At 71.0% G+C, this 55,267-nt stretch carries 53 protein-coding genes (1 of these 53 cut by a window edge); 27 read left to right on the forward strand and 26 right to left on the reverse strand.

Annotated features, from left to right (window positions below; genetic code table 11):
- Window positions 1-193: 193 nt before the first annotated feature.
- The 5 genes from tsf to rlmN all read left to right on the forward strand — a co-directional run bounded on the left by tsf (window position 194) and on the right by rlmN (window position 4,614).
- Window positions 194-1,021 (forward strand): translation elongation factor Ts, encoded by an 828-nt coding sequence (gene tsf / locus P4R38_RS03095; RefSeq protein WP_277191003.1) that lies wholly within the window; start codon window positions 194-196, stop codon window positions 1,019-1,021.
- A 148-nt stretch (window positions 1,022-1,169) separates the two neighbouring features.
- On the forward strand, window positions 1,170-1,901 hold the full coding sequence (pyrH, locus tag P4R38_RS03100; protein WP_275240822.1) for a UMP kinase: 732 nt from the start codon (window positions 1,170-1,172) through the stop codon (window positions 1,899-1,901).
- Between the two features lie 64 nt (window positions 1,902-1,965).
- Window positions 1,966-2,532, forward strand: coding sequence for a ribosome recycling factor (gene frr / locus P4R38_RS03105; RefSeq protein ID WP_275240823.1), 567 nt, complete (start codon window positions 1,966-1,968; stop codon window positions 2,530-2,532).
- 22 nt (window positions 2,533-2,554) lie between these two features.
- Window positions 2,555-3,454 carry a phosphatidate cytidylyltransferase gene (locus P4R38_RS03110; protein ID WP_277191004.1) on the forward strand — a complete coding sequence of 300 codons (900 nt, stop codon included), beginning with the start codon at window positions 2,555-2,557 and terminating at the stop codon, window positions 3,452-3,454.
- Entirely contained in the window at window positions 3,451-4,614 is a 1,164-nt protein-coding gene (rlmN, locus tag P4R38_RS03115) for a 23S rRNA (adenine(2503)-C(2))-methyltransferase RlmN (RefSeq protein ID WP_277191005.1), read from the forward strand. The genes P4R38_RS03110 and rlmN overlap by 4 nt, the downstream gene beginning before the upstream one ends.
- A 26-nt stretch (window positions 4,615-4,640) precedes the next feature.
- On the opposite strand, the gene P4R38_RS03120 is transcribed toward rlmN, so the two are convergent.
- Window positions 4,641-5,756, reverse strand: a complete 1,116-nt coding sequence (locus tag P4R38_RS03120) for an LOG family protein (RefSeq protein ID WP_277191006.1) — start codon at window positions 5,754-5,756, stop codon at window positions 4,641-4,643.
- Window positions 5,757-5,914: 158 nt separating this feature from the next.
- Between P4R38_RS03120 and P4R38_RS03125 the strand changes: the two genes are divergently transcribed.
- Together P4R38_RS03125 and P4R38_RS03130 are read left to right on the forward strand one after the other, a co-directional pair.
- Complete coding sequence (locus P4R38_RS03125) at window positions 5,915-6,346, forward strand: hypothetical protein (RefSeq protein ID WP_277191007.1); 432 nt, start codon at window positions 5,915-5,917, stop codon at window positions 6,344-6,346.
- A gap of 29 nt (window positions 6,347-6,375) precedes the next feature.
- A complete protein-coding gene (locus tag P4R38_RS03130; RefSeq protein ID WP_277191008.1) occupies window positions 6,376-7,572 on the forward strand; it encodes an AAA family ATPase in 1,197 nt (398 codons plus the stop codon).
- A gap of 7 nt (window positions 7,573-7,579) precedes the next feature.
- On the opposite strand, the gene P4R38_RS03135 is transcribed toward P4R38_RS03130, so the two are convergent.
- From P4R38_RS03135 to P4R38_RS03160, 6 genes are read right to left on the reverse strand one after another with little or no spacing between them, the layout of a single operon-like run.
- A complete protein-coding gene (locus tag P4R38_RS03135; RefSeq protein WP_277191204.1) occupies window positions 7,580-9,517 on the reverse strand; it encodes an APC family permease in 1,938 nt (645 codons plus the stop codon).
- A gap of 26 nt (window positions 9,518-9,543) precedes the next feature.
- Window positions 9,544-10,944, reverse strand: a complete 1,401-nt coding sequence (locus tag P4R38_RS03140) for a hypothetical protein (RefSeq protein WP_277191009.1) — start codon at window positions 10,942-10,944, stop codon at window positions 9,544-9,546.
- A gap of 60 nt (window positions 10,945-11,004) precedes the next feature.
- Entirely contained in the window at window positions 11,005-11,856 is an 852-nt protein-coding gene (locus P4R38_RS03145; protein WP_277191010.1) for an alpha/beta hydrolase, read from the reverse strand.
- A 39-nt stretch (window positions 11,857-11,895) separates the two neighbouring features.
- Window positions 11,896-12,966, reverse strand: a complete 1,071-nt coding sequence (locus tag P4R38_RS03150) for a winged helix DNA-binding domain-containing protein (protein WP_277191011.1) — start codon at window positions 12,964-12,966, stop codon at window positions 11,896-11,898.
- 42 nt (window positions 12,967-13,008) lie between these two features.
- Window positions 13,009-13,581 carry a GNAT family N-acetyltransferase gene (locus tag P4R38_RS03155; RefSeq protein ID WP_277191012.1) on the reverse strand — a complete coding sequence of 191 codons (573 nt, stop codon included), beginning with the start codon at window positions 13,579-13,581 and terminating at the stop codon, window positions 13,009-13,011.
- Between the two features lie 10 nt (window positions 13,582-13,591).
- Window positions 13,592-14,848: a saccharopine dehydrogenase family protein gene (locus tag P4R38_RS03160; RefSeq protein WP_277191013.1), complete on the reverse strand. Its 1,257-nt coding sequence runs from the start codon at window positions 14,846-14,848 to the stop codon at window positions 13,592-13,594.
- Between the two features lie 62 nt (window positions 14,849-14,910).
- Here P4R38_RS03160 and P4R38_RS03165 point away from each other — a divergent pair, with 62 nt between their 5' ends.
- Window positions 14,911-16,134, forward strand: a complete 1,224-nt coding sequence (locus P4R38_RS03165; RefSeq protein ID WP_277191014.1) for an NAD(P)/FAD-dependent oxidoreductase — start codon at window positions 14,911-14,913, stop codon at window positions 16,132-16,134.
- A gap of 189 nt (window positions 16,135-16,323) precedes the next feature.
- Complete coding sequence (locus tag P4R38_RS03170; RefSeq protein ID WP_277191015.1) at window positions 16,324-17,076, forward strand: methyltransferase domain-containing protein; 753 nt, start codon at window positions 16,324-16,326, stop codon at window positions 17,074-17,076.
- Window positions 17,077-17,329: 253 nt separating this feature from the next.
- Here P4R38_RS03170 and P4R38_RS03175 read toward each other — a convergent pair whose 3' ends face one another.
- Both P4R38_RS03175 and P4R38_RS03180 read right to left on the reverse strand, forming a co-directional pair.
- Window positions 17,330-18,772, reverse strand: coding sequence for an aspartate aminotransferase family protein (locus P4R38_RS03175; protein ID WP_277191016.1), 1,443 nt, complete (start codon window positions 18,770-18,772; stop codon window positions 17,330-17,332).
- Window positions 18,769-19,245: an Lrp/AsnC family transcriptional regulator gene (locus P4R38_RS03180; protein ID WP_275240580.1), complete on the reverse strand. Its 477-nt coding sequence runs from the start codon at window positions 19,243-19,245 to the stop codon at window positions 18,769-18,771. Before P4R38_RS03180 ends, P4R38_RS03175 begins: the two co-directional genes overlap by 4 nt.
- A 143-nt stretch (window positions 19,246-19,388) precedes the next feature.
- Between P4R38_RS03180 and P4R38_RS03185 the strand changes: the two genes are divergently transcribed.
- Window positions 19,389-20,762 carry an L-serine ammonia-lyase gene (locus P4R38_RS03185; RefSeq protein ID WP_277191017.1) on the forward strand — a complete coding sequence of 458 codons (1,374 nt, stop codon included), beginning with the start codon at window positions 19,389-19,391 and terminating at the stop codon, window positions 20,760-20,762.
- Window positions 20,763-20,802: 40 nt separating this feature from the next.
- Entirely contained in the window at window positions 20,803-22,248 is a 1,446-nt protein-coding gene (locus P4R38_RS03190) for a gamma-aminobutyraldehyde dehydrogenase (protein ID WP_275240577.1), read from the forward strand.
- A gap of 70 nt (window positions 22,249-22,318) precedes the next feature.
- On the opposite strand, the gene P4R38_RS03195 is transcribed toward P4R38_RS03190, so the two are convergent.
- A complete protein-coding gene (locus P4R38_RS03195; RefSeq protein WP_277191018.1) occupies window positions 22,319-22,939 on the reverse strand; it encodes a peptidoglycan-binding domain-containing protein in 621 nt (206 codons plus the stop codon).
- A 203-nt stretch (window positions 22,940-23,142) separates the two neighbouring features.
- Here P4R38_RS03195 and P4R38_RS03200 point away from each other — a divergent pair, with 203 nt between their 5' ends.
- The 7 genes from P4R38_RS03200 (at window position 23,143) to P4R38_RS03230 (ending at window position 30,539) form a co-directional block, all read left to right on the forward strand.
- Window positions 23,143-24,603, forward strand: coding sequence for an NAD-dependent succinate-semialdehyde dehydrogenase (locus tag P4R38_RS03200; protein ID WP_277191019.1), 1,461 nt, complete (start codon window positions 23,143-23,145; stop codon window positions 24,601-24,603).
- A 114-nt stretch (window positions 24,604-24,717) separates the two neighbouring features.
- Entirely contained in the window at window positions 24,718-25,011 is a 294-nt protein-coding gene (locus P4R38_RS03205) for a hypothetical protein (protein WP_277191020.1), read from the forward strand.
- Window positions 25,008-26,222 carry a hypothetical protein gene (locus P4R38_RS03210; RefSeq protein WP_277191021.1) on the forward strand — a complete coding sequence of 405 codons (1,215 nt, stop codon included), beginning with the start codon at window positions 25,008-25,010 and terminating at the stop codon, window positions 26,220-26,222. The genes P4R38_RS03205 and P4R38_RS03210 overlap by 4 nt, the downstream gene beginning before the upstream one ends.
- Entirely contained in the window at window positions 26,219-27,010 is a 792-nt protein-coding gene (locus P4R38_RS03215; protein WP_277191022.1) for a hypothetical protein, read from the forward strand. The genes P4R38_RS03210 and P4R38_RS03215 overlap by 4 nt, the downstream gene beginning before the upstream one ends.
- Window positions 27,011-27,038: 28 nt before the next feature.
- The gene (dxr, locus tag P4R38_RS03220; RefSeq protein ID WP_277191023.1) at window positions 27,039-28,223 is read left to right on the forward strand and encodes a 1-deoxy-D-xylulose-5-phosphate reductoisomerase; all 1,185 of its coding nucleotides are present in this window, start codon (window positions 27,039-27,041) and stop codon (window positions 28,221-28,223) included.
- Window positions 28,224-28,275: 52 nt separating this feature from the next.
- Complete coding sequence (locus P4R38_RS03225) at window positions 28,276-29,610, forward strand: M50 family metallopeptidase (RefSeq protein WP_277191205.1); 1,335 nt, start codon at window positions 28,276-28,278, stop codon at window positions 29,608-29,610.
- Window positions 29,610-30,539 (forward strand): S66 peptidase family protein, encoded by a 930-nt coding sequence (locus tag P4R38_RS03230; protein WP_277191024.1) that lies wholly within the window; start codon window positions 29,610-29,612, stop codon window positions 30,537-30,539. Before P4R38_RS03225 ends, P4R38_RS03230 begins: the two co-directional genes overlap by 1 nt.
- Window position 30,540: 1 nt before the next feature.
- Here the strand turns inward: P4R38_RS03230 and P4R38_RS03235 are convergent, their stop codons facing one another.
- Window positions 30,541-31,359: a nucleotidyltransferase domain-containing protein gene (locus P4R38_RS03235; RefSeq protein ID WP_277191025.1), complete on the reverse strand. Its 819-nt coding sequence runs from the start codon at window positions 31,357-31,359 to the stop codon at window positions 30,541-30,543.
- Between the two features lie 63 nt (window positions 31,360-31,422).
- Here P4R38_RS03235 and ispG point away from each other — a divergent pair, with 63 nt between their 5' ends.
- Window positions 31,423-32,580: a flavodoxin-dependent (E)-4-hydroxy-3-methylbut-2-enyl-diphosphate synthase gene (gene ispG, locus P4R38_RS03240; RefSeq protein WP_277191026.1), complete on the forward strand. Its 1,158-nt coding sequence runs from the start codon at window positions 31,423-31,425 to the stop codon at window positions 32,578-32,580.
- Here ispG and P4R38_RS03245 read toward each other — a convergent pair.
- Window positions 32,577-33,182 carry a DUF402 domain-containing protein gene (locus P4R38_RS03245; protein ID WP_277191027.1) on the reverse strand — a complete coding sequence of 202 codons (606 nt, stop codon included), beginning with the start codon at window positions 33,180-33,182 and terminating at the stop codon, window positions 32,577-32,579. The genes ispG and P4R38_RS03245 overlap by 4 nt on opposite strands.
- Window positions 33,183-33,268: 86 nt before the next feature.
- Here P4R38_RS03245 and P4R38_RS03250 point away from each other — a divergent pair, with 86 nt between their 5' ends.
- Both P4R38_RS03250 and P4R38_RS03255 read left to right on the forward strand, forming a co-directional pair.
- On the forward strand, window positions 33,269-34,111 hold the full coding sequence (locus P4R38_RS03250; RefSeq protein ID WP_277191028.1) for a GNAT family N-acetyltransferase: 843 nt from the start codon (window positions 33,269-33,271) through the stop codon (window positions 34,109-34,111).
- Entirely contained in the window at window positions 34,108-34,512 is a 405-nt protein-coding gene (locus P4R38_RS03255) for a DoxX family protein (protein ID WP_346770734.1), read from the forward strand. The genes P4R38_RS03250 and P4R38_RS03255 overlap by 4 nt, the downstream gene beginning before the upstream one ends.
- A gap of 7 nt (window positions 34,513-34,519) precedes the next feature.
- On the opposite strand, the gene P4R38_RS03260 is transcribed toward P4R38_RS03255, so the two are convergent.
- The 5 genes from P4R38_RS03260 to P4R38_RS03280 all read right to left on the reverse strand — a co-directional run bounded on the left by P4R38_RS03260 (window position 34,520) and on the right by P4R38_RS03280 (window position 38,916).
- A complete protein-coding gene (locus P4R38_RS03260; protein ID WP_277191029.1) occupies window positions 34,520-35,167 on the reverse strand; it encodes an MSMEG_1061 family FMN-dependent PPOX-type flavoprotein in 648 nt (215 codons plus the stop codon).
- Entirely contained in the window at window positions 35,164-36,123 is a 960-nt protein-coding gene (gene folP, locus P4R38_RS03265; protein ID WP_277191030.1) for a dihydropteroate synthase, read from the reverse strand. Before folP ends, P4R38_RS03260 begins: the two co-directional genes overlap by 4 nt.
- 38 nt (window positions 36,124-36,161) lie before the next feature.
- On the reverse strand, window positions 36,162-37,079 hold the full coding sequence (locus tag P4R38_RS03270) for a helix-turn-helix domain-containing protein (RefSeq protein ID WP_277191031.1): 918 nt from the start codon (window positions 37,077-37,079) through the stop codon (window positions 36,162-36,164).
- Between the two features lie 47 nt (window positions 37,080-37,126).
- The gene (locus P4R38_RS03275; RefSeq protein ID WP_277191032.1) at window positions 37,127-37,894 is read right to left on the reverse strand and encodes a maleylpyruvate isomerase family mycothiol-dependent enzyme; all 768 of its coding nucleotides are present in this window, start codon (window positions 37,892-37,894) and stop codon (window positions 37,127-37,129) included.
- A gap of 68 nt (window positions 37,895-37,962) precedes the next feature.
- Window positions 37,963-38,916: an SDR family NAD(P)-dependent oxidoreductase gene (locus P4R38_RS03280; RefSeq protein ID WP_277191033.1), complete on the reverse strand. Its 954-nt coding sequence runs from the start codon at window positions 38,914-38,916 to the stop codon at window positions 37,963-37,965.
- Window positions 38,917-39,033: 117 nt separating this feature from the next.
- Here P4R38_RS03280 and P4R38_RS03285 point away from each other — a divergent pair, with 117 nt between their 5' ends.
- The 3 genes from P4R38_RS03285 (at window position 39,034) to P4R38_RS03295 (ending at window position 42,366) form a co-directional block, all read left to right on the forward strand.
- On the forward strand, window positions 39,034-40,797 hold the full coding sequence (locus P4R38_RS03285) for a proline--tRNA ligase (protein WP_277191034.1): 1,764 nt from the start codon (window positions 39,034-39,036) through the stop codon (window positions 40,795-40,797).
- Window positions 40,797-41,516, forward strand: a complete 720-nt coding sequence (locus P4R38_RS03290; protein WP_277191035.1) for an HAD family hydrolase — start codon at window positions 40,797-40,799, stop codon at window positions 41,514-41,516. Before P4R38_RS03285 ends, P4R38_RS03290 begins: the two co-directional genes overlap by 1 nt.
- A 67-nt stretch (window positions 41,517-41,583) precedes the next feature.
- On the forward strand, window positions 41,584-42,366 hold the full coding sequence (locus tag P4R38_RS03295; protein WP_277191036.1) for a TSUP family transporter: 783 nt from the start codon (window positions 41,584-41,586) through the stop codon (window positions 42,364-42,366).
- A gap of 7 nt (window positions 42,367-42,373) precedes the next feature.
- Here P4R38_RS03295 and P4R38_RS03300 read toward each other — a convergent pair whose 3' ends face one another.
- Genes P4R38_RS03300 through P4R38_RS03315 form a run of 4 tightly spaced genes read right to left on the reverse strand, consistent with a single transcriptional unit; the run spans window position 42,374 to window position 47,252 of the window.
- Window positions 42,374-42,859 carry an NUDIX domain-containing protein gene (locus P4R38_RS03300; RefSeq protein ID WP_277191037.1) on the reverse strand — a complete coding sequence of 162 codons (486 nt, stop codon included), beginning with the start codon at window positions 42,857-42,859 and terminating at the stop codon, window positions 42,374-42,376.
- Window positions 42,856-44,064, reverse strand: coding sequence for a CapA family protein (locus P4R38_RS03305; protein ID WP_277191038.1), 1,209 nt, complete (start codon window positions 44,062-44,064; stop codon window positions 42,856-42,858). Before P4R38_RS03305 ends, P4R38_RS03300 begins: the two co-directional genes overlap by 4 nt.
- Before the next feature lies 1 nt (window position 44,065).
- The gene (locus tag P4R38_RS03310) at window positions 44,066-45,256 is read right to left on the reverse strand and encodes a CapA family protein (RefSeq protein WP_277191039.1); all 1,191 of its coding nucleotides are present in this window, start codon (window positions 45,254-45,256) and stop codon (window positions 44,066-44,068) included.
- Between the two features lie 10 nt (window positions 45,257-45,266).
- Window positions 45,267-47,252, reverse strand: a complete 1,986-nt coding sequence (locus P4R38_RS03315; RefSeq protein WP_277191040.1) for a thioredoxin domain-containing protein — start codon at window positions 47,250-47,252, stop codon at window positions 45,267-45,269.
- A 418-nt stretch (window positions 47,253-47,670) separates the two neighbouring features.
- Between P4R38_RS03315 and P4R38_RS03320 the strand changes: the two genes are divergently transcribed.
- Together P4R38_RS03320 and P4R38_RS03325 are read left to right on the forward strand one after the other, a co-directional pair.
- On the forward strand, window positions 47,671-49,215 hold the full coding sequence (locus tag P4R38_RS03320; protein ID WP_277191041.1) for a hypothetical protein: 1,545 nt from the start codon (window positions 47,671-47,673) through the stop codon (window positions 49,213-49,215).
- Window positions 49,216-49,310: 95 nt separating this feature from the next.
- On the forward strand, window positions 49,311-50,426 hold the full coding sequence (locus tag P4R38_RS03325) for a hypothetical protein (protein WP_277191042.1): 1,116 nt from the start codon (window positions 49,311-49,313) through the stop codon (window positions 50,424-50,426).
- 155 nt (window positions 50,427-50,581) lie between these two features.
- On the opposite strand, the gene P4R38_RS03330 is transcribed toward P4R38_RS03325, so the two are convergent.
- From P4R38_RS03330 to P4R38_RS03345, 4 genes are all read right to left on the reverse strand, one after another.
- Complete coding sequence (locus P4R38_RS03330; RefSeq protein ID WP_277191043.1) at window positions 50,582-51,475, reverse strand: DNA adenine methylase; 894 nt, start codon at window positions 51,473-51,475, stop codon at window positions 50,582-50,584.
- Window positions 51,476-52,246: 771 nt separating this feature from the next.
- Window positions 52,247-52,681, reverse strand: a complete 435-nt coding sequence (locus P4R38_RS03335) for a GNAT family N-acetyltransferase (protein ID WP_277191044.1) — start codon at window positions 52,679-52,681, stop codon at window positions 52,247-52,249.
- 2 nt (window positions 52,682-52,683) lie between these two features.
- Window positions 52,684-53,376, reverse strand: a complete 693-nt coding sequence (locus P4R38_RS03340; RefSeq protein WP_277191045.1) for a formylglycine-generating enzyme family protein — start codon at window positions 53,374-53,376, stop codon at window positions 52,684-52,686.
- Between the two features lie 42 nt (window positions 53,377-53,418).
- A complete protein-coding gene (locus P4R38_RS03345) occupies window positions 53,419-53,901 on the reverse strand; it encodes a YfbM family protein (protein ID WP_277191046.1) in 483 nt (160 codons plus the stop codon).
- Window positions 53,902-54,035: 134 nt separating this feature from the next.
- Between P4R38_RS03345 and P4R38_RS03350 the strand changes: the two genes are divergently transcribed.
- Window positions 54,036-54,686 (forward strand): DJ-1/PfpI family protein, encoded by a 651-nt coding sequence (locus P4R38_RS03350; protein ID WP_277191047.1) that lies wholly within the window; start codon window positions 54,036-54,038, stop codon window positions 54,684-54,686.
- A 1-nt stretch (window position 54,687) separates the two neighbouring features.
- Here the strand turns inward: P4R38_RS03350 and P4R38_RS03355 are convergent, their stop codons facing one another.
- Window positions 54,688-55,267 carry the 3' portion of a transporter substrate-binding domain-containing protein gene (locus tag P4R38_RS03355; protein WP_277191048.1) on the reverse strand. Its footprint extends 143 nt past the window's final position, so only the last 580 of its 723 coding nucleotides appear in the window; its start codon lies beyond the right edge, outside the window; it ends in the stop codon at window positions 54,688-54,690.

The raw sequence follows: 55,267 nt of genomic DNA on the forward strand, positions 1-55,267 counted from the left end.
ACCGAGGCTCCGGCCGCGGACGCCGCGACCACCGAGGCTCCGGCCACGGACGCCGCGACCACCGAGGCTCCGGCCGCGGACGCCGCGACCACCGAGGCTCCGGCCGCGGACGACGCGTCGACCGACACCCCGGCCGAGCAGGCCTGACCACCCTTTCGCTGAACTCTCTTTCGAGAAGGAGCAACGCACACTCATGGCGAACTACACCGCCGCTGACATCAAGGCGCTGCGCGAGCAGACCGGTGCCGGCATGCTCGACGTCAAGAAGGCACTCGACGAGGCCGACGGCGACCAGGCCAAGGCCACCGAGATCCTGCGCGTCAAGGGTCTGAAGGGCGTCACCAAGCGCGAGGGCCGCGCGGCCTCCAACGGCCTGGTGGCCGGCAAGGTCGAGGACGGCGTCGGCACCCTCGTCGAGATCAACTGCGAGACCGACTTCGTCGCCAAGGGCGAGAAGTTCGTCGAGCTGGCCGGTCGCGTCCTGGACCAGGCCGTCGCCGTCAAGGCCACGGACGCGCAGGCTCTGCTCGCCAGCGAGCTGGACGGCAAGACCGTCCAGACCCTGCTGGACGAGGCCAACGCGACGATCGGCGAGAAGATCGAGGTCAAGCGCGTAGCCCGCCTGGAGGGCGACCACGTCGTCTCCTACATGCACAAGACCAGCCCCGACCTGCCCGCGCAGATCGGTGTGCTGGTGGCGACCAAGGGCGGCGACGAGGGCGTGGCCCGCGACATCGCGATGCACGTCGCGGCGTTCAGCCCGACCGTCCTGTCCCGTGACGAGGTCGACGCCGAGACGGTCGAGAACGAGCGTCGCGTCGCCGAGGCCACCGCGAAGGAGGAGGGCAAGCCCGAGGCCGCCCTGCCGAAGATCGTCGAGGGCCGGGTGAACTCCTACTTCAAGGACAACGTCCTGCTGGAGCAGCCGTTCGCCAAGGACACCAAGAAGACCGTGGCCAAGATCGCGGAGGAGGCCGGCGCGACGGTGACCGGCTTCGCCCGCTTCAAGGTCGGCGTCTGACACAGCACGTACGCCGGTCGTCCCCTCGCGGGGCGGCCGGCGTTCGCGTACCCGCCGGCGCAGGTTCACCCGTTCCGGCGGTTGCAGGTGTACCGGCCCGGATGTGGAAGACTGCCTCGACCCACACGCAGCACCGCTGGGAGGCGCCGTGACAGCAGTATCCGACCGCACGACGTACACGAGAGTTCTGCTGAAGCTCTCCGGTGAGGTGTTCGGCGGTGGTCGCGTCGGGCTCGACCCCGACGTGGTGAAGAGCATCGCCCAGCAGGTCGGCGCGGCGGCACGGTCGGGCGTGCAGGTGGCGGTCGTCATCGGCGGGGGCAACTTCTTCCGCGGTGCCGAGCTGCAGACCAAGGGCATGGACCGCGTGCGCGCCGACTACATGGGCATGCTCGGCATCGTCATGAACTGCCTGGCCCTGCAGGACTTCCTGGAGAAGGAGGGCGTGGACACCCGCGTGCAGACCGCCATCACCATGGGTCAGGTCGCCGAGCCGTACATCCCGCGCCGCGCGATCCGCCACATGGAGAAGGGCCGGGTCGTGATCTTCGGCGCCGGTATGGGCATGCCGTTCTTCTCCACCGACACGGTCGCGGTGCAGCGGGCGCTGGAGAGCCGCTGTGACGCGGTGCTGATGGCGAAGAGCGGTGTCGACGGTGTCTACACCGCCGACCCGAAGAAGGACCCGACGGCCACCCGTATCGATGAGCTGACCTACCAGGAGGCCCTGGAGCGGGAGCTGCGCGTCGTCGACCAGACGGCCTTCTCCCTGGCCGCCGAGAACAAGCTGCCGATGGTGGTGTTCTCGATGGAGCAGCAGGGTGCGATCACCAGCGCCCTGCGAGGTGAGAGGATCGGCACACTGGTCACACCGGCCTGAGCGGCCGGCGAGACCACCGTAGGGGCCGACCGGCCCTCAGCCAGCGACGAGGAGTTCCACCACCATGGACGGCAGTATCGACGACAGCCTGCTCGAGGCCGAGGAGAAGATGGAGAAGGCCGTCGAGGTCGCCAAGGAGGACTTCGCGGGCATCCGCACCGGCCGCGCCAACGCCGGCATGTTCAACAAGCTCACGGTCGACTACTACGGTGCGCCGACCCCGCTGCAGCAGCTGGCCTCGTTCCAGACGCCCGAGGCGCGCACGATCCTGGTGCAGCCGTTCGACAAGGGCTCGATGTCGGCCATCGAGAAGACGCTGCGCGAGTCGGACCTCGGGGTGAACCCCAGCAACGACGGCAACGTCATCCGCATCGTCCTGCCGCAGCTCACCGAGGAGCGGCGCCGCGACTACATCAAGCTGGCCCGCCACAAGGGCGAGGACGCCAAGGTCTCCATCCGCAACATCCGCCGTAAGGCGAAGGAGGAGATCGACCGCTTCGTCAAGGACGGCGACGTCGGCGAGGACGAGGGCGCGCGCGGTGAGAAGGAGCTGGAGTCCACCACCAAGAAGTACGTCGACCAGATCGACGGCCTCCTGAAGGGTAAGGAAGCCGAGCTGCTCGAGGTCTGAGGACCATCGGCACGGCCAGAAGATGATGTCCACCGAAGCACCCGGACCGGCGTCGCGTCGCGAGGCTCGCGGCGCGAGCCTCGGCTCGACCCCGGTCGCGCCCAACCCGCCGCCGCGCGCAGGTCGCAACCTGCCGATGGCGATCGGGGTCGGCGTGCTGCTCGGCGCCCTGGTGCTCGCGTCGTTGGTGGTGCGCAAGGAGGCGTTCGTCGCGCTCGTGACGGCTGCCTCGGTGGTGGCGGCGATCGAGCTGCTGAACGGCTTGAGCAAGGCGAAGATCCATCCGCCGACGATCCCGACCCTCGCCGCGGCGGCGGTGCTGCCGGTTCTCGCGTACGTCTGGGGTCCGCGGGTGCTCGCGCCCGCGATCGTCGTCGCGATCCTGGCCATCGTGATCTGGGGCGCGCTGTACGCCGACGGCCCCTCGGCGCTGCGGGACGTGGCCGGCGGCGTGATGGTGGTGCTCTACGTCCCCGCGCTGGTGGGCTTCGCGATGATGCTGCTGCGGCCGGACGACGGCGTGGGCCGCATCATCACCTTCGTCGTGGTCACGATCGCCAGCGACATCGGTGGGTACGCCGTGGGTGCCGCCACCGGCAAGCACCCGATGGCCCCGTCGGTCAGCCCGAAGAAGTCCTGGGAGGGCTTCGCGGGCTCGGCGGTGTCCTGCATCGTCGCCGGCGCGCTCTGCGTGACCTTGATCCTGGACGGCGACTGGTGGGTCGGTGCACTGCTCGGCGCCCTGGTCGTGGTGGCGGCCACCGTCGGTGACCTGTGCGAGTCGATGATCAAGCGCGACCTCGGCATCAAGGACATGAGCAACCTGATCCCCGGGCACGGGGGGCTGATGGACCGGCTGGACTCCCTGCTGCTGGCCGTCCCCGTCGTCTGGGCCGTACTGACCCCGTGGGTGGCGTCATGACCGATCTGCCCGACCCCGTACGCCGTCCGCAGCCCGGGCAGCTGACCTTCGCCGCGCCCCGCCGCGGGAAGCCGCCGAAGCACCTGGCCGACCTCGACTCGGCCGAGCGCAAGGCCGCCGTCGAGGAGATGGGGCATCAGGGGTTCCGCGCCAAGCAGCTCTCGACGCACTACTTCGAGCGCCTGGTCGACGACCCGGACGCGATGACGGACCTGCCGAAGAACGCCCGTCAGGACCTCGTCTCGGGTCTGCTGCCGACGCTGCTCACGCCGGTCCGGGAGCTGCGAGCCGACGCCGGCGCCACCATCAAGCAGGTGTGGCGGCTGTTCGACGGCGCCCTGGTCGAGTCGGTGCTGATGCGCTACCCCGGTCGGGTCACGATGTGCATCTCCAGCCAGGCCGGCTGCGGGATGAACTGCCCGTTCTGCGCGACCGGGCAGGAGGGTCTGACTCGCAACCTGTCGACCGCCGAGATCGTCGAGCAGGTCGTCGCGGGTGCGCGGTCGTTGCGCCACGGCGACCTCGCCGGCGAGCGTGACGCGGAGGAGGTCGAGTCCCCGCTGCGCGTCTCGAACGTCGTCTTCATGGGCATGGGGGAGGCGCTGGCCAACTACCGGCAGGCGATCAACGCCATCCGCCGGCTGACGGATCCCGCGCCGGACGGCCTCGGCATGTCCGCCCGTGGCATCACCATGTCGACGGTCGGCCTGGTCCCGGCGATCGACAAGCTGGCGGCGGAGGGCATCCCGGTGACCCTGGCCCTGTCGTTGCACGCACCGGACGACGAGCTGCGCAACGAGCTGGTGCCGATCAACACGCGGTGGACGGTCGACGAGGCGATCGACGCCGCGTACCGCTACTACCGCGCCACGGGCCGGCGGGTGTCGATCGAGTACGCCCTGATCAAGGACATCAACGACCACGGCTGGCGCGCGGACCTGCTCGGCCAGAAGCTGAACCAGCGGGGCAAGGGGTGGGTGCACGTCAACCCGATCCCGCTGAACCCGACCCCGGGCTCGAAGTGGACCGCCTCGCGACGCGGGGTCGAGCAGAACTTCGTCGAACGGCTTCGCGCGCACGGTATCCCGACGACGGTCCGCGACACCCGCGGCTCCGAGATCGACGGCGCCTGCGGCCAGCTCGCCGCGTCCACGGCTTGAGCCGCCCGCCGCGACGACGCCGGTGGTCAGCGAGCGCGGCTGACCTGTGCCGTCAGCAGCTCGGCCGCGTCGGTGACGGTGTCGACCAGGTGCACGACCGGTTCCATCGCCCGACCGCGCGCCATGGCCTGCAGCGGCTGCCACACCGGCGTCGACCCCGTCCAGTGGTCGCGGCCGACGAGGACCAGCGGCGGTAGGCCGGCGTCCTCGGGGGCGTAGTACAGCCGGGTCACGATCTGGAAGATCTCCTGCACCGTCCCGGCCGCGCCCGGCAGCACGACGATGCCCGCGTCGCAGCGCGCCAGCAGGATGTCCTCCCGCAGGGCGTTGGAGAAGAACTTGGCGACGGCGTCGGCGAACAGGTTGGGCGGCTCGTGGCCGTAGAACCAGGTGGGTACGCCCAGGCTGCGCGGCGTCGCCGCCGGCTCGGTGAGGCAGCTGTCGCGCACCTGAACGGCGGTCTCGGCCCACGCCTGCACCGACGGACGGAACGACGGTACGGCGGCGAGCAGGTCCAGCGCCCGGTCGAGTGCGGCCGGGTCCGAGCAAGAGGCACCGAGGTTGGCGGCCTCCATCGCGCCGGGTCCGCCGCCCGTCGCGACCAGGAGCCCGGCGCCGGCTAGGGTGTGCCCGAGGTGGGCGGCGTCCGCGAAGGCGGGAGTACCGCGCTCCACCGCGTGCCCGCCCATCACGCCGACCGTGCGTCGCGCCACCAGCAGCTCGTCCAGCGCGTCGCTCATCGAGTGGTCGTGGATCGCGCGCAGCAGCGTCACGAACGCGTCGTGCCGCAGGCCGGGATCCTGCGCCCAGGCGTACGCCTGGGCGTCCGGGGTGGCGGCGTACCCGCCGTCGTGCAGACCCGCGTACAGCTCGGTCGGGGCGTACAGGCGCGAGCGGTACGGATCGACCGGCGCCGACGGAGCGCTCGGGAAGATGGTGGCTCCCTGCTCCCGCAGCGCGTGCTCCAGCTCCGGGGTGAGAACGCCGCCGAGCACGACGAGCCCGTGCGCGTCCCGGGCGAGCAGGCGGGCGCCGACCGGCCCGGTCAGGTCGAGGTCCTGCAGCCGTAGGCCGTGCAGCGGACGCCCCGCGCGGAGCACCTCCTCGAGCTGGTCCAGCGTCTCGATCTCCGTCGTGGGCATGGGTGCATCCTGCCGTCTCCGGGGCCCCGTCACGGTTCGATCACACGCTGAGACCGACCCCAACCCGGCGAACCGGCCGGGCGTCTGTGCGGGTGCCGGCGGCCACGCCGGTACCACTCGGGGACGCGGGCTCACGCCCGCAGGAGGAGCATCGATCCATGAAGCGCACCATCCTGTCCATCGCCGCGGCCGGCCTCGTCGGCGTCGCCATGGTGTCCGGAGCCGACACGGGTTCGGCGTCCACACCGACGGATTCGGGTGCGAAGGTCGTCGTGAAGCCCACGGCATCCACCCCGTCGGCGGCCACGCGGGCGGCGATCGTCAAGGCCGTCGAGAAGAGTCCGCTGCTCGGCGAGGTACCGCCGACCGGCGTGGTGGTGAACCGGATCCGGGTCTCCTCGGTGGGCGGCTCCTGGGCCTCGGCGCTCGTCGCGCCCCGCAGCTCCGACGTCGACCCCGCGCAGGTCGTGCTGCACCACACCGCGAAGGGCTGGACGGTCAAGGACCTCGGCACCGACCAGGTCGGCTGCGGCATGACCACCGCCCGGGTCCGGTCCGACCTGCGGCTGTGGGGAGTCTGCGCCTCCTGACTGTCCGGGCCCGGCTCTAGGTTGGGCGCATGCTGACGACCGTCGCCGTCTCGGGGTACCGGTCGCTGCGCGAGGTCGTCGTGCCGTTGCACGGTCTCGACGTCGTGACCGGCGCCAACGGCAGCGGGAAGTCCAGCCTTTACCGCGCGCTGCGCCTGCTGGCCGGGTGCGGCCGCGGGGAGGCGGTCGGTGCGCTGGCCCGCGAGGGCGGCCTGTCCTCGGCGCTGTGGGCCGGGCCCGCCACGCTCGACGGGCCGCGGCGGGGCGGTCACCAGGTGCAGGGGACCGTTCGCAAGGGCCCGATCAGCCTGCGGCTGGGGTTCGCCTCGGAGGACTTCGGCTACCTCGTCGACCTCGGCCTGCCGCAGCAGGCTCCGGGGTACGAGTCCGCCTTCCTGCGCGACCCCGAGGTCAAGCGCGAGGTCGTCTGGAGCGGTCCGGTGATGCGGCCGGGCGCCGTCCTCGTCCGGCGCCGCTGGTCGGTCGTCGAGGTCCGCGAGGGGCGCGGCTGGCGCGAGCTGAGCCGCGGCCTGGCTCCGTGGGAGAGCATGATCACCGAGCTCGCGGACCCGCAGTACGCGCCGGAGCTGATCGCCGTCCGCCGGATGCTGCGGTCCTGGCGGTTCTACGACGGCTTCCGCAGCGACGCGGCCGCGCCGGCCCGGCAGCTGCAGGTCGGGACCCGTACGCCGGTGCTCGCCGACGACGGGGCCGACCTCGCCGCGGCCCTGCAGACGATCCGCGAGGGCGGCGGACGGGAGCTCGACACCGCGGTGGCGGACGCGTTCGACAGCGCCCGGCTGGAGGTCGCCGTGGTGGACGGGCGGTTCGAGGTGCAGCTGCACCAGCCGGGCATGCTGCGCCCGCTGTCGGTGGCCGAGCTGTCGGACGGCACGCTGCGCTACCTGCTGTGGGCGGCGGCCCTCCTGACGGTCTCGCCACCGGCGCTGATGGTGCTGAACGAGCCGGAGACGTCCCTGCACCCGGACCTGCTCGCCCCGCTGGCGCGGATGATCAGGCAGGCGGCGGCGTACACGCAGGTGGTCGTCGTGACCCACTCCGCTCCGCTGATCGACGCGCTGGAGATCTCTAAGGACGACGACGCACCGGTCGGGCTCGGGACACCCGCGCGGCTGGTCCGCCTCGTGAAGGACCTGGGCGAGACGTCGGTCGAGGGTCAGGGCCTGCTGACCGTGCCGGCGTGGGAGTGGGGGAGCCGCCGCTGACCGCTCCTCAGCCGCCGACGTGGATGTACGGGCGGCGTGACTCGTCGGGCTCGGCGCGCCGCAGGATCTCGTGGGTGAGCGGCGGGATGTCGCCCTCGCCGGCGAGCAGGAAGCGCAGGACGTTCTGCCCCGGCGCCTGCTCGCTCCACTCGAAGTAGGCGTGCGGCGGCCGCTCGGCGTGGTCGCGGACGTACAGCAGGACGGCGGCGAGGACGTTGGGCACGCTGGTCCCGACCGCGCGCAGGACGCGGTGCTTGCCGATCGTGGTCCCGGTGACGCGCACCGGTGAGGTGAAGTCGCTCGCGTCGGAGATCTCGACCTCGAGGAAGAGCGCCTCCTCGCCCTCGGACAGGTGGTTGTCCAGGCGCACCTCCAGGGACTTCTCGACGTACTCCTCGTCGTCGCCCGCGTCGAGCTTGTTGGCGATGAACCGCAGCGGCTCGCCGGGACGCGCCGCGTCACGGATCAGCTCGTGCGCCACGTCGTCGAGCACGACCTGCTGCACCCGCAGCTCGGTGCTGCGCTGGATCCGCGAGGTGACGCTGATGACGACGATCATGGCCACGAACAGCAGCGCGATGAGCAGACCCTCCGGGTCCTTCACGACGGTGACGGCGCTGGTGTAGACGAAGACCGCGCTCACGACGGCGAACAGCACGGTGTTGCGCCGGTGGCCACGCTTCAGCTCGGTGAGGAACACCGCGACCGCCGCCGAGGTCATCAGCGCCAGAACGCCGGTCGCGTACGCACCCGCCTGCGCGTCGACCTCGGCGCGGAAGAAGAGCGTCACCAGTGCCGCGATCACGGTGAGGACCACGACCAGCGGGCGGGTCGATCGCGCCCAGTCCGGAGCCATGCCGTACCGCGGGAGGTAGCGGGGGACGATGTTCAGCAAGCCGGCCATGGCGGACGCACCGGCGAACCACAGGATGCCGATGGTGGCGACGTCGTACGCCGTCCCGAAGCCCTCACCGAGACGCTCGTGGGCCAGGTAGGCGAGGGCGCGCCCGTTCGCCTCGCCGCCGGCCTCGAACGCCTCGTGCGGGATCAGCACCGTGGTGACCAGGGAGGAGCTGATCAGCAGCACGCTCATGATGAGCGCGGCCGTCGTCAGCAGCTTCTTGGCGTTGCGGATGCGCCCGAGCGGTCGCTGCTGGGTGTCGTCGGGGTCGCCCTTGACCAGCGGCATGACCACGACACCGGTCTCGAACCCGGACAGGCCGAGCGCCAGCGCCGGGAACACCAGCAGCGCAGCGCCGATGACCCCGAACGGCAGGCTGTGCTCCACGCTCATGGCGTCGGTCCAGTCGCCCAGCCGGTCCGGGTGGGTGACGACCTCCAGGAGTCCGTCGCCGATGACGACAGCACTGAGCCCCAGGTAGGCGACGACGAGCACCACCGCGACCCCGATCGCCTCGGTGAACCCCTTCAGGAACACCGCGGCCAGCAGCGCGATCAGCGTCAGCGTGACGACGACCTGGGCGCCGGAGAGCTGGTCGTGGACGAACGGGTTCTCGATCAGGTGGGCGCTGGCGTCCGCGGCCGACAGCGTGATGGTGATGATGAAGCCGGTCGCGACGAAGCCCAGCAGTGCCAGCACGAGCAGCTTGCTGCCCCAGTAGCTGAGCAGCCGCTCCAGCATCGAGAGGCTGCCGTCACCGCGCGGGCTCTCCGTGGCGACCCGGCGGTACATCGGCAGGGCGCCGAACAGGGTGATGAGGACCAGGACGAGGGTGGCGACCGGTGCAACCGCCCCGGCCGCGAGGGCGGCGATCCCGGGCTGGTAGCCGAGCGTGGAGAAGTAGTCCACGCCGGTGAGGCACATGACCTTCCACCACGGCTGGACGTGGTGCTGGCTGGTCGCCTCGCGCTCGTCCTCGTAGTACCCACCCGGGTCGGCCTTCTCGGCGTCCAGGAACCACGTCCGGAAACGCTCGCGGGTCATCGTCACGACCCCGAAGCGTAGACGGTTCAGCGAACAGCGGGCGCAGCCGCCAGGGGGCCGAGCGCCGTACCCCACAGGCGGTCGGAGAGGGCGAACACCTCGGGCGCGAGCGGTGCGAGTCTCGGTCCGGGCGCCACGGCGCGTGGCGTGTAACGCACGAGCGCTCCCGTCAGGTGCGGTCCGAGCTGCAGCTCGCCGTCCGCAGCGTCCACGTCCCGGGTGAGGCGCAAGCCGTCCGGCGTCCTGCGGACCAGGACGGACGTGGTCCGTCCGGGCCGGACGTGGGTGCTCAGGGTGTAGACCGAGCCGTAGCGTGCAGCGTCCGCCGCCTGGACGACGGTCTGCTCCAGGTCGGACGCCGGGATGCCCGGGTCGACGCCGCGCAGGACGAGGTCGTGCAAGCGGTCCAGCGGCAGGTCGGGCAGGCCCTTGCCGATCGTGCTGATCCCGCCGGAGAAGCGCGGGTTCAGCTCGTGCGGTCGGAAGCCGTCGGCGGTGAGCACGCCGTCGATCCCGAACGCGCCGCGGTATCCGTGCCGCTCGGCGAGGACGGCGCCGGCGCGGCGGGCGACGTCGCGCATCGCCTCCCGGTCCGTGGGTGCGGGGTCCCATCCGGTGGAGATCCCGGCGTACACGAACTTGGCCGAGTCCGGACGACGCAGCACGATCAGCTCGACCGGTCGCAGCGCCGCCACCCCGTCCGGCAGGACGATGCCGTGGATGCTGCACGGCACGCCCTCCAGGAACGGCATGAGACGGGCGCACCGCGCGTACGAGGCGAGCTGCTCGTACGCGGTCGTCGCCGTGGCGTCGTCGCGCACCCAGAACACGCGGTCGGCGCCGCCGTTCATGCCGTCGGAGGCGTCGGCGGACCACACCGTGCCGTGCCCCTGGTCGAGCCGGGCCGCCGCGGCGCGCAGCGTGTCGCGCTCGACCGGGAGGACGATCTCCTCGACGTGCGGCACGCCCGCGGCGGACCACAGGTCGAGGCTGAGGGTCTTGTCCTCCAGCGCGGTGTACGCCGGTGGCCGACCGCCCAGGGTGTCTCGCCCCTGGTAGGTCTCCAGGGTCACCGGCAGCAGGCACAGCGCGAGCGCCGTGCAGTCGGGGTCGAAGGCAGCGAGGGCGTCGAGCGCCTCCTGCGGCGGAGCGGCGACGAACTGCTGCCACACCCGGATCTCGTCCGCGATCGAGCGGATCGGCGCGCCCGGGCAGACCACGCAGCGGACGTCGTCGCCGGCGGGCAGGTCGCCGGTTCCGGTCCCGAGGGCCAGGACGAGGACGTCCGAGGCGCCGTTGCGGCGCAGCGCTTCGATGCGCCCGGTGGCTCCGGCCAGGACGCCGCAGACGATGACCACGCGACGCCCGGCGACGGCGCTCGCGGCGAGCTCCTGCAGGCGGTCGGTGATCTGCTCGGCGTCGGGCATGGCGCACACCGTAGCCGCGCGGCCGACCGGCGCCGGGGTGGACCGGCCGCGCGGCGCCGCCTACTTCTGCTCCGTCACCACGCCGGACGGCACCGGTGCGGCCGGAGCACCCTTCAGCTGCTGGTCGAACCACCCACCGAGCAGGTTCTGGCTGACGGAGAGCTGCGTGGCGCGCGAGATCGTGCCGGAGTCGCAGCCGAGCCCGAAGTAGGACGTGGAGTCGGCGAACCCGCAGTGGTACCCGCCGGTGATCGAGGCCCACCGCGCGGGTGCGGGCTTGGCGTCGTACATGCGCCGGGTGGTGCTCGGCGCGACGACGCCGTCGACGGATCCGACGACGAAGAGGGCCGGTGCGGTGATGCCGGCGGAGGCGGTCGTGGCCGAGGGGTTCGTCTCGGCGGCGGCCAGCGTCGCGACCGTCTCGAGCTCGGGGTGCCGGTCGGCGGCGAGCAGTGCGGCGCCGCCACCCATCGAGTGGCCGGACACGGCGTCCAGCGTGGGGCTGGCGTTGGGCTGGGTGGAGCGCGCCCAGGTGACCGCGCCCCACAGGTCGTCGGCGAACCGCCCGTGCTTCGGGAAGAATCCGGTCTCGCTGTCGGGCGCCACGACGACATAGCCGCGGGCGGCGAGGGCCCTCACCGTGGAGTCGTACCGGCCGGCGCCCTGCAGGAACCCGTGGCCGAAGGCGATCACCGGGTACGCGCCCGGCGCGCTGCCGGTCGGCTGCGCGAGGCGCGCGTTGAAGGAGCGGTCACCGACGCGGACGCTGACGGTGCTGATCGTGACGGGCAGAACGGCGACGGAGGCGCTCGTCGCCGGTCGCGCCGGAGTGGGGGAGGCGGCGGCCGTTCCGGCCGGAGTGGCGACTGCGGCGAGGAGCGCGACGACGGTGGCGCGCGTGCGGAGGCTCATGCGCTGACGCTAGCGGCGGCCAGGGGCAGCGACCAGACCTCAGACGCGCCCGTTCCTGGTCGGCAGGGCGCGGGTCAGCGCGGGCAACCTGCGCTCCAGGGCCAGCGGCAGCGAGCCGAACGCCGTCACCTGCACGGACTCACCGGCCTTCCGCGGCCGACGCCAGGTGCCGACCACCTGGCCGCGCTGCACGACCAGCGGTAGGAAGACGCCGTTGCCGCCCGGCACGACTCGCTCCAGGTCGTGCCCACCGAGCAGGGCGGACCGGTCGGTGTAACCGATGAGGATCTCGTCGAACGCAGGCAGCAGCATCGGCGCCGCCGTCGCGCGCCGGTGCTCGGCGTAGGCGTCCGGAAGGGCCGGGTCGAGGAGGTACTCCGTGCCGTCGATCGTCAATGACGCCAACACCTCTCGGACCTGCGGCAGCAGCGGCCGGACCTCGGAGACGAGCAGCTTGGTCCACCAGAGGAAGTCGCGCAGCGTCGCGGGGCCATGGCTGCGGAAGTAGCGGACCGCCCACTCGACGACTGCCTCCTCGCGTTCCAGCCGCCGCGGCTGCCGGATCCAGCGGTCGGTGCGGACGACCTCCTGCTGACCGCCGCGTACCGGACCCAGGCACACGACGTGCCGGTGGGCGAGCAGGCCGAGCAGGTGGACGCCACGCTGGCCCGTCGTGTCGACGCCGCCCTCCTCCCAGGCGGCCATCAGCTCCGCACGGGTCAGCCCGCAGCCGTCCAGTGCGGCCGTGGCGATCGACTCCGCGCGGCTCTGCACCGCCGGGGTGAGGCCGAGCTCTTCGTGCCGCCGCCTCGCCTGCCGCACCTGCCGCTCGCTGGTGAGCCCCAGCATCCAGCCGAGGTCGGGTGCGGCGACCAGGTGCAGCGTGCCGCGCATCGGCCACGAGCGGACCACCGTCCCGGCGTCGAGTGCCTCGTGCACCGGTGCGTACGACGACGCCCCGACCCGCAGCGCCACCGCCGTACGAGCAGCGCCGAGGTCCTGCGCCTGGGTGCAGCCCATCCAGGAGACGACATCGGCGACATGGGTCGCGGGCGGGACGAGACGTTGGGCGACGAGACGCATGCGGGCGACGTCGGCGAGGGTCGTCATGCGAGCGACGCTAGCGGCGAACGCGGACAGGAACGGTCCGCCTCAGCGCAGGTCGAGCCGCATCAGTACCCGTGGGAACCCGTTCAGCACCGAGTCGGTCGGTGCGGCGACCTCGAAGCCGGCGGCCTCGAAGAGCGCCCGGGTGCCGACGTACGCCATGGTCGGGTCGACCCGCTCTCCGCCGTTGTCGACCGGGTACGCCTCCAGCACGGGCGCGTCGTGGTCCCGGGCGAACGCGACGGCTCCGGCGACGAGGTGGTGGGAGATGCCCTGCTTGCGGTGGCCCGGGCGGACACGCACGCACCACACCGACCAGACCGCCTGGTCGTCCACGTGCGGGATCTTCCGGCTGGTGGCGAAGGTCGTCTCGCTGCGAGGTGCGACGGCCGCCCACCCGGCGACCTCGTCGCCGTCGTAGGCGAGCACGCCGGGCGCGGGCTTGCGCCGGCACAGCCCCTTCATGTACTCGCCGCGTGCGGTGCCCACCAGGGCGCGGTTCTCCTTGGCCGGGATGCGGTAGCTGAGGCACCAGCACACGTTGGCGTCGGGCCGCTTCGGTCCGAGCACGGCGGCGACGTCGGTGAACCTCGTGGCCGGTCGCACCTCGATCGCCACGACGGGCTCCTCAGACCCGCTCTGCGGTGCAGGTGAAGCCCTTCGCCCGCAGCCGGTCGACGAGAACGTCACCCAGCGCGGTCGCGGGCGTCAGCACGCCGCCGTTCATCCCGGCGGGCAGCGGGCAGCGGTCCCGCTCGAGCGCGAGGCACAGAGCGCTCTCGCCGAGCATGACGGCGGTGGCCGCGTACCCCGGATCACCCTGTGCCCCAACGATGCTGCGGTACTGCGAGCCGTCCGTCGTCGTCGTCCGGACCTCCATCCGGAAGAAGCCCTCGACCTGCGCCTTCTCGCTCGGGCCCTCGCCGGGGGAGGGCAGCAGCCGGTCGGTCACGGGACGAAGGAGCGGCACGTTGAGGGCGGCGAAGCCGGCGCCGAGGGCACCCGCGACGGCGTACGCGGTCGCACGACCCTTCGTCCCGTCGCCCGTACGCATGACCTCGCGGTAGCGGAAGCCCTTGCCGTACGCGTGGCCGAGCAGGGCGTTGCTCCGTCGGACGATCCGGGTGTTGAACATCGCCATGACGAAAGGCGCCGTCCAGGAACGGATCTCGTCGCTGTGGCGGACGGCGGCCGAGTCCTTCCACTCGCCCTTCGGCTCGGCGGCGCGGTCAGGGCTCAGGGCGAACTTGTCGAGCGCGACCGACCGGGCCGCCTTGTCGCCGCGGATCTCGTCCAGCTGCTGCCGCGCCGACGCGATCGTGCCGCCGCTGAACCCGCCCTTGAGCGTGGCGTACAGCGTGGTGTCGGTGAGCTCGCCGGCACCGTCGGCCTGCGCCTGCTTGGCCGCGAGCATGACCGCGAGGTCGGAGGGCACCGAGTCGAAGCCGCAGCTGTGCACGATCCGGGCGCCGGACGCCTCGGCGATCTCCTGCACGCGGTCGATCGACTTGCGGACGAAGAGCACCTCACCGGTCAGGTCGACGTAGTCGGTGCCGGTCCGGGCGCACGCCTCGACCAGCGGCAGACCGTACGACGCGTACGGGCCGACGGTCGTGATGACGACCTGGGTGCGCTCGGCCAGCGCCGCGAGGGAGGCCGTGTCGGTGGCGTCCGCGACGATCAGCTCCCAGTCGGCTGCGTTCGCGCCGAGCTCGGTGCGGACCTTCTCCAGCCGCTCGCGGCTCCGTCCGGCCAGGCCGATCCGGGTCCCCTCCGGAGCGGCTGCGGCGAGATGGCGGGCGGTCAGCCGTCCGACGAAGCCGGTCGCGCCGTACAGCACGACATGCAGGTCACGGGTGGGGCGGGAAGCGCTGGCGGGACTCATGGCACCCACCGTAGGACGACCACCTCTTGCAGGTCCGAGGCGGAGGGGTATGGGGTGGGCACATGACCTCGACTGATGAGCGGACGATCGTGGTGGTGGGTGGCGGCCTGGCGGGCGCCAAGGCGGTGGAGGCGTTGCGCGAGCAGGGTTTCGACGGGTCGCTGGTGCTGCTCGCCGCAGAGGACCGGCTGCCGTACGAGCGACCACCGCTGTCCAAGGAGTACCTGCAGACCGGCGAGGGCCTGGACGACACGACGGTCCACCCGCGGGAGTGGTACGACGAGCAGCGGATCGACCTGCGGCTCGGTCAGCGCGCGACCGGGTTCGACCCGGCCGCGCGGACGGTGACGACCTCCGCCGGCGAGCATCTCGCCTACGACGTCCTGCTGCTCGCGACCGGTGCCCAGCCGCGAACCCTGGACCTGCCGGGGGCGGATCTCGACGGCGTGCTGACGCTGCGCACCGTCGCCGACAGCGACCGGCTCCGGGCCGCCTTCACCGAGGACGCGCGGGTGGTCGTCGTCGGGGGCGGCTGGATCGGTCTGGAGACCGCGGCAGCCGCCCGGACGGCCGGGGCGTCGGTCACGGTGCTGGAGTCGTTGGAGCTCCCGCTGCTGCGGGTCCTCGGGCCGAGGATGGCGACGATGTTCGCGCAGCTGCACCGGGAGCACGGGGTGGACCTGCGCACCGAGACCGAGGTCGAGGGCTTCGAGGGCGACGGGAGCGTGACCGGCGTCCGGCTGCGCTCCGGCGAGGTGCTGCCTGCCGACGTCGTCGTCGTGGGCGTCGGCGCGGCCCCGGACGTCGAGCTCGCCGAGGCCGCCGGGCTGCGGATCGACAACGGCGTCGTGACCGACGCGCACGGGCAGACCAGTGACGAGCACGTCTACGCCGTCGGAGACGTCGCGCAGTACCCGGATGCGTTGTCCGGCAAGCACATTCGCGTCGAGCACTGGGCCAACGCACTCAACCACCCGGCCGCGGTGGCGAGCGGGATGCTCGGCAAGGACGCGACGTACGACGACCTCCCGTACTTCTTCACCGACCAGTACGACCTCGGGATGGAGTACGTCGGTCTCGGCGAGGCCTCCGACGACGTCGTGGTCCGCGGCGACCTCGACAAGCGCGAGCTGATCGCGTTCTGGGTCCGAGACGGTCGGGTGCGCGCCGGGATGAACGTGAACGTGTGGGACGTGGTCGATGACGTCAAGGCGCTGATCCGGTCCGAGAAGCCGGTCGACCTGCAGCGCCTCGCCGACCCCGACGTGCCGCTGACCTCCGTCTAGCCACCCACCCACCCCGCCGGTCGACTGGGGGCGGCCACCCATCCCGCCGGTCAAGTTAGGGGCGGCCACCCATCCGCCGGTCGAGTAGGGGCGAACGAAGTGATGCCCCTTATCGAGACCAGCCGAGCGCGGTCGCGGAGTCTCGATAAGGGCTCGCCTCCTCGACCGGTGACGCAGCAGGGTGGGGACATGACGTCGTACGAGGAGCTGGTCGCCGAGGCGGCCACCGTGGACGTCAGCGGATGGGACTTCTCCTGGCTGGACGGGCGGGCGAGCGAGGAGCGGCCCTCCTGGGGCTACCAGCGACTGCTGCGCCGTCGGTTCGCCTCGGCGCGGTCGGCGCTCGACCTGCAGACCGGCGGCGCCGAGGTCGTGGCCGGTGCAGGGCCACTGCCTGCGCGGTTCGTCGCCACCGAGTCGTGGGCGCCGAACCTCGCCGTGGCGCGGCGTGCCCTCGGACCGCTGGGTGGTCAGGTCGTCCTGGCGCCGGACGAGGGCCCGCTGCCGCTGGCGGACGCCTCGTTCGACCTGGTGACGACACGGCACCCGGTCGTGACCCCATGGGCGGAGGCGGCGCGGGTGCTCGCGCCGGGCGGCACGTTCTTCTCCCAGCAGGTCGGGCCGGACAGCGCCCGCGAGCTCAGTGAATGGTTCCTCGGCCCGTGGCCTCCCGGTCCGCAGGCTCGTGACCCGGAGGTGGCACGGGCACGTGCCACCGGGGCCGGTCTCGACGTGCTCGACCTGCGGCTGGAGCGGTTGCGGATGGAGCTGCTGGACATCGGCGCCGTCGTCTACATCCTGCGCAAGTGTCCGTGGTGGGTCCCCGAGTTCTCGGTGGAGCGGTACGGGGACCGGCTGCGCGCGCTGCACGACCTCATCGAGGTGGACGGTGCGTTCGTTGCGCACTCGACGCGGTTCCTGATCGAGGCCCGCAGGCGGTGAGTCTCCCGGCGGCTCACCAGGTTTCGACACGGGCTCCGCTAGCGCTCCGCCCGGCTCAACCAGCGATGGGCGGCTCGACCAGCGGTGGCCGGCTCGCCCGGCTCAACCAGCGGTGGCCGGCTCGCCCGGCTCGACCAGCGGTGGCCGGCTCGCCCAGCCTCGGGTGGCCCGAGCCCGAACCCTCCCTGGCGAAAGTTGGCGAGGTGCACACCCATGGATGTGCACCTCGCCAACTTCTGCCGGGGGGAGAGCGTCAGAGGTGGTTGACGGCCTCGGTCAGGACGCCGCGCAGCTTCTGCTCGATCTCGTCGAACTCGGGCTGGCCGATGATCAGCGGCGGCGCGAGCTGGACGACGGGGTCGCCACGGTCGTCGGCGCGGCAGTAGATGCCGGCGTCGAACAGCGCCTTGGACAGGAAGCCGCGCAGCATGCGCTCGGCCTCGTCGTCGTTGAACGTCTCGCGGGTCTCCTTGTCCTTCACCAGCTCGATGCCATAGAAGTACCCCTCGCCGCGGACGTCGCCGACGATCGGCAGGTCCTTCAGCTTCTCCAGCGTGGCGCGGAACGCGGGGGCGTTCTCCTTGACGCGGTCGTTGAGACCCTCACGCTCGAAGATGTCCAGGTTGGCCATCGCGACGGCGGCCGACACGGGGTGCCCGCCGAAGGTGTAGCCGTGCGGGAACGAGGTCGTCCCCTTCTTGTACGGCTCGAACAGCCGGTCGCTGGCGATCATCGCGCCGATGGGGGAGTAGCCCGAGGTCAGGCCCTTGGCGCAGGTGATGATGTCGGGGACGTAGCCGAAGTCGTCGCACGCGAACATCGAGCCGATCCGGCCGAACGCGCAGATGACCTCGTCCGAGACCAGCAGCACGTCGTACTCGTCGCAGATCTCGCGGACCCGCTCGAAGTACCCGGGCGGCGGCGGGAAGCAGCCACCGGCGTTCTGCACCGGCTCCAGGAAGACGGCCGCGACGGTGTCCGGGCCCTCGAACTCGATGGCCTCGGCGATGCGGTCGGCGGCCCACCGGCCGAACGCCTTCGGGTCGTCGCGCAGCTCGGGCTGGGCGCGGTAGATGTTGGTGTTCGGCACCTTGAACGCACCCGGCACCAGCGGCTCGAACATCTCCTTCAGCGGCGGCAGGCCGGTGATGGACAGCGCGCCCTGCGGGGTGCCGTGGTAGGCGATGGACCGGCTGATGACCTTGTGCTTGCCCGGCTTGCCGGTGAGCTTGAAGTACTGCTTGGCCAGTTTCCAGGCGGACTCGACGGCCTCGCCGCCACCGGTGGTGAAGAAGACCCGGTTGAGGTCGCCGGGTGCGTACGCCGCGAGCCGCTCGGACAGGTCGATCGCGTGCGGGTGGGCGTAGGACCAGATCGGGAAGAACGCCAGGTCGCGCGCCTGCTTGGCGGCCGCCTCGGCGAGCTCCTCGCGGCCGTGGCCCGCCTGCACCACGAACAGGCCGGACAGCCCGTCGAGGTACTTGTTGCCCTCGGCGTCCCAGATGTGGGCGCCCTCGCCCTTGACGATGATCGGCATCCGGCCGCCGCCACCGCCCGTGGACGTCGGCTCGTAGACCGAGTGGCGGCTGAAGTGGCCCCACAGGTGGTCGCGGGCGGCGTCGTACCGGTCGGTGCCGCGCGGCGTCCGGCCCGCCCCGGTCTCGTGGGCGGTCGTGGTCTCGGGTGTCGTGGTCATCTCGTTCCCCAGTCGTAGCGTTGCTTGTTGAGCCTGAGATAGGTGAAGGTCTCGGTCGTGTGCACTCCGGGAACCGCGCGCACGCGCCGTTGCAGGAGTTCGAGCAGGTGGTCGTCGTCCTCGCAGACGACCTCCACCAGCAGGTCGTAGCGACCCGCGGTCGTGACGACGTAGGAGATCTCCTCGATCTCGCTGAGCCGGTCGGCGACCGGCTGGCTGTCGCCCGTGGTCGAGACGCCGATCAGTGCCTGCCGCTCGAAGCCGACCTGGGCCGGGTCGGTGACCGCGACGATCTGCAGGACCTCCGACTCCAGAAGTCGCTGCACGCGCTGGCGGACGGCCGCCTCGGACAGCCCGACCTCGCGTGCGATCGTCGCGTACGGCGCTCGCCCGTCCTGCTGCAGCAGCCGGATGATGGCCTTGGACGTGTCGTCCAGGGCTGCACGCGGCGTGGTGCGGGTTGACTCGGTCACCACGTCAGTCTGCCGTCCGATCCGTGGTGAATCAAGTGTCTCCCGACGGAATCCATCGTGGCGGAACGGTGGGCCCTATGCTGGGCACGGTGTGCGCACGACGATGTGCGCGCGCTGGTAGGAGCCAACGAAAGGTGTCACCGGTGGCACTGAGTGCCTTTGATCTCTACTCGATCGGGATCGGTCCGTCGTCCTCGCACACGGTCGGCCCGATGCGCGCCGCCAAGATGTTCGTCGACGGGCTGAAGGCCGACGGCGAGCTCGCCCGCGTCGCCCGGGTGCACAGCGAGCTGTTCGGCTCGCTCGGTGCGACCGGCCACGGCCACGGGTCGGACAAGGCCGTCGTCCTCGGGCTGGAGGGTGAGGCGCCCGAGAGCGTCGACACCGACACCGCCGACGCGCGGGTCGCCGACACCCGCGCTCGCCACCGGCTGCTGCTCGGGGGTACGCACGAGGTCGCCTTCCACCCGGACGAGGACCTGGTCATGCACCGGCGCAAGTCGCTGCCGGCGCACCCCAACGGGATGACCTTCCACGCGTACGACGTCTCCGGCGCGCTGGTGCGTGAGCACAGCTACTACTCCGTCGGCGGGGGCTTCGTCGTCGACGAGTCCGCCACCGGCGCCGACCGGGTCGTGCAGGACGACACCCGGCTGCCCCTGCCGTTCTCGACCGGCGAGCAGCTGCTGGAGATCTGCGCCCGCGAGCAGATGTCGGTCAGCGAGGTGATGCTCGCCAACGAGCGGGTCTGGCGCAGCGAGAACGAGATCCGCGAGGGACTGCTGCACCTGTGGTCGGTGATGGCCGAGTGCGTGCAGAACGGCTTCGGCCGGGAGGGCACGCTGCCCGGTGGCCTGAAGGTGCCGCGCCGCGCGCCCGGCCTGTACCGCGACCTCACCCAGGGCCCGCTCAAGGACGACCCGCTGCGGGTCATGGACTGGGTCAACCTGTACGCGCTCGCGGTCAACGAGGAGAACGCCTCCGGCGGCCGTGTGGTGACCGCACCGACCAACGGCGCAGCGGGCATCATCCCCGCGGTCCTGCACTACTACGTCCACTTCGTCGAGGGCGCGAACGACGACGGCATCGTCCGCTTCCTGCTGACCGCCGCGGCGATCGGCATCCTGTTCAAGGAGAACGCCTCGATCTCCGGTGCCGAGGTCGGCTGCCAGGGCGAGGTCGGGTCGGCCTGCGCGATGGCGTCCGGCGCGCTGTGCGAGGTGCTGGGCGGGACCCCGACCCAGGTCGAGAACGCCGCCGAGATCGGTATCGAGCACAACCTCGGCCTGACCTGCGACCCGGTCGGCGGGCTCGTCCAGATCCCGTGCATCGAGCGCAACGCGATCGCCAGCGTCAAGGCCATCAACGCCGCCCGCCTCTCGCTCAACGGGACCGGCGTGCACACCGTCAGCCTGGACAAGGCCATCAAGACCATGCGCGACACCGGTCGCGACATGTCCATCAAGTACAAGGAGACCGCGCGAGGCGGTCTCGCCGTCAACGTCATCGAGTGCTGACCGACTCCGAGAACGATCGAGTGCCAAGGAGAGCCCTGCAGTGAGCAGTCCCCGTGAGCTGAAGAACTTCATCGGCGGTGCGTACGTCGCGGCCGAGACCGACCAGACCACCGACATCGTCGACCCCTCGACCGCGCAGGTCGTCGCGAAGGCGCCGGTGAGCACCCAGGCCGACATCGACTCCGCGTACGGCGCGGCCGACAAGGCGTTCGCCGAGTGGGGGCAGACGACGCCGGGCGAGCGGCAGGAGGCGCTGCTGAAGTTCGCCGACGCGCTGGAGCAGCGCTCGGACGACCTCATCAGGCTGGAGGCCGAGAACACCGGCAAGCCGCACGCCCTCACCGCGTCCGAGGAGGTGCCGGTCATGATCGACCAGCTGCGCTTCTTCGCCGGCGCCGCGCGGGTGCTGGAGGGCCGGGCCTCCGCGGAGTACATGAAGGGCCACACCTCGTGGATCCGCCGTGAGCCCATCGGCGTCATCGGCCAGGTCACGCCGTGGAACTACCCGATGATGATGGCGATGTGGAAGATCGCCCCGGCCCTGGCCGCCGGCAACGCGGTCGTCCTCAAGCCCTCGGACACCACCCCCGAGACCACGCTGCTGATGGCCGAGATCGCCTCGCAGTTCCTGCCCGCCGGCACGTTCAACGTGGTCGTCGGCGACCGCGACACCGGCCGCATGCTCGTCGAGCACAAGACGCCGGCCATGGTCGCGATCACCGGCTCGGTGCGCGCCGGCATGCAGGTGGCCGAGGCGGCCGCCAAGGACGTCAAGCGCGTGCACCTCGAGCTCGGTGGCAAGGCACCGGTCATCGTCTTCGACGACGCCGACATCGAGGCCGCGGTCGAGGGCATCGCCGTCGCCGGCTACTTCAACGCCGGCCAGGACTGCACCGCGGCCACCCGCGTCCTCGCGGCCCCCGGCATCCACGACGACTTCGTCGCGGCCCTGGCCGAGTACGCCAAGAAGGACGCCAAGGTCGGCATGCCGGACGACGACGACGCGCTGCTCGGCCCGGTCAACAACGAGAACCAGCTCGCCCACGTCAGCGGCTTCCTGGACCGGCTGCCCTCGCACGCCACGGTGTCCGCGGGCGGCAACCGGGTCAGCGGGCTCGGCGACGGCTTCTTCCTGGAGCCGACGGTCGTCTCCGGTTTGAACCAGGACGACGAGGCGGTCCAGGACGAGATCTTCGGCCCGGTCATCACCGTCCAGCGCTTCGACGACGAGGCCAAGGCGATCGCCTGGGCCAACGGCGTCGAGTACGGTCTCGCCTCCTCGGTCTGGACCAAGGACTTCGGCCGGGCGATGCGCGTCTCGAAGGCGCTGGACTTCGGCTGCGTCTGGATCAACGCGCACATCCCGCTGGTCGCCGAGATGCCGCACGGCGGCTTCAAGCACAGCGGCTACGGCAAGGACCTGTCCATGTACGGCTTCGAGGACTACACGCGCATCAAGCACGTGATGGCCAACATCGAGAGCTGACAAGGCTGTTCGGCGTCAGGAGGCCCGTACGCGAGAGCGCGTGCGGGCCTCCTGCGCATCACCCTAGGGATCAGCAGGGGCCGGAGTCGTGCTCGTACTCGTAGGACATCGCGCGGGTCATCGGCCCGACGATGCCGTCGACGCCGGTGCCGTGGCACGCGCCGTGGCTCCTCTGCTCGGCAAAAACGGCGCGGCGGGTGGCCGGCCCGAACGAGCCGTCCACCGCGACGCCGGACGCCGGGTTGCGCGAGAGCCAGATCTGCGCCGCTCGGACGGCGTCACCCTTCGACCCGTACTGCACGGTCTGGCGGACGAACAGGCGGTAGAAGTCGGCGCGCGTCAGGCTGCCGGTGACCGCGAGGCCCTCGGCCCGCTGGAACGTCTCGACCGCACCCTTGGTCCGGTAGCCGAAGCTGCCGTCGACGGTCAGCGTGGGCGTCCAGCGACGCAGCAGCAGCTGGGTCATCGCCACCGGCCGGTACTGGCCCAGGTTCGGGTCGTCGACCCGGCCCAGCGACATGGTCGCCATCCGGAACGCCGTCGGGACGGCGGTCGCCGTGAGGCGTGCGCCGACGGGTACGGGTGGTGCGGGGTCGGCGTGGGCGCTGCTGAGGGCTCCGCCTCCGGCCACGAGAGTGGTAGCAGTGACGACCGCGACGGCGGCCTTACCGGCGTACATGCGAATGCTCATGAGATGGACCTCCCCGTCCGTTCCACCGGGCTGTCTGCCCGGTGGCCTGAGCGGACCGGATTCCCCGTCCGGCCCATGGGGAGGACGCCCAGGTGGTGGTGAGGGTTGCTGCGCCGACCCAGCGCCGACCCAGCGCCGGTGCACCGGTCGCCGGTCGCTCGGCTGCTGTCGGGGCGCCGCGCGGCAGGTGAGACCCTGTGCCCATGGGTGAGACAACGACGTCGGTCCTGGACCGGGTGAAGAAGCAGCTGTTCATCGCGGGTGAGTGGCGCGATGCCGAGGGCGGCAAGACCCTGGAGGTCGACAACCCCGCGACCGGTGAGGCCCTCGCGCACGTCGCGGACGCCACGGCCGCCGACGGTGAGGCGGCGCTCGCGGCCGCTGCGGCCGCGCAGGCCGACTGGGCGAGGACGCCGCCGCGCGACCGGGGAGAGCTGCTGCGGTCCGCGTACGAGAAGCTCGTCGAGCGGACCGAGGACCTCGCCACCCTCATGACCCTGGAGATGGGCAAGCCGCTGGCGGAGTCGCGCGGTGAGGTCACGTACGGCAGTGAGTTCTTCCGCTGGTTCTCCGAGGAGGCCGTACGCATCTCCGGGCGCTGGTCGACCGCCCCGAACGGCGCGACCCGCCTGGTGACGATGAAGCAGCCGGTCGGCCCGACGCTGATGATCACGCCGTGGAACTTCCCGCTGGCCATGGGGACCCGCAAGATCGGTCCGGCGATCGCGGCCGGCTGCACCATGGTGGTCAAGCCGGCGGCGGAGACCCCGCTCACCATGCTGCTGCTCGCGCAGATCCTCGAGGAGGTCGGCCTGCCGAAGGGCGTCCTCAACGTCATCACGACGTCCGACTCCGGCGGCGTGATGGAGCCGCTGATCCGCGACCCGCGGACCCGCAAGCTGACCTTCACCGGGTCCACCGGGGTGGGGCAGAAGCTCGTCGAGCAGTCGGCGGAGCAGCTGCTGCGCGTGTCGATGGAGCTCGGCGGCAACGCCCCGTTCATCGTGTTCGACGACGCCGACCTGGACGCCGCCGTCGAGGGCGCGATGCTGGCCAAGATGCGCAACATCGGCGAGGCCTGCACCGCGGCCAACCGCTTCCTGGTCCACGCCGACGTGGCCGACGAGTTCGCCTCGCGGATGGCCGAGAAGATGGGCGCGCTCACCGTCGGCGACGGCATGGACGACGACACCAAGGTCGGTCCGCTCATCAACGCCAAGGCCGTCGACAAGGTGACCGCGCTGGTCGACGACGCCACGGGCCGCGGCGCCAAGGTCGTCACCGGCGGCTCGACCGTGGGGGAGCGCGGCTACTTCTACGCCCCGACCGTCATCACCGGCGTCCCCGGCGACGCCGACATGGCGCGCGAGGAGATCTTCGGCCCGGTGGCCGGCATCCAGACGTTCACCGACGAGGCGGACGCGATCGCCCGCGCGAACGCCACCGAGTTCGGTCTGGTCGCCTACTTCTTCACCCGTGACTTCGGGCGGGCCATCCGGGTGAGCGAGGCGCTGGAGTACGGCATGGTCGGCGTCAACCAGGGCATCGTGTCCAACCCGGCCGCCCCGTTCGGCGGCGTCAAGGCGTCCGGCTTCGGCCGTGAGGGCGGCTTCGAGGGCATCGAGGAGTACCTCGAGACCAAGTACGTCGGCCTGGCCCTGTAAGGCCCCCGCCCGGTCCGGCCGCTCGCGCCGGACCGGGCGAACCACCCCTGTGGACAACGGAATCCGGCTCCACGCGATCCGTCCTAACGTTCGACGGGTCGAAAGGGGACGGCCGTGAGGTACGACGTACGCACCGCGCAGCTGCGCGGGGAGAGCAGGTCGCTGGGCACGTCGGGAGCGAGCCTGTCGACGACTCCGACCGATCTGGCCGCCGCCCTGCGCGCGCTCGGAGCGGCGAGCGGCTCGCCCGACATCGCCTCGCTGGCCGACGACCTCGCCCGCGGCTGGGGCCGCGCCACGGCCGGGATGCTCGGTGAGGTGCACGCGCTCACCCGGGGCCTGGCCGGCTCGGCCACGGCGTACGACGACGCCGAGCGCGGGCTGCAGGCCGAGAGCGGCGGGTCGTGAGCCGGCCCGTTCCCGGCTCGCCCGACGACCTGCTCACCCAGACCCGCGCCATCCGGCGGCAGGCGACGTACCTGCGGACGCACTCGCGCGCGGTGTCGACCACGGTCGCCGGGCACGTCAGCACCTGGCAGGGCACCGCCTCGATCGGGTACGCGACCCGGGCCGGGCAGCACCGCCGGACGGCGACGGCCGGTGCCGCAGCCCTGGACGGCGTGTCCGCCGGCGCGGAGCGGTTCGCCCGTGACCTGGTGCGGCTGCAGCGGGAGGCATCCACCCACCTGAGCAGCCGTGACCGGCTGGCGGCCGAGCTGCTGCCGATGCTCGCCGAGCGCCGCCACCCGCAGCTGCTGACGCCGTCCGAGCTGTCGTCCCTGACCGCCGACATCACCCACCACCGCCGGCTGATCCAGCGCGAGGACGCTGCCGTCGAGCGGCTCGTCGGTGAGTACAAGCGCATCAAGGCACGGCTGTACGGCGAGATCGTCCGGCTGCTCCCCTCCGACGTCCGGCCCGGCTTCGTGCGGTCCATCGACTACAGGGAGGTCATGCACGACGCGAAGGCCGTCGGGACCGGCTACAACGGCATCGCGTACCTGCGCTCGCTGCCGCCGGTCGCGCGGTCCGCCACCGTCGGTGAGCTGATCCGGACCGCCACGACGTCGGCGGCGCGCCTCCACGCGCTGCAGGGCGGCGTGCTCGTCACGGCCACCAGGACGCCGGGCACACGCCGGGTTCTCGCGACGGCGTTCGGCAGGCAGGTCGCCCGTCGGGCGGGTCCGATCGGGGTGGCGCTCACCATCACCGACGCGGCCCACGACGTCCGGGACGGCGGCGGGTACGACGGCGCACGGGGCACGGCCACCCGCGCCGCCGGAGGCGTGGCGATGGTCGGCGGCGCCCTCGTGCTGGTCCCTGCCACAGCGCCGGTGGGTGGCGCGATCCTGGTCGGGTACTCCGCCTGGACTCTCGGCAACCTCGCGTACGACCACCGGCACGCGATCGGCCGCACCGTGAGCGGCTGGTTCGGGCGCGACCGGACACCGCCGACCCGACCGCCCGAGCGAAGGGCGTCGACCTCCGCACCGCGGTGTGACCCTCGACCGGCCCGGGACAACCTGACGCGGTTCGTCCGCGGCCAGCAGGGTCCCGGGCGGCCGGTGCCCGTGGCGACCCACCCGCTGGTCCACGTCCAGCGGGCCGGTGCGCGATGACCGCCGTCGAAACGCTCGCGGTACGGCCCGGTCACGAGCGGCGCGTACCCGCGGAGCCGATGCCGCTGGCCAGGCTCACCGACGAGGAGCTGGTGCTGCTCGGCAGCGAGCACCCCGCAGTGGTGCTGCCGCACTACGAGGAGCTGTCCGAGGCCGCGCAGGCCGTCGCCGTCCGGACTGCTCACCGGTCGTTGCTCGCCCACGGCGCCGAGCCCGGTGCCGACGGGCGCAGCGTGCTCGTGCCGCAGGAGGTGTCCGACCTGCTGGACGTCCGTCACGGCGCCGAGTGGGTGCTGGTCGTGCGGCGGTGCCACAACGTCGAGCGGGACGGTGCCACGGTGTCCGAGGTGACCACCACCTACGCGCACGCCGTGGACGACTTCGCGCTGCTGGAGCAGGTGGGCGACGACGGGGTGCACGAGTTCCACGGCCTTGAGCGACGAGGTCTCGCCGGTGCGCTGCAGCACCGCCTGACGGCCTCGGGCGTGTGCGAGGGTCGGGGCGACCCCGTCCGGCTCGACCTGGAGGCCGTCGCCCACGGGCACGGCGACGTGGGCCTGGACCGGCTCGGTCCGATCGTCGTGCAGATCGACGCGACGGTCTGGCGCCGGGGTCCCCAGGCGGCGCCGGTGCTGCTCGGGGTGATGCTCGGAGCCGAGGGCTCGTGGGCCACGCGCGCCGCGTTCGGTGAGCGAGGACCCGTCGTACTCGAGCCGATCGGCGTCGGCGACGTCGGCGGCCTGGTCGCGGGCCTGCTCACCACGGTGGTGAGGAGCCATCGGCCGTGAGCGCGGCCGCGCCGGACACAATGGGTCGGTGACGACGCCACGCACGATCGCTCTTCTCGGCTCGACCGGGTCCATCGGGACCCAGAGCATCCAGATCGCCCGAGCCAACCCCGACCGGTTCAGGATCACCGCCATCGCGGCGGGAGGTCGTGACCCGGGCCTCGTCGCCGAGCAGGCCGTGAGCCTGGGTGTCGAGCTCGTAGGGGTGGCGTACGGCGACGAGGCCGAGCTGCGGACCCGGCTGGAGGACGGTGCGCGCGCGGCCGGGCGCCCGTCGTACCGCCCGGAGATCCTGGTGGGCGACGACGCGGCAACCACCGTCGGGGGAAGCGGAGCGGACGTGGTCCTCAACGGCATCACCGGCTCGATCGGTCTGCGTCCCACGATCGCGGCGCTGCAGGCGGGTTCGACCCTGGCGCTCGCCAACAAGGAGTCGCTCATCGTCGGCGGCCCCGTGGTGAAGGGCCTGGCGGCGCCGGACCAGATCGTTCCGGTCGACAGCGAGCACAGCGCCATCGCCCAGTGCCTGCGCGCCGGGAGCCAGGAGGAGGTGCGCAAGCTCGTGCTGACCGCGAGCGGTGGACCGTTCCGCGGCCTCGCCGAGGACGACCTGAAGAAGGTCACGCCGGCCGAGGCGTTGGCCCACCCCAACTTCGCGATGGGCAAGGTCATCACCACCAACTCCGCCACCCTGGTCAACAAGGGGTTGGAGGTCATCGAGGCGCACCTGCTGTTCGACGTGCCGTTCGAGGCGATCGACGTCGTCGTCCACCCCCAGCAGTACATCCACTCGATGGTCGAGTTCGTCGACGGCGCCGTGGTCGCCCAGCTCGGCCTGCCGACGATGCTCGTCCCGATCGCCCTCGGGATGGGCTGGCCGGACCGGGTGCCGGACGCCGAGACCCCGATCGACTGGTCGAAGGCGTCCGACTGGCGGTTCGAGCCGCTGGACGACGACGCGTTCCCCGCCGTCGCGCTCGCCCGTCAGGTCGGCATCGCGGGCTCGACGTACCCGGCCGTCTACAACGCCGCGAACGAGGAATGCGTCGAGGCGTTCCACGGCGGCGCGATCGCGTTCGTCGACATCATCCCGACCGTCTCCCGGGTCGTCGCCGACCACGAGCCCGACACCGGGGCGTTGAGCGTCGAGCAGGTCCTGGCGGCCGAGACGTGGGCCCGAAAGCACACCCACGAGGTCCTCGCTCGGCGATGACGTCCCGTCGTGTGCGCCCGGGCGGTCGGCCCGTGAGACCCTGGAGGACGTGATGTTCCTCCTCGGGGTCGTGCTCGTCCTGATCGGTGTGGCGCTGTCCATCGCGCTGCACGAGATCGGCCACCTGGTGCCGGCCAAGAAGTCCGGCGTCAAGGTCACGCAGTACATGGTCGGGTTCGGTCCGACCGTGTGGTCCCGCCGTCGCGGCGAGACCGAGTACGGCGTCAAGGCCATCCCGCTGGGCGGCTACATCCGGATGATCGGCATGCTGCCGCCGCGCCGGGAGGACGCTCCGGGCACGCTGCGGGCGACGTCCACCGGACGCATGAGCCAGATGGCCGACGCCGCGCGCGCGGACTCCTTCGACCAGATCGAGCCGGGCGACGAGAACCGCGTCTTCTACAAGCTGCCGGTCCACCGCAAGGTGATCATCATGCTCGGTGGCCCGTTCATGAACCTGGTGATCGCGGCCGTGCTGCTGGTCGTGATCGCCTGCGGCGTCGGGCTGCCGAAGCAGACGAGCGCGAGCATCGCCCAGGTCAACGAGTGTCTGCCGGTGTCCGTCGCGGACAGCCAGAAGGCCACCTGCAGCGACGCCGACCGGTCACCGGCCTGGAAGGCGGGCCTGAAGCCGGGCGACGTCGTGGTCTCCGTCGCCGGCGTCCCGGTGACGACCACGCTGCAGACGACCCAGCAGATCCGCAGGAACGCCGACCGCGCGATCCCCGTCGTGGTGAAGCGCGGTGGCCAGCAGCAGACGATCACGGTGACCCCGGCGCGGCGCACGATGCCGAAGGTCGACAAGGACGGCCAGGAAGTCCTCACGATGGGCGGTCAGACGGTCACCGAGGACGTCGGCGTGATCGGCACCTCCATCGGCGCCACGTACCGGACCGAGCGTGCTCCGCTGACCGAGGCGCCGGGCATCATCGGCGACGGCCTGGTCAAGACGTCATCGGTGTTCCTGCGCATCCCCCAGAAGATGGTCGGCGTGTTCAACGCGGCCTTCGGCGACGGCAAGCGCGACACGAACGGCCCCATCTCCGTGGTGGGCGTGGGCCGGGTCGCCGGGGAGGCCGCGAACACCCGCGACATCGGTTTCGGCGACAAGATCGTCTTCCTCCTCGGGCTGGTCGCCTCCCTGAACCTCGCGCTGTTCGTCTTCAACCTGATCCCGCTCCTGCCGCTGGACGGCGGTCACGTGGCCGGCGCGCTCTGGGAGGGCGTCAAGCGCGGGTTCGCGCGCGTCCGCGGCGTCGAGGGTCCGGTGTACGCCGACGTCACCAAGGCACTGCCCGTCGCGTACACCGTCTCGATGGTGCTCATCGTCATGTCGGTGCTGCTGATCTACGCCGACATCGTCAACCCCATCAAGCTGGGCAACTGATGGCGACGATCCCCGCGACGTCGGCGTACGTCGTCCCTCCCGCCCTGCGCCCCGGCTCCCGCGTCGCGGTCATGGCGTTCAGCGGCCGGATCGTCCAGGACCAGCTCGAGAAGGGCCTGGCCGTCCTCCGCGGCTGGGACCTCGAGCCCGTCGTGCTGGAGTCCGCGCGATCGGTCCACCCCACCCTGGGCTACCTCGGCGGCACCGACGAGCTGCGAGCGCGCGACCTGGAAGCGGCCCTGACGGACCCCGCGTACGACGCGGTGCTGCTCGGGCGGGGCGGCTACGGCGCCCAGCGGGCCCTGGACCTGGTGGACTGGTCCGCGGTCGCGGCAGCCGGTCCTCGTCCGCGGCACGTCGTCGGCTTCTCCGACGCGACCGCCCTGCAGGAGGCGCTCCTGCACCACCTGGGCTGGACCTCGCTCTACGGCCCGATGGTCGCCACCTGGTACTTCGAGCAGGAGCGCGCCCAGCAGAGCCTGCGGCAGCTGCTGCTCGCCCCGGACGATGTCACCGGGATCGACCTGCCCGATGCCGTCCCGCTCGTCGACGGCACCGCCCAGGGCGTCGTCCTCGGCGGCTGCGCGACGCTGCTGTCCAGCTCGATCGGGACGGCGACGTCGGTGCCGGCCCGCGACGCCATCCTGTTCCTGGAGGACGTCGACGAGGACCCGTTCCGGCTGGACCGCGTCTTCACCCAGCTGCGCCGCTCGGGCTACCTCGACGGCGTCCGCGGCGTGCTGACGGGCACCTTCGACGGCTGCGGCGAGCCCGAGGCCGTCCGCGAGGTGCTGCGCGACCGGTTCGGCGACCTCGGCGTCCCCGTCCTGACGGGCGCCGACATCGGTCACGGCGTCGCGCTGCAGACACTGCCGATCGGCCGCCCGGCCCGTCTGGACACCTACACCCGCCGCCTCGACCTGCTCTGAGTCAGCGCGGGCCCCACCGGTCCAGCATCCCCACAAAGGCCAGTTCGGCGTCCGTGCGGGCGCGCGTCGTGGGTTGCCGTTCGGCGCCGATCCGGTCCGCCGCCCGGCCCAGCTGTTCCTCCACCCAGGCGACGACACTGGGTTCGACGACGCCGTGGCCGAGCTCGCGGGTGACGGCCTTGGCCTCGACCAGCCTGTGCACCGCCTCCTGGACGGACGGTGGTGGCGGGGCCTGCTCGAAGAGCTCCTGCAGGTTCATGGGCGGGCTGCACCGGTCGGCGTGGGTCGCCAGCCAGTGCAGCGCGGCTGCGGGTCGGATCGCGTAGAACACCCGCTTCAGCGCGACCTGGTCGCCCGATGCGGCTCCGCTGCGCGTCCAGTGGTCACCTCCGACGTGAAGGTAGTGCCGCGTGATCCGGTCACGGTCGCCGACGGCCTCGCACAGGGCGAGCAGCGCGTCGCGGAACTCCTCGTCGCCGCCGTAGACCATCGGTGACCGCAGCCACTCCGACACGGTCGCGTTGCCGCGGACGGCCAGGTCGACCGCCTTGATCAGGTCCCAGCCGTTGACGTCCAGGACCGCGTCCAGCGGGGTCTCGATGACATCGCGGGGCCGCCACGGACTCAGGTACGCCTGCCGGGGTCTGACGAAGAAGAATCGGCAGTCGTAGTCGCTGTCCGGGGAGGGGAACCCCCACGCCCGGCTGCCGCTCTCGATCGCCCACGGGATGGTGACGCCGTGCTCCACTGTCAACCCCTCCAGGCGACGATCGATCTGCTCGACGACCGACGGGTCGAGGCCGGCGGGAAGCGAACGCACCCCCGAACCGTACGACCCCGGGCACTCGGAGAACGCCCATCCCGATGGGTGATACTTGAGCCCATGAGCGTGTCCCTCGGAATGCCGTCCGCCCCTGCCCCGGTCCTCGCCCCCCGGCGCAAGACGCGCAAGATCAAGGTCGGCAAGGTCGAGGTCGGCGGCGACGCCCCCATCTCCGTGCAGTCGATGACCACGACGCCCACCACGGACATCAACGCCACGCTCCAGCAGATCGCCGAGCTCACCGCCGCCGGGTGCGACATCGTGCGGGTCGCCTGCCCCAGCCGCGACGACGCCGAGGCGCTGCCCGCCATCGCGCAGAAGTCGCAGATCCCGGTCATCGCCGACATCCACTTCCAGCCCAACTACGTCTACGCCGCGATCGATGCCGGCTGCGCCGCCGTCCGCGTCAACCCGGGCAACATCCGGCAGTTCGACGACCAGGTCGGCGAGATCGCTCGGCGCGCGAAGGCCGCGGGCGTCTCCCTCCGCATCGGCGTCAACGCCGGCTCGTTGGACAAGCGGCTGCTGGAGAAGTACGGCAAGCCGACGCCCGAGGCCCTCGTCGAGTCGGCCGTCTGGGAGGCGTCGCTGTTCGAGGAGCACGACTTCCACGACTTCAAGATCTCGGTCAAGCACAACGACCCCGTCGTGATGGTGCGCGCGTACGAGCTGCTCGCCGAGCGGGGCGACTGGCCGCTCCACCTCGGCGTGACCGAGGCGGGCCCGGCGTTCCAGGGCACCATCAAGTCGGCGACCGCGTTCGGGGCGCTGCTGTCCAAGGGCATCGGCGACACCATCCGCGTCTCCCTCTCGGCCCCGCCGGTCGAGGAGGTCAAGGTCGGCAACCAGATCCTGCAGAGCCTCAACCTCAAGCCGCGCAAGCTGGAGATCGTCTCCTGCCCGTCCTGCGGCCGCGCCCAGGTCGACGTCTACACCCTCGCCGAGCAGGTCACCGCCGGCCTGGAGGGCATGACCGTCCCGTTGCGCGTCGCCGTCATGGGCTGTGTCGTCAACGGCCCGGGTGAGGCGCGCGAGGCCGACCTCGGCGTGGCGTCCGGCAACGGCAAGGGCCAGATCTTCGTCAAGGGCGAGGTCATCAAGACCGTGCCGGAGAGCCAGATCGTCGAGACGCTGATCGAGGAGGCCATGCGGATCGCCGACGAGATGGGCGAGCCGGTCGACGGCGAGGGCGCCGCACCCGTCGTCAGCGTCTCTTAGGCCTCGACGGAGTCGCTGCTGGCCAGGTAGCGGCGCAGCCACTCGAACCCGGTCCCGCCGAAGGGGCCGGTCTCCGACCGCACCGACTCCAGCACCCACGCGCAGTCGCGCTCCGCGCCCGCGACGACCTCCGCCGGGTACGCCAGGGAGACCTGGTGCTCGGCGAACTCGTCCTCGTCGTCGACGTAGACCGTGCCGTCCACCAGCCGGATGACGTCCAGGTCCAGGTCGACCGCCGTCACGCTCCAGCCCGCGTCGTCCCGCCGCCAGACGGGCGTCGTCGCGATGTCGACGTAGATCAGCACGCGGTGGGGCTCGTCCTCCAGGCAGTCCCAGAACGTCGCGGCGTACCCCGAGGCCAGCGGGAAGAGCACGACCTGCGCACGGCGGGCCTCGAAGGCCGCGCCGGGCCGGGCGAACGCCGTACCGGCGGGGAGGCCGAGCCAGTGGCCGAACTCGTCGGCGCCCAGGTAGGTGGCCTCGAACTGCCAGTGCTCTCCGTCGCCCCACTTGCGGAAGTCGACGTGGACGCGTGCGCCGGGCAGGTCGGGGACGTCGTCCGGCGCGAGCGGATCGGTCGTCGGTGGGGGCTGTGTCGGCACGCGACCACCGTAGTCGGCGCCTCCGTCGCCGAATCGATCGGCGCGTTTGGTTACGCCGAAGGCCTCGGAGGAGGCAGGCTGGAAGGGTGCTACGGACCTTCGGCGCGACCCGGACGCTCGGGACGAGCGACCTCGACCGGGTTCTGCGGCTGTGCGCGCAGGACCCGATGGCCAACGTCTTCGTCGCCGCGCGGGTGCAGGAGGGCGGCGTGGGGTTCGGCAGCTCGCTGCTCGGCATCGAGGACGGCGGCCGGCTGAAGTCGGTGTGCTGGGTGTCCGCGAACGTCGTCCCCGTCGCGTGCGACGAGGCGGCCCTGGACGCCTTCGCGGGCCGGCTGCGGCGGCAGCGACGCCGGGTGTCCTCGGTGTTCGGCGACGCGACCCAGGTGCTCGGGCTGTGGGAGCGGCTGGAGCGGCACTGGGGCGAGCCCCGGTCGCTGCGATCGGACCAGCCGATGATGGCCGCGCGCACTCGCCCCGCCGACGAGGGGCGACCGCTGGACCCACGGGTGCGCCGGGCCCGTCCCGACGAGATCGACCTGGTCCTGCCGGCCTCCGCGGCGATGTTCACCGAGGAGATCGGCTACCCGCCGTACGTCGGATCCGACCGCGACTACCGCAGCCTGGTCGCGGCACTCATCCGCGCGGGCCACACCTACGTCGTCGTCGAGGACGGCCGGGTGATCTTCAAGGCCGACATCGGCTCGCTGGCCGGGGGAGTCGCGCAGATCCAGGGCGTCTGGGTCGCTCCCGACGTCCGCGGTCAGGGCATCGCGGCGCCGGCCATGTGCTCGGTCGTGCAGCACATCATGGAGCACGTCGCGCCGGTCGTGACGCTCTACGTCAACGCCTACAACGAGCCGGCGCTGCGCGCGTACGCGGGGTCCGGTTTCACGCAGGTCGGCCGGTTTGCGACAGTGATTCTGTGATCTTCTCTGCTTCGACCCTTCCTTGGGGCGCTCGTGGTGTGACCGGTGCCTTCCTCGCGTCCGGCACGATCCACCTGGTCCGTCCGCAGGTCTTCGAGCCGCTCATCCCGCCGGCGCTGGAGTCCCGTCGCCGCGAGCTGGTGTACGCCTCCGGTGTGGCCGAGCTGGCGTGTGCCGCAGGGCTTCTCGTCCCTCGCCTGCGGCGTCCGGCCGCGCTGGCGTCCGCGGCGCTGCTGGTGGCGGTGCTCCCGGGCAATGTGCAGATGGCGGCGGATGCCCACCAGCGCGTGCAGCGCAAGGGCTCGACGCCGAAGCGGGAAGCCGTACGAGCGGTGATGTTCGCGCGGGTCCCCCTCCAGGTCCCGCTCATCCGGGCGGTGCTGCGCGCCGGGAAGGTCTGACCGCCCGTCAGCGCGAGGTGTTGTCCGGGTAGAGACCGTTCGCGTACGAGGGGCCGTAGTAGCGGTCCAGCTCCTCCAGCGAGTCGTCGCGCCGGACGAGCTCCTTGGCGATGACCGCGTGCCGCGGCATCGCGTCCGGTCGCCAGGTCTGCGGGTCCCACGTCCGGGACCGCAGGAACGCCTTGGCGCAGTGGTAGTAGACCTGCTCGACGTGGACGAGCAGCACCAGCACGGGCCGGTGCCCCTGCACCTCCATGTCGTCGAAGAACGGCCCGTCGGTGACCAGACGCGCCGTGCCGTTGATGCGCAGCGTGTCGCCCCGGCCCGGGATGAGGAGGTTCAACCCGACGTGCGGGTTGGTCAGGATGTTCCTGTAGCCGTCGGCGCGCTTGTTGCCGACACGCTCCGGCACGGCGACCGTCCGCCGGTCGAGCACCTTCACGAAGCCGGCCGGGTCGCCCTTGGGCGAGACGTCGCAGGTGCCGTCGGAGGCCGAGGTGCCGACGAAGCACAGGGGCGACGCGGCGAGCCACTGCACGTCCAGGTCGTGCAGCTCGGTGCGCGCCTTGTCGCGCACGGCCGGCGCGGGTGAGCCGAGCAGGTCGACGAGGGCGGTCTCGTCGGTGATCTGCGGCAGCTGGTCGTACGAGGTCATGCGGGGTCCTTCCGGTCGAGCCCGGGCTCGCCGCGGACGGCGAGCGTGGGCGGGCGGTCGCCCCGGATGGAGGCGACCATGTCGACGACCCTCCGCGTGGCGCGCACGTCGTGCGCGCGGAAGACGGTCGCACCGGACCATGCGGCGACGGCGGTAGCGGCGAGTGTGCCCTCGAGGCGGTCGTCGGCCGGCAGGTCGAGCGTCTCGCCGACGAAGTCCTTGCGCGAGAGCGCCTGCAGGACCGGGTAGCCGAGGGCGGCGACGTCGGCCGTGTGGCGCAGCACCAGCAGCGAGTGCCGGGTGGTCTTGCCGAAGTCGAGGGTGGGGTCGATGAGGATCCGCTCCGGGAGGACACCGGCGGCGCGGGCCGCGGCGGCGCCCGCGGCCAGCGTCCGGACGACGTCGCGCACCACGGCGAGCTCGTCCGCGCCCTCGGCGTCCTCGTACCGGACGCCGACGGGGTCGGTACGCGGAGGCAGACCGCCGGTGTGCGAGCAGACCACGCCCGCGCCCAGCTCAGCCGCGACGTGGACCAGGTCGGGGTCGTGCCCGGCCCAGGTGTCGTTGACCAGGTCGAGCCCGGCGTCGGCGGCCGCCCGAGCGACGTCCGAGCGCCAGGTGTCCAGGCTGAGCACCAGGTCGGGATAGGCCGTCCGGGCGTGCTCGAGGAAGGGGACGACCCGCCGGATCTCCTCCTGCGCGTCCACCTGCTCGCCCTCCTGCCCGGCCCGCACGCCGCCGACGTCGACGATGTCCGCGCCCCGCTCCACGGCCTCGTCGAGGGCTCGGCGCGCCGAGTCCAGGTCGGCGTGCCGGTTGCCCGACCAGAACGAGTCGGGTGTGCGGTTCACGATCGCCATGACGGCCGGGCGGCCGGAGTCGAAGCGCTGCCCGCGCAGGACCAGCGGCGGCGTCCGCGGCAGCTCGAGAGGATGTACGGCGGGCGCAGAGGTCACCCACTCATCGTGCCACCCCGCCTACGCAGTGCCGCCCCTCAGGCGGGCTCGGCGACCCACCGCATCGGGTCGCCCCAGCCGAGGTCGGTGATGCCGTGCGCGTCGAGCGCCCGGACGACCATCGTCCGTCGGTGGGCCGCGAAGGTGAGGACGTGCGCGATCATCCCGCCGTAGGTGAACACGGCCGCGGGCGTGCAGGTCGAGTCGACGAAGGTGTCCTCGAGACGTCCCTCGGACACGGTGCGCCGGACGTGGTCCAGGTACACACCGCTCTGCTCGGCGCACCGGGACCGCAGGGAGGCGATGCTCTCGTGCGTCTCGATCCCGAAGTCGTACTCCTGGTGCGCGAGAGCGGAGTTCCACATGTCCATCTGGCCGACGAGCCGGGACAGCAGCCGGCGGATCGTCATGACCTCCGGGTCGTCGTCCAGGCCGTAGTCGATGGGCTCGTCCAGCGCCACGTCGGGCAGTCGGGCGGCGCGGTCGATCATCTGCTCGGTCAGCCAGACGTGGTGCTCGACCATGCGGATGAGCAGGTCCATGGAGCTCACCTTCGTCGGTGCGGGCAGCCGGATGCTGCCGGGTGGGTGGAAGTGCGCGCCGCTCGGCGCGTCGACGGTGAAGCGGTCCGGCCGGATGCGCCACCGACTCGGCGGCCGTCCGAAACCCCGCTCGAAGGCCCGGGTGAACGCCTCGTGGGAGGCGTACCCCGCCTCCACCGCGACGTCGATGATGGCCAGGTCGGTCGTGGCCAGCCGGTACGCCGCCCGCTCCAGCAGGAGCCGACGGCGCAGCCGGGCGGGGGGCTCGCCGGCCACCGAGGACACCAGCCGGTCCAGGTGGAAGCGGGACAGGTAGAGCCGGCCGGCGAGATCCTCGGCGCTCGCGTCGTGCTCGTCCAGGGCGTCGGTGAGCACCTCGAGGAACTCCCGGAAGGTGTCCTGTGCGGTGCTCATGCCGACGATCCTCGCCATCGGGTCCGGTGGGCGCTTGATCGCGCTTGCTAGCCCCAGGTCACCTGCATCCGGTCGCGCCAGAAGCTCACGACGTCCCGGCCCTCGCAGCTCATCTCCTCGCCGCGGTTCCACAGGCCGAGGTAGAGCTGGGCGGCGGTGCCGGTGACGACGGAGTCGGCCTCCTGCGGCCGGCCGGTGCGCACGACCTGCAGAGGCCCGTCGCTGACCACGGCGCGCCACACGTCGCCGGTGTCGACAGCGCGGACGTCGACCTCGACGCGCTGGGTGGAGGTGAGGCCCTCGCCGGGGCGGGTGGCGAAGCCGCTCAGCAGCTCGTCGACCCCGTCGGCGGCGACCTCGGGCGGGATGTCCGCCTCGACCGAGGTGGGGACGCGGCCGAGCTGGGCGGAGAGCGCGTCGACCGCGTGGACGGTCGTCTCGTGGCACTGACGCCGTGCCCAGGCCTCGCGCGGAGCGGGTGCGTCGTTGAGGAAGAAGAACACGTCGAGGTCCGCCGGTGCGCGGCGCAGCGAGGCGCGCAGCACGTCCGAGCCGTGCCCGAGCCAGGTGAGCGGGTCCGCGGTCTCCAGCCCCTCCTCCTCGAGCCGCTCGGTGTCCTGGCGCGGCAGCTCGCGGACGATGGCGGTGGCCCACCGGTGCACCATCCCGAGGTGGGCGATGAGCCGGCTGACGGTCCACCCACGACAGGTGGGGACGGTCGCCTCGAGGCCGGTGGACTGGGCGTACGCGTCCAGCCGGGCCGTCGCGAGCGCGATCCCCTCAAGGTGCTGCGCCATCGGGAGTGTCGTCGGCATGGTCACAACCTAGTGGCGCCGACGGCGGGCCCGGGCGCCACTAGCGGCAGGTGTCGGCGACGGCCCTCTCAGGCGAACGCGTCGACGCCGGTGAGGCGCGCGGACAGCTCCCAGAGCCGGGCCGCCTGCTCGGGGTCGGCGGCGTGCTCGCGGACGCCCGGCCCGTCGGCGTCGGACGGGACGACCCGGGCGATGTCGACGTCTTCGAGATAGACGCCGCCCCGCCCGTCCAGCTGGGGAGAGGTCGCCGCCCACACCTGGGTGGCGGCGCCCTGCTGCGGCGTCTTGAAGGCCGCGTTGACGGGTCGGCCGTCCTCGTCGACCCAGCCCAGCCGCACCTGCTCCTCGTGCGGGACGTGGCGCTGCAGCGGCGTCATGATGCCGCCGGGGTGGAGGGAGAACGCGCGTACGCCGTCGCCCTCGGCCAGCCGGTCCAGGTGGAGGGCGAACAGGGCGTTGGCGGTCTTGGACTGCCCGTACGCGACCCACTTGTCGTAACCGGTCTCGAGCTGCGGGTCCTCCCAGCGGATCCCGGAGCGGCGATGACCCGCCGAGGACACCGAGATCACCCGCGCGCCACCGCGCAGGGCCGGCCAGAGGCGGTTGACGAGCGCGTAGTGGCCGAGGTGGTTGGTGCCGAGCTGGGCCTCCCACCCGGGGCCGATGCGGGTCTCGGGGCAGGCCATGATCCCGGCGCTGTCGATCAGCATGTCGACGTGGCGTCCGGAGGCGACCAGCTCCTCGGCGAAGCGCCGGATGCTGTCCTGGTCGCCGAGGTCCAGCTCGGCCACCTCGACCCGGTCCAGACCCGACAGCGTCTCCGTCGCCGAGTCGACGCGACGGGCGGGGACGACGACGTGCGCGCCCGCCGCGTGCAGGGCCCGGGTCGTCTCCAGCCCGAGCCCGGAGTAGCCCCCCGTCACGACGGCGAGTCGACCGGACAGGTCCTGGCCGTGCAGGACCTCCTGCGCGGTCGTGTCCCGGCCGAACCCCGATCCGATGGGCTGCTGTGGTGTCGTCATGTCGCTCGACGCTAGGCGTTGGAGCGCGCTCGCAGTCAACCGGGAGGGACAACTGGGGTGAGGCTACCGGCGGGCGGCGGATATCCTCGCTGGGCCGATTCGATCGAGGAGACCACCGTGGCACTGCGTATGTCGACCCTGTTCCTGCGAACCCTGCGCGAGAACCCGGCCGACGCGGAGCTGCCGGGCCACCAGCTGCTGGTCCGCGCCGGCTACGTCCGCCGCGTCGCCCCCGGCATCTACACCTGGCTGCCGCTCGGCATGAAGGTGCTGAACAAGGTCGAGAGCATCATCCGCGAGGAGATGGACCGCATCGGCAGCCAGGAGGTGCGCTTCCCCGCGCTGCTCCCGCGGGAGCCGTACGAGGCGACCGGCCGCTGGACGGAGTACGGCGACAGCCTGTTCCGGCTCAAGGACCGCAAGGACGCCGACATGATGCTCGGCCCCACGCACGAGGAGATGTTCTGCCTCGCGGTCAAGGACATGTACTCCTCCTACAAGGACCTGCCGCTGTCGCTCTACCAGGTCCAGAACAAGTACCGCGACGAGGCGCGTCCGCGCGCGGGCATCCTGCGTGGCCGCGAGTTCATCATGAAGGACTCCTACTCCTTCGACATCGACCAGGCGGGGCTGCAGAAGGCCTACGACGCCCACCGCGAGGCGTACATCCGCATCTTCAACCGGCTCGGCTTCGAGTACGTCATCGTCCACGCCGACTCCGGCGCGATGGGCGGCTCGGCCTCGGAGGAGTTCCTCGCGGTCAACGAGAACGGCGAGGACACCTTCGTCCGCGACGAGCACGGGTACGCCGCGAACGTCGAGGCCGTCGTCGTCCCCCAGGCCGCACCGGTCGAGGTGACTGCGGGTGCCGCCCACGTCGAGGACACCCCGGACACCCCGACCATCGAGACGCTGGTCGCCGCCCTCAACCGCGACCACGCGCGGACCGACGGCCGCGAGTGGACCGGCGCGGACACCCTCAAGAACGTCCTGGTCGTGCTCGTCCACCCCGACGGCACCCGCGAGCCGCTGGCCATCGGCCTGCCCGGTGACCGCGAGGTCGACGCCAAGCGGCTGGAGGTCAAGGTCGCCCCCGCGGAGGTCGAGCCGTTCGAGGAGAAGGACTTCGCCGCGTACCCGATGCTCGCGAAGGGCTACATCGGCCCCGGCGTCCTCGGCAGCGAGCAGTCCTCCACGATCCGCTACCTGCTCGACCCCTCGATCGCGGAGGGCTCGGCCTGGGTCACCGGCGCCGACGAGCACGGCAAGCACGTCATCGACCTCGTGCACGGCCGCGACTTCACCGCCGACGGCACCATCCAGGCGGGCGAGATCCGCGCCGGCGACGTGTCGCCCGACGGCACGGGCACGCTGAAGCTCGCCCGCGGCATCGAGATGGGCCATATCTTCCAGCTCGGCACCAAGTACGCCGAGGCGCTCGGCCTGAAGGTCCTGGACGAGAACGGCAAGCTCGTCACCGTCACGATGGGCTCGTACGGCGTCGGTGTCACCCGCGCCGTCGGCGTCATCGCCGAGGACAACAACGACCAGTACGGCCTGATCTGGCCGCGCGAGATCGCGCCGGCCGACGTGCACGTCGTGGTGGCCAGCAAGGACGAGTCGGTGTTCGTGCGGGCCGAGGAGATCGTCCGCGGCCTGGAGGCGCAGGACGTCGAGGTGCTCTACGACGACCGGCCGAAGGTCTCGCCGGGCGTGAAGTTCAAGGACGCCGAGCTGATCGGGGTGCCGACGATCCTGGTCATCGGCAAGGGCCTCGCCGACGGCAAGGTCGAGATCAAGGACCGCCGCTCCGGCGAGCGTCGCGAGGTGCCCGTGGACGAGGCCGTCGCGCAGCTCGTCGCGGAGGTGGCGGCCTCCTGATGGCGGCGGACGTCAAGGCGGTCATCTTCGACTGGGGTGGCACCCTCACCCCGTGGCACGCGATCGACCTGCGTGAGCAGTGGCAGGTCTACGCGCGAGAGATCCACTCCGACCCGGCGCTCGCGGAGTCGCTGGGCGAGGCGATCCTCGCGGCCGAGGGCGAGTCGTGGCAGCACGTGCGCAAGGAGCAGGTCTCAGCGCGCCTGGAGGAGATCCTGGTCGCGGCGGGGGCCGACCTCGACCACGCGCAGCACGACGCCGCGCTCGCCGCGTACCGCGCGTACTGGGAGACCCACACGCACACCGACCCGCAGGTGGCGCCTCTCTGGGAGGCCCTGCGGGACAGGGGCATGCGCGTCGGCGTGCTGTCGAACACGATCTGGTCGGGGGACTACCACCGCGGCATCTTCGAGCGCGACGGCGTGGACCACCTGATCGACGGGCAGGTCTACTCCAGCGAGATCGCGTGGACCAAGCCGCACGTCGAGGCCTACCGGACGGCGGCCCGCGCCGTCGAGGTGGAGCCGCACGAGTGTGTGTACGTCGGCGACCGCATGTTCGAGGACGTGTACGGCAGCCAGCAGGCCGGGATGCGCGCGATCCTGATCCCGCACTCGGACATCCCGCTGGACCAGCAGGTCGCCGGGGTGACCGCGACGCCGGACGGCACCGCGCACCAGCTGCTCGACATCCCCGCCATCCTCGACTCGTGGACCTGACGATCGTCGTGGCATCTGGTGCACACCGGTGCACCGCAGGTCAGGTCGGTCGTGCAGGAGGCGCGCGATGAGCGACCCCTCGCTCCTGACGCTCGTCCTGCTGGTCGTCGCGGCGTTCACCGCGGGGTGGATCGACGCCGTCGTCGGCGGCGGCGGCCTCGTGCAGCTGCCGGCGCTCATGGTCGCGTTCCCGCAGGCGGCACCGGTGCAGCTGCTGGCCACCAACAAGCTCGGCTCGATCTGCGGGACGTCCACCAGCTCGGTCACCTACCTGCGCCGCGTCAAACCCGACCTGCGGACCGCGATCCCGTTGGCGCTGCTGGCTTTCGCCGGGTCACTGGTGGGAGCGGTGATCGCGACCCACATCCCGCGGTCGGCGTTCAACCCGATCATCCTGGTCGTGCTGATCGCCGTCGGCGCGTACACCCTGCTCAAGCCGACGATGGGCGAGCACACCGCGCTGCGCTTCACGGGCCATCATCACTACGTCGTCGCCGGCATCGCCGGTTTCGTGATCGGGATGTACGACGGCGCGCTCGGCCCGGGCACCGGCTCGTTCCTGGTCTTCGCGCTCGTCGGCCTGATGGGGTACGCCTTCCTGGAGGCGAGCGCCAAGGCCAAGATCGCCAACTTCGCGACCAACCTCGCCGCCCTGGTCGTCTTCGTACCGCAGGGCGCGGTGGTCTGGACGATCGGCATCCTGATGGGCCTGGCCAACATCGCGGGCGCCTACACCGGAGCCCGGGCGGCGGTGGCCAAGGGCTCGGGCTTCATCCGGGTGGTGTTCGTGTGCGTGGTCAGCGGGTTCGTCGTCAAGATCGGGTGGGACGTCCTCCAGCAGATCCTCTGACCGCCGCCTACTCGACGTAGGGCGTGCGGTCGCCCTCGACCCAGATCCGGGCACGGCGCAGCGCGAGGTGCTGGGTGGCGGCGATCTTCGCCCACGGGATGTCCTCCCACCCGAACCAGTGGGCCGCGCGGGACTCCTCACTGAGCCGCAGCTCGCCCGGCGCGAGCCGACCGATGAACGTCACCGCGACGACCTGTCGCACGTTGCCGTCCGGGTACGCGGCGATGCGCGTCGGGTTGGAGAAGATGCCCAGCAGGTGGTGCTCGGCCAGGGTCAGCCCGGTCTCCTCCCGCACCTCCCGGTGCAGGGCGGTGGTGACGGACTCGTCGTCGTCGACCCCGCCGCCGAACAGGCCCCAGACGTCGCTGTCCGCGCGGTGCTCCAGCAGCACCCGGTCGCCCGTGTGGTCCAGCAGGACGATCGGCGCGCCCAGCGCTCGCGGCACGTTCGGGGCGGGTGCGGTCGGGTCGTCGACGTGGAAGGTGGCGGTCACGGCTCCACCTTCGCATCGCACCCCGACCGCGACATCGCCGCCACGGTGCGGTGGTAGGACTCCGGGTGGGAGGTCGGCGTCGCGAGCACGACCCGGTGCCCGTGACCCCGGTCGACCCACGTCGGCCGGTACGTCAGGGACTGGCTGATGCGGCCGGCCCGGTCGCGCTCGAACCGCACGGTCGCGACGACGCCGTCCTGCGCGCCGACCGGTGAACCGACCGCCGTCCCCTGCGTGGAGAGGAAGTTACCGACGGAGTAGAGCACGTAGCGGCCGTTGATCTTCGCGCACGGCTGGATCAGGTGCGGGTGGGCGCCGATGATCAGGTCCACTGCCCCGGACCGCAGGAGAGCGTCGCCGATGGTCCGCTGGTCGGTCGTGACCGCCGGGTCGAACTGCGACCCCCAGTGCAACGAGACCACCACCAGGTCGGCGCCGTCGGCCTTCGCGCGCCGCGCGGAGGCGATGATCCCCTCGGCGCGCTGGGCGGCGTACAGGTTGTCCCGCATCCAGGGCGCGCCCGGGGGAGTGGTGCTGGTGTCCTCCTCGATGGAGTTCATCAGGCTGTAGCTGAGGGACAGGTGCGCCACCCGCAGCGGTGCGTCGTAACGGGCCGGCGCGCCGGAACCGGCCGCGGTGGCCGTCGGGCCGGCCGCCTGCAGGCCGTGGGCCGCGAGCACCTGCCGCGTCTCGCGGACGCCACGCAGGCCGGCGTCCCAGGTGTGGTTGTTGGCCGTGCTGCAGCCGTCGAAGCCGACATCGCGCAGGGTGCGGGCCAGCTCGTGCGGGGAGTTGAAGGTGTTCTTGCGGGTGAGGCGGGTGTTGTCGGCCGAGAGCGCGGTCTCCAGCTGGCAGATGCCGATCGTGGACCGCGCGATGGTCGGCTTCACGGCGGCGAACATCGCGTCGTAGCCGTACCCGTCGCCGGTCGCGGCGTCCTGGTTGACCGCCGCGTGAGGCAGCACGTCGCCGATGGCCGAGATCGTGATCGACGCGGGCGCCGCCGCGGTCGGGGACGGCGCGGGGCTCGTGGCCGAGGCGGTGGGCGGTCGGCTGACCGACGCGCGGGCAGGCTGCGTCGCGGACGTCCGGCTGCTGGAAGCGGCGCCGGCCGTGTCTGCCGGGGGAGCGGGCCCGTCGGGGGAGGAGCAGGCGGTCAACGCGCCGAGCAGAGCGGCGACCAGCGCGACCCGGGCACCTCGCACGTCAGCCGCCGTCGACCGGGGTGGCCTTGCAGGTCCCGAGCCTGTTCATCGTCGTGGTGGTCCGCTTGTACGACGTCGGGTTGGTCGACTCGCTGGACAGCCGGATGACGTGCTTGCCGGGGATGTCGACCATCGTCGGCTGGTAGGAGGCCCGCTGCGTCCATCGGCCGTCCTCGGACCGGGTGAACGTCAGCTCGGCGATGACCCCGTCGGCGTTGGTGTCGCTGAGCGTGCCGGCCTGGCCCTTGCCCTGGTTGGACAGGAAGTTGCCGAGGCCGAAGAACGCCGTCTTGCCGTTGACGGTCGTGCACGGCTGGACGAGGTGAGCGTGCGCGCCGAAGATGCCGTCGACGTACGGCGACTCCAGCAGGCTGGTGGCCAGCGACCGCTGGTCCTTGGTCGGCTGCGGGACGTACTCGGTGCCCCAGTGGATGCTCACGACGACCAGGTCCGCGCCGTCGTCCTTGGCCTTCTTGGCGTCGGCGATGATGCCGGCCGCGCCCCGGGCGGGCCACAGGTAGCGCTTCAGGTTCGGGGCGCCGGGCGGCAGGTCGGTGTTGGGGGAGGACTGGTTGAGGATCGTGTACGTGTAGCTGAGGTTGGCGATCCTCACGCCCTTCGCCTCGTACACCGCCGGCATCCCGGGGTCGCTCGCCGAGGTGGTCGGCCCGGCGACCTTCAGGCCGGCGGCGGTCAGCTGGTCGCGGGTCGAGGTGATGCCGCGGGCGCCCTGGTCCCAGGTGTGGTTGGACGCGGTCTCGCACCCGTCGAAGCCGGCGCCCTTGAGGTCGCGCGCGATCTCCTTCGGCACGTTGTAGACCAGCGAGCCGGGCCGGCTGAGGTTCTCGTTCGTGGAGGAGATCGGCGTCTCCTGGTGGCAGATCGACACGTCGGCGGCGCTCAGGACCGGCCGGACGTCGGCGAACATCGGCCCGAAGTCGTACTCGCCGCGGCCGGATGCCTTCGCGTTGGCCCGCGCGTTCTTCGCGACGGGGACATGGATGAGGATGTCGCCGGACCCCGTGACGGTGACGGTCGTCGGGCTCTTGGCGTCCGTGGAGCCGGACGCCTGCGAGGAGCCCGACGGCGCCTTCGGCCTCGGGTCCGGCTTCGCGCCTCCGTCGTCGCCGGTGGAGCACGCGACGAGGGCGGCCGTCACCACGGCCGCCAGGACAGGACCCCCCACACGCATAGGCGGCACCCTAGACGGTCGCCCTGACGCCGAGCGCTGACTTCACCTCATCGACATCCGTGCGCGGTGTGTCGCACACGAACCCTCGGCAGACGTACGCGGTGGGGCGGCCCTCCACGAGCGGTCTGGACGCCAGCAGGGGAATGCCGTCGGTGTCCTCGCGCCCGGCCAGCGTCACCAGACCGGGTGACGGGCTGAGCCACGCCAGGCGGCTCAGCGGACTCGGCTCGCCGTCCGTCGACACCGCCACCTGCACCGGGCCGGCCTCCAGCGCCTCGGCGGCGGCCAGCGTCCAGCCGGTGAAGCGGGGTTCCCGGCCGGCGAGTGCCGCGCTCGCCCCGACGGCCTCCTCGGCGGCGGCGCGGTAGCCCTCCGAACCGCTGAGCGCCGCCGCCGTGAGCAGGGCGTGAGCCAGGGAGCTCTGCCCGGACGGCTCGGCGTTGTCGCCGGGATCGCGGGGTCGGGCGAACAGGGCCTCGGCGTCGTCGGCAGTGTCGTGGAACCCGCCATCGTCGGCCCGGAAGCGCGCGAGCGCGGTGTCGAGCAGGTCGTACGCCGCACTCGCCCAGCGCGGGTCGGCGTCGACCTGGTGCAGGGTCAGCAGGGCCTGGGCGAGGTTGCCGTGGTCGTCTGCGACGGCGGGGCTCGCGCTGACCCGCCCGCCGAGGGAGGTGCGTCGGAGGCGACCGTCCACCAGGTGGGTGTCGAGCAGGTACCGGGCGCAGCGTCGGGCCGCCTCGACGAGGTCGGGTCGCTCCAGCAGCATGCCCACCTGGACCAGCCCGGTGATCGCGAGGCCGTTCCAGGACGTCACGACCTTGTCGTCGCGTGCCGGCTGGGGCCGTGTGTCACGGGCCTCGGCGAGCGTCCGCCGTACGCGCTCCCACCACGCCGGGTCGGACGGCTCCTCCCGCAGCTGGAGCGTGGAGGTGCCGTGCTCGAACGTGCCGCCGAGGGTGACCCGCAGCAGGTCTGCGGCGCGGGCACCGTCCTCCTCACCGAGGAGGTCGACCAGCTGAGCCGGCGTCCACGCGTACGTCGCCCCCTCGACGCCGTCGGTGTCGGCGTCCAGGGCCGAGGCGAACGCACCCTCGTCGGTGCCGAGGCGGCCGACGACGAAGTCCGCGGTCTCCAGCGCCACCCGACGAGCCAGGCCGGAGCCGGTGAGCCGCCACAGGTGGGCGTACACGCTCATCAGCTGGGCGTTGTCGTACAGCATCTTCTCGAAGTGCGGCACGATCCAGTCGGCGTCGACGCTGTACCGCGCGAACCCGCCGCCCAGCTGGTCGTACAGGCCACCGCGGGCCATCGCCTCGCAGGTCTCGTCGACCATGCGCAGCGAGCGTTCGTCGCCGGTACGGGCGTGCTGGCGCAGCAGGAACTCCAGCACCATCGACGGCGGGAACTTCGGCGCGCCACCGAATCCGCCTCGCTGCCAGTCGAACTGGCGCCCCAGCTGCTCGGCGGCGCGGTCGAGCACGTCCACGTCGAGGGCCGAACTGCCGGTCGGCACGGCGACCGCGCTCAGCTGGGCCGCGACGTTCGCGCCGCTCGCGACCACCTGGTCCCGTCGGTTCGTCCAGGCGTCCTGCGCCGCCGCGAGCAGCTGCAGCAGCTGCGCCTTCGGCAGGTAGGTGCCCGCGAAGAACGGGTCGCCCGACGGGGTGAGCAGGCAGGTCATCGGCCAGCCGCCCTGACCGGTCATGGCGAGCGTCGCGCGCATGTAGACGGCGTCGACGTCCGGCCGCTCCTCCCGGTCGACCTTGACGGAGACGAAGCCGTCCCGCAGCACCTGCGCGACCTGCTCGTCCTCGAACGAGTCGTGCGCCATCACGTGGCACCAGTGGCAGGCGGCGTACCCGACCGACAGGAACACAGGCACGTCGCGCTCACGCGCCTCGGCGAACGTCGCGTCGTCCCACTCCCGCCAGTCGACCGGGTTGTCGGCGTGCTGGCGAAGGTAGGGCGACAGGCTGTCGGCGAGTCGATTGGTCACATCGGATCCTCTCGTCCTCGTGCAGTCATATATGCGCGCATCTCTCTCGACCGTACGGGGAGTCGCTCGGAGTCGAGCGGCAGGAGGAGGCGTGCTTTGAAGAGGCGGCCCGGCTCGCATGCGAGGTCGTGGCCGCAGAAGCGGACAACTCGACCAGCGTCTTCAGCGGGCCGCGGACGTCGTCCAGGCTGTGGGGTGGCAAGCGAGACGGCCGCCAGGTGTCGGAGGGGTGACACCTCGGGTAGCTTCGTGGGCCGGACGCGGCGGAGCCAGGAAAGAGACCATCGCATAAAGCGAGGCTAAGCCCCGCTGGTCGCCTTAGTGCCTGTGTTGGCGCGGAGTGCGACGCGGGTCGTCGGCTTCGAAGTACTGCGGGGGCGATACGTTGACGTTCCGACCAAGCAGCGGAGGTGCAGTCTTGCAGTGGCCAATCGAGATGGCGGACCTGGGGCAACTTGTCTTGGATCCACTGAATGTTCGAGTCCGCGAGGGTCAGGGCGACGGTCTGACATCCATGGATGGCGTCCTTGCAGAGGAAAAGATCGCCGGGTACATGCTTGCTGAGGCGAAACTGCTTGATCTGATTCACAGCATCCTCCGGGATGGCTACCTCGACAATGAGATTCCTGTCGCGACGTCCGCAGGCGACGGCAAGGGGCTCATTGTCCTTGAAGGAAACAGGCGCATCACCGCGTTGAAGGTCATTCAGCGTCCAGAACTTCTTGGTCCAGAGGCGGCGAAGGTCGAGCGATTGAAGAGTCGCTACCCGGGAAACCCTGCGCCAACACAAATCCGGGTCATGCTCGCACCATCCCGTGCGGCAGCGCAGCCACTCCTCGCTCGCCTCCACATTGGCCAGGCGAAAGAGCCATGGATTCGCGAACAGCAAGCGATCTTCTTTCATTCTCAACTGTCCGATGATCTATCGGTGGACGATTTACGGATTATGTATCCGGCTGAAAAACCCGGAGAGATTCGGCGCCTGATCATGATGGGCGAGATGCGCGACATGATTCGCAGTCTCGACTTCCCAGATGACGCGCTGCGCGACTTCGTTCTCACCAGCAAACTGAAGATGACGGTCTTTGAGTACGTGTACCGACCGAAGAAACTCTCCTCGGCGCTCGGTCTCGACTTCAACCGCGACGGCTTGTTGCCGACAAAGAATGCCACCGGAGCGCAGCAGCGTGCCCTCCTATATGTGCTGGGACGGCTGGAGAGTGGCACCCTCAACACCCGATCCCCTGACCTGATCGCGAAGCATGAGGGCCCTCACGAGGCCTTTGTCGGCAGGCTTCGTCGGATCATGCACGGTGAGGATCCTGGCTCCGATGCGGCCGAGCCTGGGCCTGAGCCCGAGCGTCAGCGTGGCGCTGCCGCGCCGGGAGAAGGCGCGCGCGGATCGGGCTCCGCTGACGAGGGCGGTACGGGTGGCAAAGGAGCGTCGTCGGGGGGCAGTGAGGCCCACCCGAAGACGGATGAATCAGCGCCGGGGGCAACGCGCGGGCCGAATCGTGGGGACACGAAGTCGCGGCTGAATATGACTGGATTCGAGTACGCGGGTACGTCCGCGGGGGTGCGGCGACGCTTTGAAGAAGTCGGCCGGATCGACGTGCGCGATTTTCCAAACGCGACTCACGACCTACTACGAACCATCCTCGAATGTGCAATCAAGGATTTCTTTAAGGCCGAGGGAGATCCGTTCCCACCGAAGGCAACAATTGGGAATTGCATTGAGAAGCTGTCGCGCCACTTCCAGTCCAACTTCAGGATGACCGCGCTAATCAATGGCATTAACAGGAAGGGGCGAATGGGTTCCGAGCAGTACGCCGGAACCGCGGACGCGCTGAACGCAGCAAATCACGAGCCGGACCACTTCGTTGACGCAAGAGAAGTTCATGCGTCGTGGGAGAAGATCAAACCCATCGTCATCGAGATCATTGGGAAGAAGAGTGGGGCCTAGTGGCGTTTTGTCACAGGGTTCGCCGATGTCCGCAGTTTAGTTCGACCAGGCCTGGTGTGTTTCTGTGTAGTCGATTTCCAGGGGAGAAGAAGTAGATGTGGCGCCTTAAGAACTCTCGTGGCCAGTTCGATCATCAATACAGTCGCGCTGTTGATGCCGTTGCGGACAGAGACTGGCAAATCGTCGGTGGGCGCGACCCTGGCGCCAACTCCAATTCTCGGCTGATTGGTCGAGTGATGTCATCGATCGACTATTCAAACGAGACGGGGACGCTGCACTCTCGCGACATATACTGCGGTCTGCTCGCATCGTCTGATCCCCTTATCGAGTGCCACAAACCAACTAGTCGATCTGCTGTGATCGCTGTTGGTGATGGTTTCGTGCGTCTCATCCACTCAATTGCGCACGTTTGGGATAAGTTTCCTACGATCTATTCGGACGTGTCCCATCTCGTGGGCGAGGGTTGCAAGGAGGAGGCCAGGCGCTACCTTGGCTCATCTCGTGCATCGGCCGCCAGGTACGTTCTAAGGGACATTGACATCGATCTGTTCGACGCTGCTGCGGCGGAGGCCGACGCGCCCCATGATGCCGATCTATGGGGCGAAGGCGGGCTACAGTCGGGGGGAGTCGAGTCCATGCTCCTGTGGGCTATCGCTCACGAGATCGCACATCTCGTCGACCGCCCAAAGAGCGGGCGCATGGTATCGCGTTATTCGCGGTTACAAGAGGTGCTGCAATCCCAAAAAATCGACCTTTCGGAAGCGCCTCTCTGGAATAGTAGCCAAACGGACGAACTGATCGCCGACATGGGTGCAATGGATGTCGTCGCTGGATCTTCCGACCCTGCTGCGGAGCCAGGTCGCGTCCTGCCAGCCGCCCTTATCGCGACAACGGCGCTCGGTATTTTTGGGTGGGCGATTGACGGAGCATCCTACTCGCAGACTCATCCTTCTCCTTTCTACCGGACAGACATGCTCCTAGTTCATTGGCTGAATTGGGTGGAACGTGGTTCGCTTTTAGGAGAATTGAGGGACCGGGGATTTGATGAAACGCACCTGAAGCCCTTGGCCGCTGACCTTTCTCTAGCCTATGTATTCTCGAAGTGGATCGCCGGAAACTACCGCCTTGGTAGGGACGACTTAGCAATTATCTCCGACGCGGAAGAGGTGTGGCGCTGGATTTTCCGAGCGCAGCAGCTAGCTTTTCTTTGAAGTTGAAGTTGAAGTTGAAGTTGAAGTTGAAGTTGAAGTTGACGTTGAAGTTGAAATTGGGGCCAGGGGCAATGGACGTGAGTGTCATAAGCCTGCCACTCGCGGACCTCGGCGCGCTCGTGGGTGGCGTAGTTTTCCACCGGGTGTTGGCTTCGTCAGCGGTCGCTGAGGACAGCAGAGACGGGCTTCGACGCGATCATTAGTTCAGTAGCCTTCCCGGTGCGATTCGCGCTGTAACTCAACTCGTAGTCGCGGACATCATGGCTGCTGTAGATCTTCCGGATGAAGTCTGACGGGTCGTAGGTCAGCACCCAGTTTCCGTCACGCTTCGCGTCGAGAGCGTGGGCCAGATCGGCGTGGTCGCGGTGGGTGAACGCGTTCAGGTAGAGGCTGCCGCCCATCTCCACGTACGGCGGGTCGATGTACAGGAACGCGTCCTGGTCATCCAGGTACTGGCGGGCGACGGCCATGCCGTCCCGGCTTAGGACGGTGATGCGCGCCGCAAGATCGCCGATCGCTGCGACCCGTTCGACGAGCCGCGCACGGTTGTACCGGGCATCGATCTTGTAGTTGCCGGTCTGGTTGACGCCACCGATCGGTCCGGCGTTAAGGATTCCGGACCGGTTGGTCCGATTTAGGTAGAAGAACGCGAATCCCAAGGCGAGAGAGTCGGACTCGTCGGCCGCACGATATATCGCCTTCTGAGAGCGCCACTCTTCGACGTTCAGGGCCGTGTCGGTGATGCGCGCTGCGAACGCGTCCGGCTGCTGCACGACGGACTTCCAGAAGCAGTAGACAGCGGGATCGACGTCGTTGATGACGAGTTGCTGTACGCGGTCCTGGAGGAGGAGCGCGACGCCTGCTCCCACCCCGCCCGCGTAGGGCTCGACGTAGCGGGCGTTGTCGATCCCGAGGCGCTCGATCAGGTCGCCGAAGAACGTCGCCAAGGCGGCTTTGCCACCCGGGTACCGCAGTGGGCTGACGGCCGCCGTGCGTCCCGCCGCTCGGATGCTAAGCCTTCCTGAGCGCGCGTCGGTGATGGCGGTCATCGGGCGCCCCCCTCGGTGGGTCGTTGGGCCCGCTCCCGAGCACGGTAGGCCGCGATCCGGCAGGCCCCCGAGCAGTACCGCGCGCCCATGCGTGCATAGAACACATCGCCGCACCTGCCGCAGAAGTGGGACTTGCCCGCCCGCCGAAGTTGCTCGTGCCGCAGCCCATGCACGCGGGCCGCTAGATCCGCTTCGGAGACTTTGGTCAGGTCAGTCATGTAACGAATCTATCTGTTACAGAGTGGGTGCGGCGCGTGGCGTCCCGGCGTGTTGTGGTTTGCATACGTAGCGGACCCGAGTCGCGCCGGGATAGGAAGCGGAAGTCAGGTGCGAGAGCGGGCAGCGCCATGGGTGGCGGACTTAGCCGCACTGTCGGGATCTTGCCGAACGCCGCGTCACCCGCGCTGCCTCCGTGACTGTGGTGCGGACTGGAGTGGCGCTGCTGCCATGATCTGAACCGGCGCCGGCGGACCTTTGGTCCCTCGCCGGGGGGGGGAGGTCACCGGACAGTAGGCCAAGCGGCCATGTCTTGCTCCTCGACGAGTCTCTGCCGATCAGGGCGCTCGATTGTCCTCGGCGGCTACTCCTGGCCGCTGCGCCGGTGGCCAACGCTCCACACCTGATTAGCGATGCACCGGGTTGTCGGCGTGCTGGCGAAGGTAGGGCGACAGGCTGTCGGCGAGTCGGTTGGCCACGGGGGGTCCTCTCGGCGGTGGACGTCGTCGTCCTCACGACCGTACGGCGCGGGCCCTGCCCGGAGAAGAGCGCCGGTCAGGAAGGCAGGTGCAGGTCGACGAACGGGACGGTGTCACCGGGGAGCACGTACCGGTCGTGCTCGACGAAGCCGTGAGCGAGCGCGAAGGCGAGGCCGTCGCCGTTCGAGGCGAGCACGACCGTCTCGATCCGTCGGGCGCCGAGCGCGTGGGCCACGGCCAGCTCCGCACGCAGGTACGCACCGCCGAGCCCGCGGCGGCGGTACCCGGGCAGCACCCGGACGATCACCGTGGCCACCCCGTCGGCCGTCGGCGGCCGCACGGTGGCGTTGCCGACGAGGACGCCGTCGGCGTACGCGAGCGTCAGGTGGTTGCGGCCGGCGCGCTCGACGACCTCGGCCCGGCTCAGCGGTGCCGTCGGGATGATCCGGTTGTGGATGGCTCGCCAGTCCTTCACGAGCGCGTCGGTCAGCGGGACGATCTCCAGTCGCACGGTCAGTCCTTCGAGGTCGCGACGCGGAACCCGACGTCGTCGATGCGGTACGTCGGGTGGCTGCGCCGTCGTACGCCGGCCCGGACGCTCCAGTGCGGGTCCGACCAGCCGCCGCCGCGCAGCACCCGGTAGCTGCCGTAGACGTCCGGGTCGTACAGGTCCCAGCACCACTCCCAGACATTGCCGAGCATGTCGTGCAACCCCCACGGGTTCGGGACGCGTGTCCCGACAGGATGGATCCGATCCCCGGAATTGCCCTCGTACCAGGCGATCTCGTCGATGTCGCCGTACCGGGGGCCGACCGTCCCGGCCCGGCACGCGTGCTCCCACTCGGCCTCGGTCGGAAGCCGGTAGCCGAGCGATCCGGGCACCGGCACCACGCCGCCGGGCCCGGCCGCGAGGTCGTACGCGGGCGTGACGCCCTCCTGCTCGGACAGCGCGTTGCAGAACGCCACTGCGTCCTCCCACGACACGCTCTCGACCGGCAGGCCGTCACCGGTCGCGACGCTGGGCGGGTGCCCGGTGACGGCGGCGTACTGCTCCTGGGTGACCGCCGTGGTGCCCAGCCGGAACGGGGCGACGTCGACGTCCCAGCGCTCTTGCGTACGCCGGTCGTGCAGCTGCACGCGGCCGCTCGGGACGATCACGGTCGGGACAGCGGCTGCGGCGCGAGAGGTGGTCGACCGGTCCGTCATGACCGGCACGCTAGCGAGGCCACGACGCGCGGCGGGAGCGGGTCAGGTGATCGCCTGGACGACCGCACACCGCCGCTCCGCCGCGTGGGCGTAGAGCGCCTTGAGCAGCGTGAAGTGGAACGCGAGGTACTCCTCGAAGACGTCGTCCTCGTCCCAGATGTCGGGGTAGATCTCGGCCTCGGAAAGGCGCTGCGGGTCGTAGCGGGCCCGGAGCCACGGCACGTCGATGGGTGCGAGGGCCGCGGCGACCTCCGCGACGCGATCCGCCTCCAGGACGCGCGCCGGCCCGTACCCGGTGTCCTCACCGACCCCGACGCCGCCCATGATCGCGTCGGCGAGCACGTCATCGGTGGGCGCGTCGTCGCCGGCGAGCAGCCAGTGCAGGGCGTGCCAGGCCTTGTCCAGGTCGACGACCGCCGGTGGCTCGCCGCCCGACTCGCGCAGCTGCCAGAGGTACTCAGGACTCGTCCGCAGCCGCGCGAGCTCGGCGGCGGACACCGCTCGTCCTTCCCAGATCATTCCCATGCGCCTGATCATGGTGGGCCGCGCTGACACCCCGCCCGGCGCAGGTCCGATTCGTTGGGGTTCGTGTCCTTGCCTCGCCTGCGCGCCGGCCGTCACGCTGAGTGCCGTTCCGCCCGCTCGTCCGAGGAGTCGCCGTGCCTGATGTCGTCATCCCGCTGTACGAGGGCTTCACCGCCCTGGACGTCGTGGGCCCGTACCAGATGCTCGCGCTGACGCCGGGAGTACGCGTGACGCTGGCGGCCGAGGGCGCCGGTGCGGTGACCGACGACGTCGGCTCGCTCGCGCTCGTCGCGACCGCCGCACTGGAGGACATCGTGCAGACCGATGTCGTCGTGATGCCCGGTGGTCCCGGCACCGAGCAGGCCCTCCGCGGCCCGATACCGCTGTGGCTCAAGCAGATCCACGCTCGAACCACCTGGACGACGTCCGTGTGCTCGGGCTCGCTGATCCTGGGTGCAGCGGGTCTCCTCGACGGGCTGGAGGCCACCACCCACTACCGCGTCGCGGACCTGCTGCCGATGTTCGGCGCGACGTACGTGCCGGAACGGGTCGTGGAGCACCCGGAGGCGCGCGTGATCACCTCGGCCGGCGTCTCCAGCGGGATCGACATGGGCCTGCGTCTCGTCGAGCTGCTGACCGACCGTCTCACGGCCGAGGCCGTCCAGCTCTGGACCGAGTACGACCCGCAGCCGCCCTTCGACAGCGGCTCACCCGCCCGCGCCCGGGCCGAGGTTCGTCAGCGAGCCGACGAGTACGAGGCCGCCGCCCGCCGTACGGGCGGCTGACTCACGCGGGCGGCGCGACCGTGGTGTCGGCCTGCCCGGCGCGGTCCAGCGACTCGCGGACGAAGCCACTCGCCTTGAGCTCCTCGACCACCTGCTGGAGGTACGCGACGGTCTCCGGGGTGCGGTTCTTCGTCGTCGCCACAGCCTGCCGGATCTGCATGAACGCCTCGTCGACGACCCGGACGCCGGGGTGCGCGTCCGCCCAGGCCGTCACCGGCTGACGGATCCCGGCGCCGGCCTCCAGACGCTGCTCGTCGAACACCTCCACCCCTTCGCCTCCGCGGACGAGCTCGGCGTGCTGGAGCGTGCGGGTGAGGTAGAGGTCGTACGCCGAGCCCTCCTTCACCCCGATCCGCACTCCGGCGCGGTCGACGTCCGCCACCGACCGGAGCGACGACTCGTCCGGCACCACGAAGACGCCCTCGATCAGGACGTACGCAGCGGTGAAGGCGACCTGCTCCGCGCGGGCCGGCTCGACGGCGAGGAACCCGAGGTCCGCGGCACCGGTCGTGAGCGCCTCGAAGGACTTGCGCGCGGCGTCGAAGCAGACCAGCTCGAGGGGGACCTCCAGCCGGCGGGCG

Origin of the sequence: Luteipulveratus flavus (genome assembly GCF_029439465.1) — a bacterium.
GTDB lineage: Bacteria > Actinomycetota > Actinomycetes > Actinomycetales > Dermatophilaceae > Luteipulveratus > Luteipulveratus flavus.

What these genes read in the sequence shown, in the direction of transcription:
- P4R38_RS03165 (WP_277191014.1), top strand. Translation starts at nt 14,911, where the DNA reads ATGACCTCGACTGATGAGCGGACGATCGTGGTGGTGGGTGGCGGCCTG.
- P4R38_RS03200 (WP_277191019.1), top strand. Translation starts at nt 23,143, where the DNA reads ATGGGTGAGACAACGACGTCGGTCCTGGACCGGGTGAAGAAGCAGCTG.
- P4R38_RS03120 (WP_277191006.1), bottom strand. Translation starts at nt 5,756, where the DNA reads ATGCCCACGACGGAGATCGAGACGCTGGACCAGCTCGAGGAGGTGCTC.
- P4R38_RS03140 (WP_277191009.1), bottom strand. Translation starts at nt 10,944, where the DNA reads ATGCCCGACGCCGAGCAGATCACCGACCGCCTGCAGGAGCTCGCCGCG.
- P4R38_RS03275 (WP_277191032.1), bottom strand. Translation starts at nt 37,894, where the DNA reads ATGCCGACGACACTCCCGATGGCGCAGCACCTTGAGGGGATCGCGCTC.
- P4R38_RS03230 (WP_277191024.1), top strand. Translation starts at nt 29,610, where the DNA reads ATGGCGACGATCCCCGCGACGTCGGCGTACGTCGTCCCTCCCGCCCTG.
- P4R38_RS03310 (WP_277191039.1), bottom strand. Translation starts at nt 45,256, where the DNA reads ATGCGTGTGGGGGGTCCTGTCCTGGCGGCCGTGGTGACGGCCGCCCTC.
- P4R38_RS03295 (WP_277191036.1), top strand. Translation starts at nt 41,584, where the DNA reads ATGAGCGACCCCTCGCTCCTGACGCTCGTCCTGCTGGTCGTCGCGGCG.
- P4R38_RS03290 (WP_277191035.1), top strand. Translation starts at nt 40,797, where the DNA reads ATGGCGGCGGACGTCAAGGCGGTCATCTTCGACTGGGGTGGCACCCTC.
- P4R38_RS03260 (WP_277191029.1), bottom strand. Translation starts at nt 35,167, where the DNA reads ATGACCTCGTACGACCAGCTGCCGCAGATCACCGACGAGACCGCCCTC.
- ispG (WP_277191026.1), top strand. Translation starts at nt 31,423, where the DNA reads ATGAGCGTGTCCCTCGGAATGCCGTCCGCCCCTGCCCCGGTCCTCGCC.
- P4R38_RS03170 (WP_277191015.1), top strand. Translation starts at nt 16,324, where the DNA reads ATGACGTCGTACGAGGAGCTGGTCGCCGAGGCGGCCACCGTGGACGTC.
- rlmN (WP_277191005.1), top strand. Translation starts at nt 3,451, where the DNA reads ATGACCGATCTGCCCGACCCCGTACGCCGTCCGCAGCCCGGGCAGCTG.
- P4R38_RS03110 (WP_277191004.1), top strand. Translation starts at nt 2,555, where the DNA reads ATGATGTCCACCGAAGCACCCGGACCGGCGTCGCGTCGCGAGGCTCGC.
- P4R38_RS03125 (WP_277191007.1), top strand. Translation starts at nt 5,915, where the DNA reads ATGAAGCGCACCATCCTGTCCATCGCCGCGGCCGGCCTCGTCGGCGTC.
- P4R38_RS03145 (WP_277191010.1), bottom strand. Translation starts at nt 11,856, where the DNA reads ATGAGCCTCCGCACGCGCGCCACCGTCGTCGCGCTCCTCGCCGCAGTC.
- P4R38_RS03280 (WP_277191033.1), bottom strand. Translation starts at nt 38,916, where the DNA reads ATGACGACACCACAGCAGCCCATCGGATCGGGGTTCGGCCGGGACACG.
- P4R38_RS03195 (WP_277191018.1), bottom strand. Translation starts at nt 22,939, where the DNA reads ATGAGCATTCGCATGTACGCCGGTAAGGCCGCCGTCGCGGTCGTCACT.
- P4R38_RS03150 (WP_277191011.1), bottom strand. Translation starts at nt 12,966, where the DNA reads ATGACGACCCTCGCCGACGTCGCCCGCATGCGTCTCGTCGCCCAACGT.
- P4R38_RS03225 (WP_277191205.1), top strand. Translation starts at nt 28,276, where the DNA reads ATGTTCCTCCTCGGGGTCGTGCTCGTCCTGATCGGTGTGGCGCTGTCC.
- P4R38_RS03160 (WP_277191013.1), bottom strand. Translation starts at nt 14,848, where the DNA reads ATGAGTCCCGCCAGCGCTTCCCGCCCCACCCGTGACCTGCATGTCGTG.
- P4R38_RS03135 (WP_277191204.1), bottom strand. Translation starts at nt 9,517, where the DNA reads ATGACCCGCGAGCGTTTCCGGACGTGGTTCCTGGACGCCGAGAAGGCC.
- P4R38_RS03130 (WP_277191008.1), top strand. Translation starts at nt 6,376, where the DNA reads ATGCTGACGACCGTCGCCGTCTCGGGGTACCGGTCGCTGCGCGAGGTC.
- P4R38_RS03175 (WP_277191016.1), bottom strand. Translation starts at nt 18,772, where the DNA reads ATGACCACGACACCCGAGACCACGACCGCCCACGAGACCGGGGCGGGC.
- P4R38_RS03215 (WP_277191022.1), top strand. Translation starts at nt 26,219, where the DNA reads ATGACCGCCGTCGAAACGCTCGCGGTACGGCCCGGTCACGAGCGGCGC.
- P4R38_RS03340 (WP_277191045.1), bottom strand. Translation starts at nt 53,376, where the DNA reads ATGACGGACCGGTCGACCACCTCTCGCGCCGCAGCCGCTGTCCCGACC.
- P4R38_RS03325 (WP_277191042.1), top strand. Translation starts at nt 49,311, where the DNA reads ATGTGGCGCCTTAAGAACTCTCGTGGCCAGTTCGATCATCAATACAGT.
- P4R38_RS03330 (WP_277191043.1), bottom strand. Translation starts at nt 51,475, where the DNA reads ATGACCGCCATCACCGACGCGCGCTCAGGAAGGCTTAGCATCCGAGCG.
- tsf (WP_277191003.1), top strand. Translation starts at nt 194, where the DNA reads ATGGCGAACTACACCGCCGCTGACATCAAGGCGCTGCGCGAGCAGACC.
- frr (WP_275240823.1), top strand. Translation starts at nt 1,966, where the DNA reads ATGGACGGCAGTATCGACGACAGCCTGCTCGAGGCCGAGGAGAAGATG.
- P4R38_RS03270 (WP_277191031.1), bottom strand. Translation starts at nt 37,079, where the DNA reads ATGAGCACCGCACAGGACACCTTCCGGGAGTTCCTCGAGGTGCTCACC.
- P4R38_RS03345 (WP_277191046.1), bottom strand. Translation starts at nt 53,901, where the DNA reads ATGGGAATGATCTGGGAAGGACGAGCGGTGTCCGCCGCCGAGCTCGCG.